Below are 57671 nucleotides of genomic sequence, written 5' to 3'. Positions count from 1 at the left end.
GTCTGTTGGCCATACACATTTAAAAACCGACTGGCAATATCTTCGCCTAACTGTTTTTTAATATTCTTCAGAATAACTTGTCCGCCTAAAACCGACCCCTCCGTTACATACATTAATCCTAAATTGAAATTAAGATCCGGAGAATGTGCTGCATCTAAAAAAGTTTTGTTTACTGCTGAGGCATATTTCAATTGATCCAGATCTGCTGCAATCGCAGTTGACTTAGTGCGCTGTGCAGTATCTTTTATAATCGTATGAATGATGGGAAATGTGTGTTTTTCAATGTCTTCATGCATGCATTGTATACGTGACAGATATTCGGCATATGCTTTCTCCGTTACTAGCTGCGACATGATTACGTTGGAAATTTCTGATTGCTCAAGCTGTGTATGAAGACTTGCGGTAGCGGATTTTATGCTTGCTATAAATTCATTCATGATAATTCACTACACTGACGCGCTAATTACAAACGTATTAGATTCAGGTTTAAATTCGTGCCAGTTTATGGCAATTATTTTGTTTATAATATCTCCGATTGAACTGAAGGATACGGGTTTTATTGCATATAGATTAGCGCCGAACTGCTGGCACAACTCTATAATGCTGGCATCTTTGGTTGTAGAATACATGATTACAGGAGTCTTTTGCAGTGCTTCTGACTTGCGGATTTCTTTCAATATTTCAATGCCATTTTTGCCAGGCATATTTATGTCTAGGAAGAGAATCTGATTGGCATGCTTCTCATTTCTCAGGGCTGCAAACAGGCTTGCTTCTTTTGTATGCGTATGCAGAATGATCTGCTGGTGAATAGTATCTATTGCATATTGAAAAAATTCAATATCCTCCGGATCATCATCTATATAATGGATAACTGTTTGATGCATAGCCTTTGAAATACTACCTAATATAAGAATTTATATAGATTAATCTATTTTTTTGAATTGTTTCGTTAGAGCAAAAAGCGGGATATTTGAGTCTGCCGGGATATAAATTACCTCAATAAAAATAAAAAAAGGGAAGCGCAGTGCTTCCCTTTTTTAGTACTCAGAGTGGGACTTGAACCCACACGAACTTTAAGGTTCACAGGATTTTAAGTCCTGCGTGTCTACCGATTCCACCATCCGAGCAATTCAAAGACTTTCAAAAAAAGAACCTCTTCAATAAAGAGGTTCCGTTTAGAAGAGCGAAAGACGAGATTCGAACTCGCGACCCCGACCTTGGCAAGGTCGTGCTCTACCAACTGAGCTACTTTCGCAATACATTAATTAATTGTGGATGCAAAGGTAACACTTTGCATTAATTATGCAACACCTTCGTTCGATTTTTTTCGTTTTTTTAATAAAAAAAGTGAAGAAAGTTCGTTTACAAGTTGTTACATCTGAATATTTTTTCGTGTTGGCATTGATTAAAATATTCCTGAACACTTCATCTATTTAATTAGCTGTTTTAGTTCATTCAATTTTAAAAGAGCTTCTACAGGGGACATTATATTCACATCTGTTTGCGTTAATATTTTTTTTATGGAATCCCACGCCGGATCTGCTGCTTCAAACAAACTCATTTGCAGGGTCGACTTCGGCACTTCTTTTAATTTATCTTCATGCCCTTCACGTACATGCTCTTTTTCTAAATGTCCCATGATCTCATTTGCTCTCAGTACCAGGCTTGTTGGCATGCCGGCCATCTGTGCAACATGAATACCAAAGCTATGTTCACTGCCGCCCGGCTTCAGTGTACGCATAAATATAACCTTGTTGCCGGCTTCTTTTACAGACACATTGAAATTTTTAACCCGTTTTAAATCTTCTGTTAATTGATTCAATTCGTGATAGTGCGTTGCAAACAATGTCTTTGGCCTGAAGTTCGGATGGTTATGCAAATGTTCAACAATGGCCCAGGCAATGGAGATTCCATCATACGTGCTGGTACCACGGCCGATTTCATCCATCAATACCAGACTTCTACCACTTAGATTATTTAAGATGCTTGCTGTTTCATTCATTTCAACCATGAATGTTGATTCGCCTTTTGAAAGGTTATCTGAAGCACCTACACGTGTAAATACTTTATCAACCGTACCGATGGTAGCATGTGTTGCCGGAACAAAACTGCCTGCCTGTGCCATCAGCACAATCAATGCTGTTTGCCGGAGCAAGGCAGATTTACCGGCCATGTTGGGACCAGTAATGATCATCACCTGCTGCGTCTCATCATCCAGATAAATATCATTGGGAATATAGCTCTCCCCCAACGGCAATTGTTTTTCAATCACCGGATGGCGACCGGCTTTAATATTAATCAATGCGCTGTCTTCAACAATTGGTTTGCAATAGTTATTAGCAACAGCAGCATGAGCAAACGAACACAAACAATCTATCTGAGCAACTATGCGGGCATTCTGTAAGATTGGATTTATATAACTTTCTGCTTCAAGTACAAGGTCCTGAAACATTTTTTGTTCGATTACATTGATCTTGTCTTCAGCACCTAAAATTTTCTCTTCGTAGATCTTTAGTTCTTCTGTAATGTAACGCTCTGCACCTGTCAACGTTTGTTTACGAATCCAATCTGCAGGCACTTTTTCTTTATGTGTATTTGTTACTTCAAGATAATATCCGAAAACTTTATTGTATGATATTTTTAATGAACTGATTCCTGTACGTTCGATCTCTCTTTGCTGTATCTGCAGCAGATAGTCTTTACCTGTATATGCAATTGCACGAAGCTCGTCCAGTTCTGCATTACAGCCATCACGAATGATTCTCCCCTGATTGGTAAGCATCGGTGCATCTTCTTTAAGCATGTTCAGAATTCTGCCGGCCAAGTATTCACACGGGTTTATCTGCTCTGCTAATTTTAACAGAACATGCTGATCTTGCTGTTTAAGTAGCTGCTGTATCGGAACCAAACGTTCCAGCGAACGCTTTAACTGAACCATTTCCCTTGGATTCACCCTGCGTGCAGCCACTTTAGAGATCAGTCGTTCAAGGTCTCCTATTGGTTTGAGCTCGTCAACCAATGTTGTCGTCAGCTCTTTATTTTTAACCAGAAGCTCTACCGTATCCAAACGTTCCTGTATGGGTGTTAATTCTTTTAATGGAAGAATCAGCCACTTTTTCAATAAGCGCGCGCCCATCGGTGTCTTTGTATGATCCAGAATTTCGATCAGTGGAACACCTTCCAGCTGCTGCGCATTTACAAGTTCCAGGTTGCGGATGGTAAAACGATCCAGCCATACATAACGTTCTTCTTCAATTCTGTTTACACGCGTAATATGAGCAACTTCTTTGTGTTCTGTTTCATTCAAATAATGAAGAATAGCACCGGCAGATGTTATGCCTTCCAGCATTTCTTCAATACCAAAGCCTTTTAGTGAAGTTGTTTGAAAATGACGAATTAATAAATCATAGGTGAAATCATACGCAAAAATCCAGTCTTCAAGTGCATAGGTATTGTATCTGTCACCAAAGTATTCAATAAATACTTCTTTCTTTTGTTTACAGAACAATACTTCAGACGGTGAAAAACTCTGCAGAAGTTTATCGATATAATGTCTATCGCCTTGCGCTGTTAAAAACTCACCCGTTGAAATATCCAGAAAAGAAATTCCGAGTGAGTCTTTTTGAAAATGAATCGCAGCCAGATAATTGTTCTTACTTACGTCGAGTACATGGTCATTAAATGAAACGCCGGGCGTTACCAGTTCTGTTACACCACGTTTAACAATGCCTTTTACAGATTTAGGATCCTCCAGCTGATCACAAATTGCTACACGCAATCCGGAACGCACCAGGCGGGGTAAATATGTGTCAAGTGAATGATGCGGAAAGCCTGCCAATGCAGTCTCTGATGCGGTACCATTGCCTCTTTTGGTTAATGTAATTCCTAATACCTTTGATGCCTTTATCGCATCTTCAGAAAATGTTTCATAAAAATCCCCTACACGAAATAATAACAAGGCCCCGGGATATTTCCCTTTGATAGCATTGTATTGTTTCATCAATGGTGTTTCTGTGGCTTCTTTTGTCTTACTCAAAACAATATTGGTTGGATGAATGGAATAATTATTGAATCGATGTTGATTCGTTTGAGTTTTTATTTACAATACTGAAAGTCATTTCAAATGTGTAGATTTGAAATGTGCTTATGGGTGCCCCGTATGGAATTGTTAAAACAGTATTGTAAAAGATAAATTTAATAATTGAGCACTGCATTTGCCAATTGAGTTATTCACAACACCTTCAGGCGCATAAATCGCCTGTTGCAGGCAATTTACTATGAAAAAGCTATCCATGGACGAACTGAACCGCATGTCGGTTGAGACGTTTAAAAAGACCAAAAAGACATCTATCATAATTGTTTTAGACAATGTACGCAGCCTGCACAATGTTGGGTCTTTTTTCAGAACAGCAGATGCGTTTCAAATTGAAAAAATTTATTTGTGCGGTATAACCGGAACTCCTCCCAACAGGGAAATTCACAAAACGGCGTTAGGTGCTACAGAGTCTGTTGAATGGGAACATGCACCGTTGGCTGTTGGTTTTTTGCCAAAATTAAAAGCGAATGGCTACCAGATTCTTTCTATTGAACAAACGGATAAAAGCATTGCATTACAGGACTTCTCAATCAATAAAGAAAATAAGTACGTTTTGATTTTTGGAAATGAAGTGTATGGAGTCTCAGAAGAAGTTATTAAACTGAGTGATCATGCTATTGAAATCCCTCAGTTTGGTACGAAACATTCTTTCAATGTTTCAGTTACCGGTGGAATTGTGTTGTGGGAATTTTTCAGAAGAATTCATTTATAAGATTACTTTAAAACAATTTCTTTATCTGTTAGTCCAGATAAAAAAGGTTTCAATATAATTTCGGCATTCAAACGAGTTTGCTTTTCAATGCCCATCTTTGTTGCTGATTTTTGAATTTCTGTTTCGGCTAATTGATATGCCTTGTCAATAACCTTTTTATCGTCTTCAAAAAATCCTGTTTCAATATCGTAGATTTTAGACGACTGATGATCTACTTTAAAAGAACAAATCTCTGCCGGAGGCAACGTAACAATAACTTGTTTTTCTGTAATCTGTACGGAAGAAGAATCAATTTTTCTCAGATCAATACATCCTACCGCTTCGCCTGAAATAATCAGAACAACTTTGGAATCCTTGTCGTACCAAGGCTTGATCACCTTATGTTCAACAATATCTTTCATATAGAATTTACAAAGCTCCAGCTTGCCCAGTAATTCTATCTTTTCAATAATTACATGATTGGTTACTTCAATCTTATCATCCTCTCCGCCAATATTAAAAATTGGTCTGGAGCTTATGTAGATGTAAATGCCAAGTGCGCATATTATAATCCAGGGAAGTACTTTTAACATACCTTTAAGTAGCATTAGTTGTCGTTTTGGTTAAAGCATAACTTAATATACATTTTATTTTTCAAAAATTGAACTCGGGCAAATTAACAAAAAAACCTATTCGGAGTATGAATAGGTTTTTGTTAATCTCAATAGGATATAAAATGCTATTAATCGACGATCGTTATTTTGCTTTTTAAGAATTCCCAGTATTTAGGATCTTCTTCTTCGAAAATTTCTTCGCCTTCAATTAAGTATGCTTCATGCATGGTATCTTCTGCGTCCTGCATCTGGCCTAGTTCAAAATGACACTGACCTGCGCGTAACAGCAAATAAGGATTATCTTCACTGTCAATGCAACCCATGGCGTGTTCAAATTGAGCCAATGCCTTTTCATATTCTTCATCGAAAAAGTATACATCCCCAATAGAAGAAATCAACCATGCAGAAGGTTCGTATTCTTCAATAGGTTCAGGTAGCAGCGTCAATGCTTCATTATACTTTGCAATTGCTTCTTCACTTTTCTCATCTTCAAAAAGCAAATCTGCTTCGTCACAAATAGCGTCGATTCGATCTAATATAACGTCTGATAATTCTTTCATGCGTATTTCTTTTTATTCAACTTCGTTGAAAAGTTTTACTTTTAGTCTAAGTATTTAATTTTATTTACTTCTGTTGCTGTCAAATACCTCCAGGAGCCTCTTGGAATATTTTTCTTTGTTAAACCGGCATACATTACCCGGTCCAGTTTTAATACATCGTATCCTAATGATTCAAAAATGCGGCGAACAATCCTGTTCCTGCCTTCATGTATTTCAATGCCGATTATTTTTTTGCTCGGAGAAATGATAGCTGCTTCGTCTACTTTTACCGGACCATCAAATAAATGGATTTTGCCGTCTACAATTTTATCGAAATCTTCTGCCGTGATTGGTTTGTCCAATTCCACTTCGTAGATTTTTTTTACTTTGTTTGATGGGTGTGTAAGTTTCTGTGCAAGCTCACCGTCATTGGTAAACAACAGTAAACCTGTTGTGTTTCTATCCAGCCTTCCAACCGGGTAGATACGCTCTTTGGTAGCGTTTGCAACCAGCTGCATTACTGTCTTGCGATCGTTCTCATCCTCCATAGTAGTGATGAAATCTTTCGGTTTGTTCAACAATACATATACGGATTTTTCCGGATTCAATACTTTGTTATTGTATTTAACTGAATCGCCTGGTTTAACTTTATAACCAAGTTCTGTTACCACAATGCCGTTTACCTTTACAGTACCTTCTATAATAAGCTGATCGGCCTCGCGGCGCGAACATATACCTGAATTTGATATATATTTATTTAAACGAATCTCGAATGAATCCGGAGCACTTACCTTTACTGCATTCGGCTTAGGTTTACTAAGTTTATCCAGTTTGTTTTCGTAGGCCTTCCGTCCTTTTTTTACCTGATCCTTATCAAATTTAGGTTTGTCTTTTTTATTGCGGTCTTCGTCTGAAAAATCAGCATCGAAATCTGCGTCAAAGTCATCGTTTGATAGTTCTTTTCTGCCGCGTGGCTTACTTTCCTTTTCGTCTGCATCGAATGATCTTCTTGTAGTTGGCTTACGCTTGAAGTCGCCGGATTCTTCTCTTGAACCGGAGGTGCGTTTGTTAGGAAACTTCGCTGCCGGTCCGCGCCCGCTTCTTGAATCATCTTCACGTTTCGGACCAAATGTTTTTTTAGGTGCAGAAGAACGTCCTTCTCCAGCTCTGCTTTTGTATTCAGCAGAACCTTCTCCTCTTTTTGTGTAAGAACGTTTTGCAGGACTTCTGTCATCACCGCCTCTTGAATCCGAACGTTTAGCTGGACGCCTTTCTACTCCTCTATCTGGTTGTGGGCGCCTGTCTTCACCTGACTGCGCAATGCCTCTTTTTATGTAAGGGCTTTTTGTATCTTCTGAACGTTTATCATATGGGATAAACGATTCATCTTTATCGGTGTATGATTTTTTAGCGGGTTTACGGCCGGATGGGCCTCTCCCTACAGCTCTTTTAGATGTTTCAAATTTCTTCGCTCTGGATTGTGTTGTTCTCTTTGAACCGTACAGATCCTTTTCTTCTTTCGGTCCTCTTTCAGAACCACCTCTTGATGATGAAGATGGTCTTTTTGATGAAGTCTTTTTATCAAAGCCGGAACGTGATGAACGCCCCTCTTCACTGCGAGATGATGTTGATCTTGTATTTGATGATTTTTTAGGGCCACGACCGCCTTCTGCTGAATTCGATCTGCCTTTAGACGAAGCAGGCCTGCTATTCGCGGGCCTCTTGTTATTATTCGTTCTCTGTTTGCTCATTTTGTGTGCTTGTATCTTCCGGCAAATCTTCGTTAGGTTCTTCTTCCGGTATTTCTTCCTGAGGAATATCTTCGATTATTGCTTCGCCGCTGATTTCTGCGATTGCCTGACTTGCTAATGCGTTGTATTCCGGGTCATTTACTTCCCCTATTTCGTTGACTTCTGAACTGAAATCTTTAGGCGAAGGTAAGTCTTTTATGTTGTTTATCCCGAAATATTCTAAAAACTTCTGACTTGTACCGTACAGGATCGGGCGGCCCACGCCGTCTGATTTTCCCTGAATCTCTACCAATTCCTTTTCAAGAAGCTTTTGCATGGCATAATCGCAGTTTACACCACGAATCTGTTCAATCTGAGCTTTTGTAATGGGTTGTTTGTAGGCAACAATAGCCATTGTTTCCAATGCCGATGTAGAAAGCCTCTTTTTTGATTTTTGTTTCAGAAATATACCCAAACTAGACTGGTATGCCGGTTTGGTCATAAATTGATATCCGCCTCCTATTTGCAGGATCTGAAACGGAAACGTTTCATCTTCATATTTTGAAAGCAAGTCATCAACTGCATTTAATATGTCATCTAATGGAATTTCTGCTTCAAACATTTCCGACATACACTGACGGATCTCGTCAGGCTTTACCGGATCTGTTGCGCAGAAAATAATGCTTTCAATATGATTTTGTAAGAAATTCATTCAGGGAGATTATTTTCTTTGTTCTTTAGCTTCAATCGTGTGTTGTGTATGCGGCACAAGCTTTAACCGCTCTTTCGGGATTAACTTTCCTGTTACGATACAAATGCCGTACGTACCGTTCTGAATACGTGCATACGCATTTTCCAACTGAAGGATAAATTTTTGCTGACGCGCTGCAAATGCGCTGAAACTTTCTTTTTCAAGAACATCTGCGCCATCTTCAAGCATCTTGATATTGCCGGTTGTATTGTCGGTACCTTCATCGTTTTTACGGTTCAGTACTTCTTTGGCAAATTGAAATTGCTTACGGGCTGTTTCAAGTTTTTCTACAATGATTGCTTCAAACTCTTTCAACTCCTCTTTTGAATAATGCGTACGATCATCTTTTGGTGCGTTCATTGTCCGCTGAAGGTACGCTGGCTCTTGTCTCAGCAAGGGCATATTTTTGGGTGTCTGTCCGGCAGTGTCTTTTGGACCTGCTTTTTCTTTGTCGTCTTTTTTCACTTCTTTCGTTTTTGGATTTTTGGAAACAGGCTTAGCAATAGTCTTTTTTGCTGTAGGGATGACTGTTTTTGCTGTAGCCTTTTTAGCAGCCACTTTTTTTAAGGGTTTTGCAACTGCTTTTTTAGTAACAACTTTCTTTGCAGTTTTTTTAACAACGATTTTTTTTACTGTTGCTTTTTTAACTGCGGGTTTCTTTGCGGCCGATTTTTTTGCTGTTGCTTTTTTAGCAGGTTTGGCAACCTTTGCAACTTTCTTTGTAACAGACTTCTTTTTACTCGTACTCATAATAACCCTAATGTGATTTAATGAACGTGTTACCTAAAAACCTATACAAAAATAGTATAAAAAAGGTTATATACACGCTTGGTTTATCCACAAAACAGGATATATTTTCAATAGTGTGAAGTACTTATAGCAATTTTTGCTGTGCGCATCTTTCCATTTGGCAACCACCATTCAGCTACTGCAATGTAGATACCATCGGTTAAAAGTGTGTTTGATTGTTGCTGTCCATTCCATTGGAATATGTTTTGGTTTCCAAGCAGTTGATTTACACATACCTTATCAACGAGTTCGCCTGCAAGTGTGTAGATACTTACGGATGCAAATGTTCCTGTCGTTGAGGGATTCAGATACAGCAGTACATAATCGTTCCTTCCGTTCAGATCGGTAGTGATGTGGCACGGCTGACAATAAAAAGGCTGCGACTCTTCTGGCGGTGCACTCAAATTCTGGCTATTGATATAACCGGGTGTTGCTCCGGATGCGGATGATGTCCAGTTTGCTGCTGAATAATATGTTTTATAGGCATCTATTTTTTCAAGTGAAATGCCTTCATTACTTCTGTTTAACGGGTTCTGCAAGTCATCGTTAAATGTGATCATATCCAATGTATCAGGCATTTCGTTTTTCATAATCAATGTTCCGCCCTCATCTGCAAATGAAATGAAACCCGGTACTTGAGCACAGTTTTCAATACGTGTGTTCGGGTACTGTCGTTTTAATAATGTTGTATCCGCAGCCAATACAACAAAGTCATTGGGAGCAATTGTCAGATTTTTTTTCAAAAACGCTTGTTGCTGCCTGCCTTTCGGGTCGGCATACATAAAATATATATTTTTCAACTGAATAAATTCTTCAGATGTATTGTAAAGTTCAATAAAATCAACGCCTCCGGAATATGCATTGTATAATATTTCATTAAAAAAAACAGTTCCCTTTTCAATCTTTTTTGGATGAACCAATTGAATTTGTGCACCAAGAAAATCTGTATGATTTAAACATGTTTTTATGGAGTCAAGGGTAAGGGTAATTGCGTTGCCGGGCAAAATTGCCTCTTCAAAAAGCAGTTCTATTTGCGTTGAATAGTTCATCACCAGACTGGTTGCATTAATAGTTCTATACGCGGATATATGCTGCCCTTGAATGGAGCCGATTGCATTTAAAAAAATATGTGCTTCTGTATCTGAAATAAATTCGGATGTAGCGCGGAGTTTCACTTGTGTAATGCTGCCTGAAGCAATACCAGGTGAACCGCCCTGTTGTTCGGAAGCATAAGCGAGATGCTGATCGTATACGCAGGCTTGAGGCAATCTAGTACGGACAATGGAATACCCACCGTTTCTGCGGTAATCATTGGGAAGCAACGTTATGTCATAGTGAATATAATCAACCAATATGGTGTCGTTTGCCCAGAGAAATAAGGAATCTGCCGTGTTGTTTAAATTGGGTAATGCATCTGCTTCAATACAATTATGGATGTCTAATTGTGCACATCCCCCGGCCGAACAAAGTACAACAGCAGAATCTTTTTTTAATGAATACGCAGGGAGTTTTACTTTTTTAGTAGGATCTGACAAGGACAATTGAGCCGTTTCAATACGTGTGTCTGATACATTTATAATCTCTACCCATTCTATCTCCGGCAAGCCGTATGTAGGACTGGGATCGCTCATCCACTCTGTAATACGCAGCTGTCCGGCATAATAGCGGGCATCTTTTTTTATAACTGCCAGGTTGCTTATCAGCGTGTCTGCGTGAATCGAATGTGCGTTTAACACCCGTATCGTATATTGACCCGGGTCAATAGCATTATCCGTTTTTATTTCCAGTACATTTTCAACAAAAAGTTTTGTATATACCTGCCCCAGATCAATATCTAGCTGGGTTTCATGCGGATTTTTTATTGGTTTGGTGAAGATGATTGTAAGTTGTTTTTCGTTATTGAATTCGTACTTTTTTATTGCAAACGGTTCTTCTGTTTTTATATCATCAAAATAAAATTTATCTCTGCGTGTAGACGTATACAGACAGCGAATACCTGAAAATAAAAACTGCGCAGAAGAAACATGTGTTCCTTTTCCAATGGCAACAAAATTACGCCCGCCTGTTTCATCTCCAAACAGCAGCCATTCACCTGTTTGTAACTGACAGATGCGAATCCGCATGGCAATGGTATTGCCTCCGGCAAGACCGGATTGACTGGCTATAATGGTTGTTTTGGATGAACCCGACTGAAAAATCAATTCAAGTTTATCCGTTGCTCCCGATTCTCCTCCTATTTTTAAATAATATGCGCTATTTGTTGAAGACACAAGATCCTCTGCAGAAGAAAGCAAGTAGAAGCTTGCATAGTTGGTGGCAGATGCTGCAAAATCGTAGCGTACTAAAAATTCCCAGGAAGTATTTTCAGTTCTGTCGATTGGCCAGCTTAATAAAGCTGTGGTTGTGCCCGCTGCAGCACTCAATTGTAACTCACCTACGGCATTAACAGTAAAATCGCTTCGGTTGCCATACCAATTTATCGGTATTTCTCTTGTGTCAAAATGATATACCTGAGCAATTAATGACGCACTAAACAAGACTAAACATCCTGTAAAAAAGACTTTTACAACCCTAATCATTACATTAAAAATATTATACCGTTAAAAATATTAGTCAAAAAACATCGATTGAATAAGTGAAATTAGGAGAAAAAAAGTGGTAAATTGCGACTCTTTTTAAAAAGTGTTAATTAATTAACTAAAGTAAACAAATGAAAGTAGCTGTAGTTGGCGCTACCGGTTTGGTAGGAACCCAAATGCTTAACGTTCTTAAAGAACGTAATTTCCCTATAACAGAACTAATTCCTGTAGCTTCTGAAAAGTCAGTTGGTAAAGAAGTAGAATACAATGGTAATAAGTATAAAGTAGTTACAGCCGAAACAGCAATCGCTATGAAGCCTGAAATCGCTGTATTTTCAGCGGGTGGAGGAACATCTTTAGAGCTTGCACCGTTGTTTGCTGCCGCTGGCACCACAGTAATTGACAACTCTTCTGCATGGAGAATGGATCCGACTAAGAAATTAGTTGTTCCGGAAGTAAACGCAAATGTTTTAACAAAAGAAGATAAGATTATTGCAAACCCGAACTGCTCTACAATTCAGATGGTAGTAGTATTGGAGCCATTACATAAAAAATATAAAATCAAACGTGTTGTTGTTTCAACGTATCAGTCTGTAACGGGTACTGGTAAAAAAGCAGTTGATCAGTTATTTGACGAACGTAAAGGCATTATGAATGGTGTAAAAGCATATCCATATCAGATTGATTTAAATTTATTGCCACACATTGATGTATTCCAGGAAAACGGATATACAAAAGAAGAAATGAAAATGATTTTGGAAACAAACAAGATCATGGGCGACGATTCAATCAAAGTTACTGCAACAACAGTTCGTGTTCCGGTTATTGGCGGACACTCTGAGTCTGTAAATATTGAGTTTGAAAATGACTTTGATGTTAATGAAGTAAAAGAATTACTTTCTAAAGCTCCGGGTATCATTGTTAAAGACAATCCGTCTAAATTAGAGTATCCTACGCCAATGGACGCGCATAACAGAGATGAAGTCTTTGTTGGCCGCATACGCAGAGATGAATCTCAGCCGAAAACATTGAATTTATGGATCGTTGCAGATAACCTGCGTAAAGGTGCTGCTACAAATGCAGTTCAAATTGCTGAATATTTAGTTGCGAATAAATTAGTTTAATATAATAACTGAAAGGTCATGCAAAAGTGCATGACCTTTTTGCTTTTCCTTACATAGCGCTTCAGAGTCTTTAGGTTCTTTTTTACTTTTCACTATATTGCGCTAAATACAAGTATTCTCTTATGATTAAATCAATGACAGGTTACGGTTCCCAGACTGCTGAGAACGATAAAATTTCAGTTACTGTAGAAATTAAATCCCTTAACTCTAAATTTTTAGATTTAAATCTACGGCTTTCAAAAGAGTATTCTGATAGAGAACTTGAAATAAGAAACCTGCTGAACAATACGGTTGAGCGTGGAAAAGTGGGCTTGAGCATAGATGTTCAATCAAAGGGAGGTGTTAAGCCAAAAGTATTTATCAATAGAGAACTGGTTGCATTATATTACAAAGACCTTAAGGAAACGGCTGATGCTATAGGTATTGTTGACTCGTCAGATTTATTTAAGTTAGCACTGCAAATGCCTAAGGCGATGGAATCTGAAGTTGAAAATCCGGATAATACGGAAGACTGGCTGCTGATTCAAAAAGTTTTGCTGGATGCTATTGCCAAGTGCAATGAATTCCGGACAGATGAAGGAAACACACTTGCGTTAAAATTTAAGGAATATATTAAAACGATTGCCGACTGCTTGACTCAGGTTGAAGTATTTGACCCACAGCGCATCGAAGCTATTCGTACACGCATCAGACAGCATTTTGATGAATTCAGCAAATCCGAACAATTAGACAACAGCCGTTTTGAGCAGGAATTGATTTTCTATATTGAAAAACTTGATATCAGCGAGGAAAAAGTGCGTTTGCGCAGCCACTTAAATTATTTTTTAGAATCCATGGATATTCCTGAGCCTAGTGGAAAGAAATTAGGATTCATCGCGCAGGAGATCGGCCGTGAAATCAATACGATTGGTTCTAAAGCAAATGATGCAAATATCCAGCGTTATGTTGTACAGATGAAAGAGGAACTGGAAAAAATAAAAGAGCAGGCCCTAAATATTTTATAGAGACTTTTCTGTCGGAGTCTGGCTATAAATGACTCCGATAAAAATAGAAATCACACCCACATTTGAGTGTAAAATATTGTCTTGTTTGGTAAAATGCAGAACATCTTCTATTGGGAGGTTTATCCAGGTAGAAACAACAAAGAAAATCATAATCCACCCTGTAATAATCAAATATGCTCTTATTGCTGTTAGATTATTTGTCAGCAAAATCATAAGTGCTATAATTCCATAATTTAACCGGTACAATTTTATTGGCACCCCTTCCGTAGCAAATGGGAGTTTGCTCGGACAGAAATAACTTATTACTGCGATTGCGGTCATTAACACTGCAGATAGTAACAAGAACCAATAATTTGGATTTTTATATTGAGTCATTTAACTATTTTCTTTCAAACGAATTTGAATGTACTTTTTAAAAAGTTGATTTGGAATTATTGAAAGATTGACGGTTTGTGGCCACTAATGTAACTTAGTACAACATGCAATAAATAAATATTTTAAGAACAATTCAACAATACGCTCTTAAATATATTATATTGTATATAACGGGAATGCATAGCTAAAGTTGTTTTAAGCTATATTCATTTTAGAACTCCCTAAGATACAGCAATATCATTTTTTAAATATTCTGTATGAAGTTATTTTAAAACAATAAACCACTGCTCTTTCGCTCATAAATTGAATCAAACGCCAGATTTTTATGTGGAATGCAAAATAAAAGTTTGTTTTTCTAATTGACATGCCTATTTTTGTCTACTCAAAATCAATTACGTAGTAGTTGATTTATAAAGAAGAGGGGAGAGAACGGGCTCTTTGAACCTCTAGCAACCTCCGGGAGCAAATCCAGAAAGGTGCTAATTCCTGACCTGAATAAACAGGGCATATAAATTAATTGCATATGATTAAAAACACCCTACTTGACGAAAGTCGAGCAACAGCATTATCTCTTACCCATTTCTGCTCTTACACTTCTACAGTGTATTTTACAGGGATTTCTATTGTTGAACGTTTAACTGCGTTGCAATAATGGAGTATCATATTTATACGCACAAATCTCCGGTTACGCTTGAGTCCGGCGCTGTTTTACCCGAAGTCCGCATTCAATATTCCACTTCAGGCATCAGAAATGCAGATGAAGATAATATCATTTGGGTTTGCCATGCGCTTACCGCTAATTCCGATGTAGAATCCTGGTGGCCGGGTCTTGTTGGTACAGATTATTTATATAATCCGCAAGAACACTTTATCGTGTGCGCCAATATTCTATCTTCCTGCTACGGCACTACCGGACCAACAGAAACAAATCCGGAAACAAATAAACCATACTTCCTTTCCTTCCCGGTTGTCACCATCCGCGACATGGTTACCATTCATGATATACTGAGAGAACACTTAGAAATAAAAAAAATTCATACACTTATTGGCGGTTCTCTGGGCGGGCAGCAAGCGATGGAGTGGGCCATTCAACAGCCTCATTTATTTCAGCATCTTATACTATTATCTACAAATGCATTTCACTCTCCCTGGGGCATTGCCTTTAATGAGTCGCAGCGTATGGCAATAGACATGGACCCTACATGGAAAAATCCTTCGCTTGACGCAGGCAGAGAAGGGTTGAAAACGGCACGCTCTATAGCTATGCTTTCCTACAGAAGTTACGAGACCTATGTAGAAACACAGCGTGAAGAAGACTCTTCTAAAACGGATGATTACAGAGCTATTACCTATCAGCATTACCAGGGTGATAAATTAGTAAAACGCTTCAACTGCCACTCCTATTGGTATCTGTCTAAAGCAATGGACAGTCATCATGTAGGAAGAAACAGAGAAAGTGCTGCAGCAGCATTAGCATCTATCCGCTCTAAAACACTTGTCATCGGTATTTCTTCAGATATTTTATTTCCGGTTTGCGAACAGGAATACGTTGCGAAGCATATCTCCGGAGCACAATATGTATGCATTGATTCTCTGTATGGCCACGATGGGTTTTTAACGGAAACGGACAAACTGGATGTTGTTATCCGGAATTTTTATCTCGAATAAGTATTATTCAATAAAAAGCCTTTAATTCTAGCATAAAAGCACGATTTTTTAGTAAATTTCGTTTGTCATATAATATTGTACAAACCGAATTTTATTTCCTTTTCAACTCAACAAATACTAGGTATGAAAAAATTCTTAAAGATCTCTGGTATATCTATCGGAGTCTTATTATTAGCTATGCTTATCCTGCCCTTTTTATTCAAGGATAAAATCAAAGGAATAATAGACGAACAGATCAAAAAAAATATCAACGGACAGGTTTGGTATAACGCCGAATCTTTTAGCCTGTCGCTTTTCTCTCACTTCCCGAACCTTACAGTCTCTATCGATGAATTGGGATTGGTGTCGAATGTAACAGAATTCAAAGGCGATACGCTTTTCGCAGCAAAGCAATTCAGTTTAACAATCGATATCATGAGTGTTATTTCAGGAGATCAGATAAAAGTTAAAGGTGTATTTCTGGATCAGCCTAAAATTGTTACAATTTTTGACAAAAGCGGTAAGATGAGCTGGGATATTACTTACCCGGATACAACACAAGCGCCTGCTGCACCTGAAGAACCTAGCACGCTAAACCTGAGTATTGAAAAATGGGAAATCAAAGATGGCACAATCATTTATGATGATCAGACAATGCCTATGTATGCTGAACTGAAACATCTGGACCACAAAGGTAGCGGCGATATAATGGCGGATGTATATGATCTCAAAACATATACAAAATCAACCAACGTACTTGTTGAATACGATGGTACAAAATACTTAGACGGACAAACGGTAACAGCTGATGCTGCTATGAATATTGATTTAGCAAAATCTGTTTATAAATTTTTAGACAATGAATTTGCTATCAATGATTTTAAATTCGGGTTCAACGGTGCTATTGAAATGCCTACGGATGATATCAAAATGGATATCACATACAATGCAAAAGAAACAGATTTTAAAAATTTATTATCTCTTTTACCTGCGGTATACAACAAAGATTTTGAAAAAGTAAAAACAGAAGGTATCATTGGTTTTGACGGTTATGTGAAAGGAGTTTACAACGAAACAACCATGCCGGGTTTTGGCTTGAACATGCTTATCAAAGATGGTTATTTTCAATATCCTGACTTACCGGATGCCGTTAAGAATATTAATCTTGATTTACATGTGGACGACAAAGATGGCGTTATTGACCATATGATTGTTGATCTGAAAAAATTCCATATGGATATGGGACAAAACCCGATCGATGCCAGATTACTGATGAATGGTATGAATCCATATGACATTGATGCAAACGTTGTCGCCAAAGTTAAACTTGAAGATGTTTCAAAATTCTATCCGATAGAAGGAACAACATTAAAAGGTCTGTTTGGAATGGATGTTAAGGCTAAAGGCAAATACAGTGATACTTTAAAATTAATGCCTATGGTTACGGCAAACATGAACCTGGCAAATGGATACGTTAAGTCTTCGGAGTTTCCGAAACCGATTGAAAACATCAATGTGTCCGCTGTTGTGAATAGCGATGGAAATATGAAGACATCGACATTCTTATTAGATTACTTTAAACTATTGCTTGATGGCGAACCATTTGAAATGAAAGCCTTCGTTAAAAACTTTGATGATCCGAATTACGAAGCAAGTATCAAAGGTATTATCGACTTAGCAAAAATGACGAAGATTTACCCGATCGAAGGCACTACACTAACAGGCCGAATGAACGCAGACATGACAACGAAAGGTATTTTATCTGAAGTGCAGGCTGGTAATTATGGTAATACACAAACAAGCGGAAGTCTGGATATATCTGACTTAGTGTACAAGAGTGTAGATTTACCTCAGGGGTATACGATGAAAAAAGGGTTGCTGACATTAACACCTGAGCGTTTCAATATAGCAGCGATGGAAGGCATGCTTGGTAAAAGCGATTATAATATTACAGGTTATGTATCAAACTACATGGGCTATGCATTCGGAGGGAAAGACTCAACCATTCATGGTGTAATGTCAATGGCTTCTAAAAAGTTTGATGTAAATGAATGGATGTCAGACGAACCAACAACAACACCTGCCGCTCCGGAAGAAGAAGTACCAATGGAAGTTGTTGAGGTTCCGAAAAATATTGACTTTACATTTAATGCTGCCATGGACAAAGTATTGTATAGCAACATGGATATGACCAATATGAAGGGTGCTATTATCGTTCGTAATGGTATTGTAAAAATGGACAAGCTGAACTTTAACTCATTAGGAGGTTCATTCTTATTCAGCGGCGATTATAACACACAGGATATCACAAAACCATCTTTTGCGATGGATATGTTAATGAAAGATGTTGCTGCAAAAGAAGCATACAAAACATTCAACTCTGTAAAGAAGATGGCGCCGATTGCTAACTATGTAGAAGGCAATGTTAACCTGGCTCTTGTTATGAATGGTTTGCTGGATAAAGAAATGATGCCGATTTATTCAACATTGAATGGGAAAGGTTCATTAGGCTCCAGTTCTTTAAAAGTACTAAGCAATCCGGTATTGGGCACAGTAGCAAGTTTAACGAAAATGAAAAATATGGATCCGCTGGAAATAAAGGATCTGCTGTTGAACTTTACTATTGTTGACGGATCATTAATTGTTAAACCATTTGACATTAAATCAGGTGAATCTAAACTTGCCATTACAAAAGGTGAGAACAAACTTGATGGGAGCGTGGATTATGACATGCAGTTAACTACTCCTTCCGGAGCGCTTGGTAACGAAGCCAATAAAGCGATGGCAAGCCTTGTAGGAAGCAATTTAATTACAATGCCGAAAAACATTGTGATTGACTTAAATGTAAAAGGCCCGTATGACAAAACAAAAGTTACGATCGTGAAAACGAACTTTGGAGAAGTTGATAAAACAGCATTAAAAGATGCAGCAATTTCAGAATTAAAGAACAGCGATCAGGCAAAACAAGTACAGGCAGAAATTGACAAAGCAAAAGCGGATGCTGAAGCTGAGCTTCAAAAACAGAAAGATGCGGCGGCAGCAGAATTGCAAAAACAGAAAGATGCCGCGGCGGCGGAATTTCAGAAACAAAAAGATGCTGCTGATGCTGAACTGAAAAGACAACAGCAGATTCTTGAGCAAAAGAAAAAAGCAGCAGCAGATTCGGCTAAGAAAGCGGCAACAGATGCTCTTAAAAAGGGCTTCCCTAAATAATAGACTTCTGTTAGATTATATGCAAAAAGGTGGCAAGGCTGCCTTTTTTGCATATAATCTAACAGCTATTTACTTTTGGTATAGAAATTGAAATACTCATTCTACTTTGTTTATACATTAATTCACATTTACAATGAATTCGATTAAAACACCTTTGCTATTCTTATTGATTGCATTTTCAAGCATCTTTCAGTCCTTTAGCGCTGGCAAACCCCTAGGTTATGAAATCAAGGCAACGATTAAAGGCGTTAAACAAGCTGATACGGTATATCTCGCACGCTATTATGCCGACAAGCGTTTTTACCAGGATACGGCTATTGCTGATGCAAAAGGGTTTGTTTCATTTTCAGATACAACACACCTGAAAGAAGGGATGTATTTCCTTTTGTTGCCCGGACAGAAGGTTTTCGATTTTATTTTAAATCCGTCAACGCTATCTTTTTCTATTGACACAACGAATCTGATAAAGTCTGCGCATTTCAAAAATTCTCCGGACAATACAGCATTTTATGATTATCAGCGTTTTTTTATGAATCAAAAAACAAAAGCTGATTCTATAAATAATTTAATGAAGTCTGCTGCTGCAACGCAAAAAACTGTACTCACAAAGCAATTGTCTGATATAGATTCTACTATGCTTGCATATATACAGAATTTTCTGAAAACGAATCCGAATAGCTTGTTCACAGCCATTTTGAAAACGACAAAAGATGTCGATGTCCCACCTGCTCCCAAAAAAGCTGATGGCTCCATTGATTCAAGCTGGCAATTTCATTATTATAAAAAACATTATTTTGACAATGTAAATTTTAGCGACGACCGCTTGATCCGTACACCGGTACTTGTAAATAAGGTTGATGGCTATTTTAAAAATCTTGTTGTTCAACGTCCTGATTCAATTATTAAAGAAATTGATATGATCATAAGCAAGTGTAACCCAAAAGGGGACTTGTTTGAATATTATGTACGTGAGTATACCTATAAATATGAGACCTCTCAGGTAATGGGCATGGATGCTGTATTTGTACACCTGGGGAAAGAATACTATATGAAAGGCAAGTGTTTTTGGGCGACTCCGGAAACAGTAAAGAAAATTAAAGAACGTGTTGATTTATTAGATCCGTTATTGCTTGGCAAGAAAGCTCCCAATCTTTACATGACCGATACTACGGGCACGTACCGTTACCTGTATGATGTACAGGCAAAGTATACCATCCTATTCTTTTGGGATTCTCAATGCGGACACTGTCAGCAGGAAACGCCAAAACTTTACGACTGGTGGTTAAAGAACCGTGCAAAAGGCATTCAGGTATATGCTGCAAACATTGAACGCAAAGACGAAGAATGGTTGAAATTTATCCGTTCAAAAAAAATCGGAGGGTGGTTAAACGTGCGTGACTCTAAAAACCACACAGACTTTAAGATCACGTATGATATCTATGCAACACCTGTATTATATGTATTGGACAAAAATAAAGTGATTATTGCTAAACGTATCGGTTATGAAAACCTAGACGATTTTTTAGTTCAATATGAAAAAAGCTTAAAAACGAAATAATGGCTTTAGCATTTAAAGAGTGGGCCTGCATTGTAGATGCACTAGGCAAAGGAAAGCAAAGCATTATTCTTCGTAAAGGAGGTATACATGAAGAAGGCTCCGGCGATTTTGAATTGAAAGGAAAACAGTTCATTCTCTTCCCTACTCTTTTTCATCAGGCAACAGAAATGATCAAGCCTGAATGGCGTCCATTCTTAAGCGATACACGATTTCATACAATACCTGATAAGGTAGACATAAAATATTATGTACAGGTTGCCGATGTACAGGTAATCACCGATTGGGAAATGGTTAAAAGACTGCATCCCTTTCATGCATGGAAGGAAGAAGTTATTAAAGAACGGTTCGAACGCTGGGGCAACAGCATACATTTATTGATAGTACAGGTGTTTGAGTTCGGCGCATCTTTCCAGCTTGACCTGCTTCCTGAATACGGTGGCTGCAAATCCTGGTTAGAGATTGATAAGTCTGTTGATTTTATTGGACGGCCGGTCGTAAATAAAAGTATTATTTGATTCTTGTTCTTGGGGCGATGCCCCAAGCTAAATTATTACAGGCTTTCAGCCTGATCTCCTCACTACAATTAATCTATGTCATCCGAACAAGTTAACAATCCAATGCATGGCAAAACGCTCGAAATGATTTTGAATGAGTTGGTTGCTGAATATGGATGGGAAGAATTGGGAAAAAGAATCACAATCAATTGCTTCAATATTAATCCGAGTATAAAGTCGAGCCTGGCTTTTTTGCGCAAGACTCCGTGGGCAAGAAAAAAAGTGGAGGATTTGTATCTCCGGACGTGACAAGTTGAAAGATTACAGTCTATCTTTTCTTTTTTAAATAATTAAAGGGTTCAAATAAACTAGTTTGTATTGAACCAGTATTGTTATTGTATTTAGGGTAAAATAGCCAATAAAAATTTTCATACATTGAATCCTGATATATGTATAAAAGCAACGAATCTTTTTCTGATTTATAATTTATTTTTATTTGCCCTATTCTTGCTGCTCCATTATGATTATGAAATTTTTCTCTATAATTCAACGCTGAATTCAATTTATTTTTTAATGATGATGTAATTGTATCGTTGATATACAAACTGGCTTTGGGATCCTTATCAAGCATCATAATCTTGTTACTTATTTCTTTCCTGATTAAAAATTCTTTTAAATCATCGATTATAACACTAATCAATAGGCTTATTATTAAAATAAATGCTGGAACTGCAATAAACCATAACTTATGAAATTTCGGTTTCCATGATTTATCAACAGTAGTACTGTAGTACATGCCGCATCCAAGGCCTGTAATAAGAATAAATATAAAAAATAGCACACTAAAAAAATCTCTTATATCTGACAATAAAAAAATATTCATGTATTATATAATAACCGTTTATAAATTGGCATTATTTACCTTCAGTTCTTCCAACGCCAACCATGCCATTAAACCTGTTCCTGTCTGCAATGCCGTTTCGTCAATATCGAACGTTGGGGTATGGACGCCTGAAGTAATACCGCGCTCGTCGTTACGGATTCCTAATCGATAAAAACACGCGTCAATTTTTTGCGAATAGTAGGCAAAATCTTCTGCAGCCATCCACAAATCTAAATCCAATACATTTTCGCTGCCTAAAAAATCTATCGCTGCTTCGCGCATCCTTTTAGCCAGTGCAGGAGCATTCTTTAAAAATGGATATCCATCTTTTATATCTATCTCGCACGTTGCACCCATGGATTCTGCAATACCTTCAGCCATTTTTTTAATGCGCTGCTTTGCCTCTGCTCTCCACTCTTCATTCAGTGTCCGGAATGTGCCTTCAATCTTTACTTCGTCCGGAATTACATTGGTTGCACCCATACCTGTAATTTTACCAAATGATAAAACAGCGGGAATACGCGGGTCGCAATTTCTGCTGATCACTTGCTGAAGTGCTACAATAATATGTGATGCAATTAAAATAGGATCTACATTTTTATCCGGCATGGCAGCATGGCCGCCCTTACCTTTAACTGTAATGTATATTTCATCGGCGCTTGCCATATACATACCTTCTCTGAAACCTACTTTGCCTGCAGGAATCAAAGCCATTACATGTTGTCCGATGATGTTTGCCGGTGCCGGGTTTTCCAGTACTCCTTCATTGATCATTAATGAAGCGCCGCCCGGAAACTTTTCTTCCCCGGGTTGAAAAATTAATTTTATTGTTCCTTCAAACTGATCTGTAACCTGACTTAATATTTTAGCTGTGCCTAATAAAGAAGATGTATGTACATCATGGCCACAAGCATGCATCACACCTATGTTTGTAGACTTATATGGCACATCATTTTTTTCTTCGATCGGAAGTGCATCCATATCTGCACGCAACGCAATTACTTTTGATGTTGGATTTTTTCCTTCAATCAACGCTACAACGCCCGTGCCCGCTATACCTGTCTCATGCTTTACGCCAAAGGATGTGAGTAAGCCGGAAACATATCTGCATGTATTATACTCTTCAAAAGACAATTCAGGATTGGCGTGAATGTGTCTTCTATATCCTATAACTTCGGTTGAGATAGCTGCTGCAAGCTGGTGGATGCGCTGTTTTAATTCCATATTAGCGGACCAAATTTATCTGATCCGGAACGATCATTGCATTTGGGAAACTTCTTTTTAAATCATTTAAAATATAACTCGCCGCAACGCGGTCAGGAAAATCACCTACCTTAACTCGAAAGCTGGGCTGTTTATATTGCGTATATACATTTAATTGTGAATCGAATGTATATACCTGCTGTTTGATGCGTTGAGACTCATCGCTGCTGGAACCTGTATATACTAATATTCTAAAGCCTTGTACCGTTGCAATGCGTCTGTTCATTTCTGTTAACGAATCAATGCGCGCAGCTACTCTTTTATTGTCATCGTAACTAAATGTAGTAACTGCTGTTTTTTTCGGTGCTTGATTACTGTTAGTCAGTGTATCCGGATTTATGTATGCCGGACGGGCTGTACTCAGATCTTCGTAATAGGTAACAGAATTGTCTTTGTGCTTTTGCGACATAGCCGCGCACGAGCTCATTAAAATAATTGTAAAGACGGATATCAGCTCAAGAACATTTTTCATAGACACATTCATTTTAATACGATCGGCATCAGGCAACAACTTATTCTTCAATTAACACACACTTATTGCTTAATAAATCGTCTTCAACTGCTTTGTATTTTATGTCACGCTTTACACTGCCATCCATGTACTGTACAGATACTTTATCGTTTCTGTTTGCGATTTTCTGCGAACGAAGCGGCTCTGCTTTGGGCGGTGCAACAGCTTCTTCAACTTGCTGATTTGCGTTTCCGCCTCCGAAAGCTGATCCAGCTTCATCTTTAGTCTCTCTGTATTTCGGCTGCTGTACAGGCTGCTGTTTCAGCTCTCTAACCGGAACCGTATCCTGCTTAGGAATATCTGCCTTGAATAAGAATGAAACGATATCTGCATTTACTGTATAAACGAATTTCTTGAACAACTCAAACCCTTCAAATTTGTATACCAATAATGGATCCTTTTGTTCATAAGCTGCATTTTGTACAGACTGTTTCAATTCGTCCATTTCACGCAAGTGATCTTTCCAGTGCATATCAATTACAGCAAGTGTAATGTAACGCTCAATCGCTTGTTCCAGTGCACGGGAATCGCTTTGTGCCAATTCTTTAAGCGGTGCAATAATATTGATGTTACGTTTACCATCTGTAAATGGAATTACAATATTTTCAATTGTTTCGCCACGTGTCAATTGCAATTCATTAAATGTTGGCTGCGTTTTTTCTTTTACAAACTTTATTTTCTGTTCGTAGTGTGCCAGCACTTCTTCATAAAACGACTTAACTAATGTTTCTGCTGTAGCTTTGTTAAATACTTCTTCGGTAATATCAGGAATTACTCCGAATACACTTATTGAGCGTAATTTAAAGTTGTCGTAATTTTTAGTAGTATATGCGCCGAAAACCATGTCTTCGCATAAGTCAAAGATCATGTTCAGGATATCAAGTTTCAAACGCTCACCATACAATGCGTTCTTGCGTCTTTTGTAAATTACAACACGCTGAGAATTCATTACGTTATCGTATTCAAGCAAACGCTTACGTTGTCCAAAGTTATTTTCTTCAACTTTTTTCTGTGCACGTTCAATCGAATTTGAAATCATAGAATGCTGAATTACTTCACCTTCTTTATACCCCATACGATCCATGAACTTAGCAATACGGTCAGAACCGAATAACCGCATCAGGTTGTCTTCCAAACTGACAAAGAACTGAGATGAGCCCGGGTCACCCTGACGACCGGCACGACCACGAAGCTGCCTGTCTACACGTCTTGATTCATGACGTTCTGTACCTATGATTGCTAAACCGCCTGAAGCTTTTGCTTCTGCAGTTAATTTAATATCTGTACCTCTACCAGCCATGTTGGTAGCAATTGTTACCGTGCCCGGCTTCCCTGCTTCTGCAACAACGTCGGCTTCTTTCGCGTGTAGTTTTGCATTCAATACCTGATGCTTAATATTACGCATCTTAAGCATTCTGCTCAATAATTCAGAAATATCTACAGACGTAGTACCAACCAGGACAGGTCTGCCCTTTTCTGTTAATTCTACAATCTCGTCTGCAACGGCATTATATTTTTCTCTAGTTGTTTTATAAACTTTATCCTGCTCATCTAAACGTGCAATAGATCTGTTTGTAGGAACAACAACAACATCCAGATTGTAGATCTGTTGAAATTCTGCTTCTTCTGTTTCGGCTGTACCTGTCATACCAGACAACTTGTGGTACATACGGAAATAATTTTGCAGTGTGATGGTTGCGTAGGTTTGTGTTGCTTCTTCTACACGCACATTTTCTTTTGCTTCAAGTGCCTGGTGTAAACCGTCTGAATAACGGCGACCATCCATGATACGGCCAGTCTGCTCATCAACGATTTTAACCTTTCCGTCCATGATTACGTAATCGGTATCTTTTTCGAATAAGGTATATGCTTTTAATAACTGCTGAAGTGTATGAATACGTTCCTGCTTGATTGAATAATCACTCAACAACTTTTCTGTTTGCTCCATACGTTCCTGATCAGAGATAGATTTATCTTTTTCAATCTTCGCTAATTCAGAACCGATATCCGGAAGTACGAATAAGGTTGGATCCTCCTGTTCACCTGTGATAAAGTCAACACCCTTTTCAGTAAAGTCAACCTGATTGTGTTTTTCATCAATTACAAAATACAATGGAAGATCAACCTCTGGCATACGTTTGTTGTTTTCTGCCATGTATTCATTTTCCGTTTTCTGCAAAATGGATTTGATACCTGTTTCACTTAATTGTTTGATCAACGGCTTGTAACCGGGATATCCTCTGTGCGCGCGCAACAATTCCAGTCCGGCTTCTTTTTCTTTACCTGCTGCAATGTATCTTTTCGCTTCAACTAAATACGTATTGATTAATTTCTTTTGCTCTTCCAGTACACGCTGAATACGTGGTTTTAATTCTGCAAACTCGTGCTGGTCGCCTTTTGGTACCGGTCCTGAAATGATCAAAGGCGTACGTGCATCATCAATCAATACTGAATCGACCTCATCGACCATTGCATAATGGTGCCCACGCTGAACAAGATCATCTTTATCTGTCGCCATATTGTCGCGCAGGTAATCGAAGCCGAATTCATTGTTTGTTCCGTATGTAATGTCAGCACGATAAGCTTTTCTTCTCTCTTCTGAGTTTGGCTGATATTTATCAATACAATCTACAGAGATGCCGTGGAATTCGAACAACGGAGCCATCCACTCACTATCACGTTTTGCAAGATAGTCGTTGACAGTAACCACGTGTACGCCTCTGCGCGCCAATGCATTCAGGTAAGCAGGTAAGGTTGCTACAAGTGTTTTACCTTCCCCTGTTCCCATCTCAGAAATTTTTCCGTGATGCAAAACCATACCACCAATAAGCTGCACATCAAAGTGCTGCATTTCCCAGGTAACTTCTGTACCGGCAGCAAGCCATTTGCTGCTCCACTCAGCCGTGCTGCCAATAATCTGAACGTTCTTCTTTCTAGAAGCAAGTTCAATGTCCATCGGCGTTGCTGTTACAGTAAGCTTACCGTTTTCTTTCCATCTGCGTGCTGTATCTTTAACTACTGCAAATGCCTGAGGCAATACTTTTTCTAAAACTTTCTCAAGTTCTTTGTTTCTTTCTAATTCAAGCTTATCAATTGCCTGAAATACAACTTCCTTTTCATCAATAGATAAATCCGGATTAGCAGCAATTTTATCGTGATGCTCTTTTATCTGTTTATCTATCCCGCTCAAATCAGCGTCAATAATTCCTTTAATCTTATCTGTTTGCGCGCGCAACTGGTTGTCATCTAATGCATGAAGTTTTTGAAACTCTTCATTGATGCGTTCAACTAAAGGCTGTAATTTTTTAATATCACGACCAGATTTTGTACCGAATAATTTTGCTAAAATGCCTAACATGTTATTTATAAATACTTAATATTGAAATCTTACTTTGAGCTGTTTATTTATGCGGTTAAAAGAAATAAGCAGCGTTTTTAAATTTACGAATTTATACTGATTTGAGCCTTAAAAATCAACCTCTATTTCCCCTGTAAATACTCTTTTAGCAGGCCCGATCAAGAATACATCTTTATAGCTCCCGTCGCTTTTTTTAATAAAAGTTACCTCTAATTCACCCCCCAGTGTTTTAATTAAAACATACTGAGGTGCTATGCCAAGCTTCTCTGCAGCAATTGCAGCGGCTGTTACACCGGTTCCGCAGGAATATGTTTCGTTTTCAACACCACGCTCGTATGTACGTACAAAAAGCCAGTTATCCTGCATTTCCATGAAGTTTACATTTGTCCCGCCGGGTGCAAATGTATCGCTGTAACGTATTGATTTTCCTGTTTCAAAAACAGGAAACTGTTCTATTTTTTCTACTTTTTTAACGTAATGCGGAGAGCCTGTATTTAAAAAGAATGTATCGTCTGCCAATGTATCAATTCCGGCAACATTCATCATCTGCAGGTTTACAAGCTTTTCTTTTATAAATGCATAATGCACTCCATCTACTGCTAAAAAATGTGTTGTAAGATTCATTACTCCGATGTCCTGAGCAAACTGAACAATGCATCTGCCACCATTTCCGCACATGGTACTTTCGTTTCCATCTGCATTGTAATAAACCATTTCAAAATCATACCCTTCTTTATTTTGCAATAGAATAAAGCCGTCTGCACCGATTCCAAATCTTCTGTCGCACAGTTGCGCCACAATATCACGGCGTTCTCTATCAAAGATATTGCTGCGGTTATCTATGATAATGAAATCATTTCCAGTTCCCTGATATTTGTAAAATGGTATTTTCATTTTTTTTATATTAATCAGCCGGATATTTCTTCCAGCTTTATGCGTATGTATATTCAGTCCCCTGCGGACCAGTAATAGTAAGCCTTTTGCCGGCAACAGGAGCTTCCACTCTTCCTATTATTTTTGCTTCAATGTTAAATTTCTTCGCTATAGCAATCATACCTTCTGCATGCGCAGCATCGGTATATATTTCCAGGCGGTGCCCCATGTTAAATACCTTATACATTTCTTCCCATGGTGTATTACTTTGCCCTTGAATTAACTGGAAAAGCGGTGGTACATCAAATAAATTATCTTTGATGATGTGCGTTGTGGCATCTGTAAAGTGCAGAACTTTCGTTTGTCCGCCTCCACTGCAATGTACTACACCATCAAGCTTGCCTTTGTATTGATGGATGATTTCTTTCATCAACGGAGCGTATGTTCTTGTGGGTGAAAGTACCAGCTTTCCTGCATCAAGTGGTACATTCAAATACGGATCCGTAAGATTCATTTCTCCGGAATATACCAGATTTTCAGGCACCTTCGGATCAAAACTTTCCGGGTATTTTGAAGCCAGTACATTGTTAAATACATCGTGTCTTGCTGATGTAAGTCCGTTGCTACCCATGCCTCCGTTATATTCGGTTTCATACGAAGTTTGTCCGTATGAAGCAAAACCTACAATTACATTGCCAGCCTTAATATTTTCGTTAGAAATGACATCTTGTCGCTTCATTCGGCATGTTACGGTGCTATCTACGATAATTGTGCGCACTAAATCGCCAACATCTGCCGTTTCGCCACCTGTACTGTAAATTCCTATGCCGTTATCACGCAGCATTTGTAGCACCTCTTCTGTACCGTTTATAATAGCAGCCAGTACTTCTCCCGGTATTAAGTTTTTATTTCTTCCAATCGTAGAAGATAACAGGATATTATCTACTGCGCCTACACAGATCAGATCGTCAATATTCATGATCACAGCATCCTGCGCAATTCCTTTCCAAACGGATATATCACCCGTTTCTTTCCAGTAAACATATGCCAGTGAGGATTTTGTTCCCGCACCGTCTGCATGCATGATATTACAATATTCCGGGTCGCCACCAAGGATGTCCGGTATGATTTTGCAAAATGCTCTAGGGTAAATACCTTTATCTATGGACTTTATGGCTTTATGTACGTCTTCTTTCTGGGAAGATACCCCACGTTGCATGTATCTATCGCTGCTGCTCATGTTTACTTTATCTTTAATTATGTAAAAATAAAAAAGTCTCCCGATTAATCGGGAGACTTTTAAACAATGTTTGAAAATAATATACTTATTCTCCTGATTTTATTTCTAATTCGTCGCTAAAATGGTTTAACACTTTAAATGTTGTACGACGGTTTGTTTGGTGATCAGCCTCTGTTTTTGCATTTCTGATTGCAGGTTCATCTTCGCCATATCCTTTTGCAATAATTCTGTCTTTAGAAATGCCGTGTGCAATAATGTAATCAACCGCTGCCTGTGCACGTTTCTGTGCCAATACTCTGTTGTATTCAGCAGAACCACGCTCATCGGTGTGAGAACCTAATTCAATCTGAATTTCCGGGTTCGCATTCATCAGCATAACCATTGTGTCAAGTTCAACTGCAGCATCCGGACGAATATCCCATTTGTCATAATCGTATAAGATATTACGAACAATAACGATACGCTCCTTTTTCACTAACATAACTTCGGCTTTTTTCTTAATTGAATTATCTCCGATGTCAAGATCTTTAATAGGCACCGTTGCTATTTTAACTGGAGTCCATTCAGATTTAGGCATTGCAAAGTATTTGTCTGAATGAGCTGCTAAATAATAACATGTATCCGGTTTTAATTCGAATTCAAATTTTCCTTCTGTGTCAGACACGATTGATTTCAATGTATCTCCTTTGCAGCTTAACAAATAGATAATTGAATTCGGAAGGATTGCTTTCGGGTTCTTTTTAGATTTTGCGAATGATGTACCGTCAACATAGTACTTTGCTCTTCTATCCCAGAATGTATTTCTTACAAAATAAATATCATCATCACCTTTTGCACCATTATCAATTCTATTTGATGCGAAGTAGCCTTCTAAGCTATCTTTCCAAACTAATCCAAAGTCATCATAACTTGTATTAATTGGCTTGCCCATATTTACAATTTTACTTTCTTTAGGATCTACGTAGAAAATATCCAAAGAACCTAAAGATGGGTGGCCGTCTGATGCGAAATAAAACTTACCATCTTTATTGAATGACGGATACATATCATTGCCACGTGTATTGATTGGCGCACCAATGTTTACCGGGTTAGACCATTCTCCTTTTTCATCTAATGTAGCTTTGTAAATATCAACGTTCCCCAATGCGCCTTCTGCTTCTCTGTTTGAAGCAAAGTAAAGCGTTTTTTCATCTAAAGATAATGCAGGACAAGCATCCCATGCAGCCGGATCATTTATTGCAAGCATAACCGGCTCACTCCATTTGCCATCTGACTGTAACGTTGTTTTAAATAAATCAACGTCCTGAGGACCTTTTTTGGCGCCGCTGTTACCTCTTGCAAAAATCATTGTTTTGCCATCTTTTGTTAGGATACAGGAAGCTTCGTGTGCACCGTCTGTATTAATAGCATTAGACAATGGTACAGACTGTCCCGAAAACTTTTCTACACCGTCAAATACATATTCGTGAATGTTTGTAAAACCAGTTCCTGTAGCAGCGTGCATTTTTTCAGCATCTCTTGAACTTGTAAAGTAAAGTTGATTCTTATAGATGTATGGGGCATATTCTGCTTCCGGTGAGTTAATCTGTCCAATATTTTCAACCTTGTAATACGTTTCTTTTTCTACTACTTCCTGCAACGCTTTAAGATTCTCTAGTTCTTTTTTTGCTCTGTTAATGTAATCGAAATTAGAACCTGTCTTAATGTATTGTTTGTATTGTGTTGCAGCGCCTTCGTAATTGCCTACTGATTTTAATGCATTCGCATAAAAAAAGTGGGCTTCTTCATCTTTTATACCTGCTTCAATTGCTTTCTTATAAAATGGTTCCGCTTCCTGTATACGGTTTGAGCGTCTGTAACTTTCAGCGATATAATAGTTACACTGTGCCACATCACCACCTTCACTTAAAGACTGCTGATAGTTTTCAATTGCGTGCTGATATTCAGCCTGCTTATATTGAACTTCAGCTTTAGCAAAAGACTTTGCACTTTTAGGAGTACAAGCAACAAAAGCTGCGAACCCCAAGATAAAAATTGCCTGAATTAACCTAGTCATGTACGTTTATTATGATAAGATAGTATGATTGCAAAATGATTTTAATTAAAGCAATTTAATGTTTTTTTTATATTAAAATACAATTTTCTACTAGAAAAAGATAAATCCGCCAAATTAAACAGTTGTATTTGATCTTAATAAGACCTTTACACTAACGTGAAATATCTATTTAGCCAGGTAGATTGTGCAGACGAAATCCAGTGGGTTCTGTATTTTACCATGCCTGTAATTGTATTGTCAAACACCTGACTGTCTGTATGTAAAGATCCTCTTTCAATAGCTGCAGGAATGTCTTTCGATTTGATGATCTGAACGCTATCACCTTCCAAGACATATACAACCATCCGGTTCATTAAATCAATGTTTAATTTTGATTCAATATTTTTAATTACCTGGACAGATTTGTCAATTGAGCAACCGGAAGGTGCATGATGCTCTTCGTCTACACCTATGACAATAAAATGATTGTATTTTATTTCAAATGAAGCCTTTAGATCAGCACCATGTGCTTGCCAGTTTGCAGTAAACGCTTTCAGTTCATGTGTTATACAATCTATTTGATCACGTGTGAATGGCGCCTGGGTAGCATATATCCACACTTTTGATTGATCGGAGAGTTGTTCGAAGGGTACAAGCATAGTTTACAAACCTTGAGATTGTGCGATTAGTTCTGCTAAATCATATACTTTTACGGCATGTTCCTGTTCTTTGTTTTTTACACCATCAGATAACATGGTCATGCAAAACGGACAGGCTGCTGCAATTACCTTAGCGCCTGTATTAAGGGCTTCTTCGGTACGTTCAATATTGATATCTTTTGTTCCTTTTTCAGGCTCTTTAAACATTTGCGCGCCACCTGCACCACAACATAGTCCGGTAGTTTTACAGCGCTTCATTTCTACCAGATCTGCATCCAGCACTTCAAGTACTTTACGCGGCGCTTCATAAATATTATTGGCTCTTCCTAAATAACAGGAATCGTGGTAGGTGATTTTTTTTCCTTTAAACACACCGCCTTCAGTCATTTTGATTTTTCCTTCGTCAATAAATTGCTGAAGCAATTGTGAATGGTGGATCACTTCGTAATTGCCACCTAATTCAGGATATTCATTTTTAAGGGTATTGAAACAGTGCGGACAGGCAGTAACGATCTTTGTTATACCATAGCCGTTTAATACTTCAATATTTGCCATTGCCTGCATCTGAAACAGGAATTCATTCCCGGCGCGCTTTGCAGGATCTCCTGTACAGGCTTCTTCCGTACCTAAAACAGCGAAGTTTACCTGAAGGTGATTTAATATTTTTACAAAGGCTACGGTTACAGCTTTAACGCGATCATCAAAGGAGCCTGCACACCCTACCCAGAAAATGATTTCAGGATTCTTGCCTTGTGCTTTCAATTCAGCAACGGTTGGTACGTTATATTCCATGTTCTTTGAGCTTAATGCTTAATGCCAAAGGCTTAATGCTTATCGTTTCTTACTAATATTCTATTTGTATGCTATATATTTCGAAAATAAATGCTTAGCTCTTTAATTTGTCTGCCCAGTTGAAACGATCAGCTGGCGAGAATTTCCATGGAGCCATGTTATTTTCAATATTTGATAACATGGAGTTCCAGGATGCGGGCGCCTGAGATTCTTCCATCAATTTAAACCGTCTCAATTGCATAATAATACTCACCGGATCAATGGTTACCGGACAAGCCTCTACGCAGGCATTACAGGTTGTGCAGGCAAGTAATTCTTCCTGAGAAATATAATCCCCCAGCAACGCTTTCCCATCGTCATAATCAGCGCCGTGCTGTTTAATGTTTTTGCCCACTTCTTCTAACCGGTCTCTGGTATCCATCATAATTTTACGCGGACTTAATTTTTTACCGGTGATATTTGCCGGACATTGCTGCGTACATCGTCCGCATTCTGTACAGCTGTATGCATCAAGCAGGTTTTTCCAGGTGAGGTCTTTCACATCTTTTGCTCCAAATCTTCCCGGAGCTGCGTCGGCTGCTGTTTCTTCTACAGGAAGGTTTAACATTAATTTCACCTCCTTTGTAACTTCGGGCATATTTGTCAATTTCCCTGCCGGTGTAAGTTTTGCATAATACGTATTTATAAATGCCATGAAAATGTGCAGGTGTTTTGAATTATAGAATACATAATTCGCAAAAAACATAACCCCGATAATATGGAACCACCAACAAGCACGTTCTGCTACAAGCAAAAAGCCTTCTGAATAGGACGTATAAAATCCTTTTAACAATGAACTTAGAAAGAATGATCCGGTAGCAGTATAGTGTTGATTTCCCATATCCTGCAGCACCTGATCCATGGCGTTCATTTTTAAGAAGGCTATCATTAATAAAATCTCCATGCCTAAAATAAGATTGGCATCCAGTAATGGCCATTTGGTCATTTCAGTGCCGGACAACCGTCTTACATGTAAAATATTCCGTCTTACTAAAAAAACGGCGCATGCAATAATTACGGTTAGTGCTAAAAATTCAAATACATTTATAATAATTGGGTAAAAACTGCCTAAATACGGCGCGAATATTCTGTGTGTGCCAAAGATTCCATCAATGGCAATTTCAAGCATTTCAATATTTACAATCAAAAAACCTGCGTAAACAAAAAAATGCAGTATGGCAGGCAACGGTTTTTTGAACATTTTTTTCTGCCCAAGTGCCATCAACAACATATTTTTTATACGTGCTACTTTATTATCACTTCGGTCTTCATCGCGGCCCAATAAAATATTTTTCCGGATTCTTCTGATACTCAAATATATTCCAGCGCCGGCGGCAGAAAGCAAGAGTATGAAAATTATTTGTGCGGCTACGTGCATAATTTATATTGAATTAATATTTGATCTTATTTGCAAATAAACAAAATTTTTAGCTACATTTGCACTCCTAATAATCGAAGGTGATGTAGCTCAGTCGGTAGAGCAAAGGACTGAAAATCCTTGTGTCGGTGGTTCGATCCCACTCATCACCACTCGAGTTAAAGCCTTCGGTCACAACCGAAGGCTTTTTTATTTGAACTAATTGAACGTGTACCATGATCGACAATAAAAAGATTGTAGTCGTAATGCCTGCATACAATGCAGCCAAAACTGTTGAACAAACATTTAAAGAGATCCCGTTTAACATTGTTGATGAAGTTATCCTTGTTGATGACCACTCAAAAGATGAAACGTTTGAAGTTGCAAAAAAGTTAGGCATTCACACTGTAATTCGTCATGATAATAATAAAGGTTATGGCGGAAACCAAAAAACATGCTACGATGCTGCCTTGAAAAACGGTGCAGATATCGTAGTGATGCTTCACCCCGACTATCAATATACACCTTTATTATTGGAAGCAATGATCTATCCGATAGCCCGTGGTTTATTTCCTGTAATGCTTGGCTCAAGAATTTTAGGTAAAGGTGCGCTTCGTGGTGGTATGCCTATGTACAAATACATTTCAAACCGTTTCCTGACTTTTTTCCAGAATGTAATGATGGGGCAAAAACTTGCTGAATATCATACAGGATACCGGGCTTTCAGTAAAGAAATTTTAGAGCGCCTACCTTTACATAAAAATTCGGATGATTTTGTGTTCGACAATGAGATGTTAGGTCAGATTGCTTATGCCGGATATGAAATGGGTGAAGTAACTTGCCCGACAAAATACTTTGACGATGCAAGCAGCATTAACTTTAAGCGCAGCGTTCAGTATGGTTTAGGGGTATTAAGGGTTTCGTTATCATACAGATTACAACGCTGGGGGATTGCGAAATTCGAAATCTTTGAAGGCATAAAAAAATAATATCCGATAATTATATTCAATAAAAAATCCCCGGCATAATTGGCGGGGATTTTTTATTGAATATAATCCTGAATATCAAACCCGCTGTAAATAAAAAAGTCCTGACAAAATCAGGACTTTTTTATTTACAGCCGTCAGGCTTATATTATTTTGCAGCTTCAACAACCGGCTTCTTTTTTTCTTTAATACGAGCGTTTTTACCCGTTTTGTCACGTAAGTAAAACAAACGAGCTCTACGAACAGCACCTGCACGCAATACTTCGATTTTATCAATGAATGGAGACATTGTAGGGAAGATACGCTCAACTGCGATACCTGCAGAGATTTTACGTACTGTGAAAGAAGCTCCGTTGCCAGAATTTCTTTTTTGAATTACAAGACCCTGATATTGCTGAATACGCTCTTTAGCACCTTCTTTGATTTTCACGTGAACATTGATTGTATCACCTGCTTTGAATTCAGGAAGTGCTTTTTGTACAGCTAGGTAATCCTGTTCAACGATTTTAAGTAAATTACTCATATATGTAAGTAGTTAATATCTGTTATCTTTTCCAATAAAGGACTGCAAAGATAGGGAATAAAATTAAATTATCAGCACAACTGATCAATAATTTTATTTGCCGTCTGCGTCGTACGCTTTAGTGAATTTTTGGTAAAGATCTGGTCTTCTTTCCTTTGTCCGCTCCAAAGCATTCTCAAAACGCCATTTTTCTATTTCCTTTTCATTGCCTGAAAGTAAAATTTCCGGAACGATCATGCCTTTATAATCAGCTGGGCGGGTATATACTGCCGGTGCCAGCAGGCTATCCTGAAAAGAATCGGTTAAGGCGGAGGTTTCATCAGACAAAACACCTGGAATTAACCGGATCAGCGCGTCTGAAACAACTGCGGCGGCAAGTTCACCTCCAGAAAGTACATAATCACCTATACTTATTTCATGTGTGATAAATGCCTGGCGCGCGCGCTCATCAACGCCTTTGTAATGCCCGCAAAGAATAATAATGTTTTTATACAAAGAGAAGCGGTTTGCCGTTTGCTGGTCAAACGTTTTTCCATCGGGAGTCATGTAAATGACTGCATCGTATTCCCGTTCTGCTTTTAAGGCTGTAATGCAACGATCAATGGGTTCAACCATCAATACCATTCCGGCGCTTCCTCCATACGAGTAATCATCTACTTGTTTGTGTTTAAACAAGGTGTATGTTCTCAGGTCATGAACAACAACTTCCGCAATTCCTTTTTCCTGAGCGCGCTTTAAGATTGAGTGCCCAAAGAAACTGTCCAGTAATTTAGGTAAGCATGTAATAATATCAATCCGCATCGGGTTCTGAGGCGTCTTCGTTCAGATAAATTTCAATCAATCCTTCAGGTAAGGTTGTAATTACCTGCTTTGTTTTAACATCTACGGAATGTACAATTTCTTCTGTTACCGGTATTAAAATTTCGGCATCCTGGTAATCCATCATTAATAAGTCCTGGCCGGTTTTCTGAAAGAAATTAGAAATGACACCCAATTTCCCCTGAATGGTATCCATTACTTCAAAGCCAATGATTGCCTGATATGACAGTCGACTTTCGTCGGCTTCTGCCATTTTGGATACTGGTATGTAAATGTCTGCTCCAACAAGTGGTTTTGCCTGCTCAACAGTAGTAACGTCTTCAAAAGAAAGTATACACCGTTTTTGAGTAGCAAAATTAAATGTGCTTAAAAAAAAAGGAATCTGTTTTTGTTTTATTTCAACAAAAACAGATTCCAATGTTTCGTAATCAGTAAGGTCATCAGAAAATACCTGAACTAATACCTCTCCTTTTACACCATGAACCTTGATAATATTTCCCCAAAGGATGTTATCTGCCGGATTCATAGTTTGAATTATTTAAAATTACTCGGCTGCTTCTGCAGGGGCATCAGTAGCTTCTGCTAAATCTGCTGCTGCTACAGGGTTTTCAGCTACAATTTTCTTAGCGCGAACTTGTTCAGCTTTTGCTTCTTTAATTTTAACTTCAGCTGCTAAACGTGCTTTTCTGTCTGCTTCTTTTTTGCTAACCAACGCATTTGCGTTTGAAGTTTTAGATGCTTCTTTGTTGCTAACCCAAGCACTGAATTTTTGATCTGCCACTTCCTGAGTGATAGCACCTTTGTCAACACCTACCTGTAAGTGTTTTTTCAACATAACACCACGTTCTGATAAAATAGTACGGGCTGTATCTGTTGGTAAAGCGCCTTTCATTACCCAATCAAATGTTAATTCATCATTTAATACCACAGTGGCAGGGTTGGTATTAGGGTTGTAAGTACCCAATTTCTGGATGAATTTACCATCACGTGGAGATCTTGAATCTGAAACCACGATGTCATAAAGAGCTAATTTTCTTCTACCTCTTTTGCTTAAACGAATTCTAACTGCCATAGAACAATTATGTTTTGTTGTGAAACATGTCGATGGATCCCGTCCATCTTTTTTAACGAACCACAAAGGTACTCATTTAATCCACAATTCCAATGGCTTATAAAACTATATATTAAAACCCGCTGTAAGGAAATAGGTTTTTAGACGATTAATGGGTCTTTTTTTGGGAATTGGTAGTTGAATGCTGAATTTTGTATAAAATTATCAGTACTATGGTTTCTATTTGCTTTGCTACAAATAACAAGAACAAATTGGCTGAGGTACGTTCCAAGATCGGAGATCAGTTTACAATTCTGTCCTTAGAAGATATCGGCTGTATGGAAGAGCTTCCCGAGACGCAGCCTACCATTGAAGGAAATTCCGAACAAAAAGCACAATATGTTGCTCAAAAGTATAAGGTGAATTGTTTTGCCGACGATACGGGTTTATTGGTTGATGCGCTAAATGGCGCCCCAGGTGTCTATTCTGCCCGTTATGCCGGTCCGGAATGTTCACCGGAAGACAATATGAATAAACTGCTTGCTGCATTAGAAGGTATAAAAAACCGTGAAGCGTACTTTAAAACATGCGTAACGCTTGTATTAAACAATCAACAGTTTCAATTCAGCGGTGCTGTCAATGGCACTATCTTAACGGAACGTCATGGTGAAAAAGGATTCGGCTACGATCCGATTTTTCAGCCCAATGGTTATACAACCTCTTTCGCAGAAATGTCTATGGAAGAAAAAAATACAATGAGTCACAGAGCATTGGCGGTTGCCAAATTGTTTGACTATTTAAAATCCGCAGGCAAATGAAACCGCCGCTGGTTATTGGTATCTGCGGAGGAAGTGCTTCAGGAAAAACATACCTGAAGGATGTTCTGATTGAAAATAGCCCGGCTGGAAAAGTTCAGGAATTTACACTGGATAGTTACTATCTTCCCCGTGAATGGCAAAAAGCAGATGCTAACGGATATCTTAACTTCGACCTGCCGGAAGCTTTTAATACGCAAAAAATGATTTATGATTTTATGGACTTGTCCTCTGGTTTTTCCATAGAACAACCTATATATAAGTATAAAAACGTCCCCCTTTCTATTGATTTCAAAATTGTAGAGCCTGCTCCGGTAATCATTGCCGAAGGTATTTTTCTTTTTTATTACAAAGAAATGCGTGAACGTATTGATAAAAAGATCTTTATTGACGCTCCTTTTGAAGTAAAACGTCAGCGCAGAATTGAACGGGATGTCAGAGAACGTGGCTACGAAGTACCCGAAATTCACTATCGCTTTGATAATCACGCACAAGAATCTTATAACACCTATGTTTTACCCTATGTGCAGGAGGTTGATTATGTTATTGAAAACCAGCAAATGCTTGATTCCGCTATTCCTGCTTTATTGAAGCAGATTAAGGATTATTAAATAAATTTGTGTTCTATACTGATTTAGTTAGCTTTGCAGGCTATAACAATGAAAAGCACGTATTCTACATATCGTTTCACACTTCTTTTTGCATTGATCTTAACAATGCTTGGAGCAGTTTCTTATTCGCCCGTTCTTAAAGCGAATACAAAAACTGTTGCTAAAAGTGCCGATGAAAAAGAAAAGGCGAATCAGCAAACGGAGCACATTCTTACTATTGGTCAGCATGTGTTAAGCTCGTTATCTTTTTCATTTGAAAGCAATACTGATTACATTTCACCGGATATTGATATCTTCCATTTTTGTTTGCCGTTTGAAGTTGTACATCAAATCGTTTCTGCAAGTTTTCAGAATTCATACCTGAATAATATTTTTCCTTTTGCCATCTCAGCACAGGCCCCTTAATTCAGGGCTTCAGTCTAATCCTATTTGAACAGACTATTTTACAATCCGGCTTTTAAAGATAAAAGCTGTCCAATCATGTTTACCCAAATTTATATTTATACCTAACAATGAGAAATAAGAATTTAATTATCGCACTCACAGTGATAGTAACCGCACTGTGTTTCTTTTACATCTCATTCACCTTTGTAGCAAGAGGTGTTGAGAAAGATGCTGTAGATGCAGCAACAACAGCGGATGGAAAAGTAGACATCCAGAAAAAACAGGCCTATATGGACTCTATATATAATGAGCCTGTATATAACTTCTTAGGTGCAAAATATACGTACAAAGAAGTGAAATCTCTTGAGCTGGCATTAGGTCTTGATTTACAAGGCGGGATGCACGTTGTGCTTGAAGTTTCTCCTGTAGAAATTTTACAAGCTATGGCTGGATCAAATGCTGAAAGCGCTGATTTCAAAAAGGCTATTGAATTAGCGAAAGAAAAGCAACGTAACAGCCAGGGCACATTTCAACAAGCATTTTTTGACTCATACCGCAGCATTGCCGGTGCAAATAATCTGAGCAAAATTTTTGCAAATGCTACAAATAAAGGGAAAATTGATATTCGCTCTACTGATAAGGATGTAGAGAAAGTGATCAATGAAGAAATTGATTTGTCTGTTGAGCGTTCGTTTAACATTTTACGTAATCGTATTGATAAGTTTGGCGCCATTCAGCCAAACATACAGCGTATCCGCGGTACAGGCCGTATCCTTGTTGAATTGCCAGGCGTTGAAAACCCTCAGCGTGTTCGTAACCTGTTGCAAGGAACTGCAAAATTAGAATTCATGGAAGTATATCAGATCTATGAAATTGCAGAGAAAACAAACCGTATCAACGACTATTTAATAAATCTTGCTGAAGAGAAAAAAACATCTTCTGCATCTGATACTTCCGTTGCTGTAACAACTACAGATAATTCTTCTTTATTGGTAACAAACTCTGCTGACAAAGATGCAGCAACTGTTAAAGCCGATACATCTGCTGCGGCAAAAGACACAAGCAAAGTTTCTGACTTCTACCGTTTAATTCAGGCTCAAGGTGGTCTTATCTATAAAACAACAGATACTTCGATCATCAATAAAATTTTAGCGCTTGACAGAGTAAAAAGCATTATCGGAAATGACTTACGTTTTGTCTGGGACAGAAAAGCAAACGTTGTTGACGGAGATGTTGGATATATTGAATTAGTACCTGTAAAGGTTGGCCGTGACGGCAAAGCTGCATTAGCAGGCGATGTTATTACAAACGTGGGTTATGGTTTATCTTCTGATGGTAAAGGATACGAAGTATCTATGCAAATGAGCCCTGCAGGAGCTAAGTCATGGAGAAAAATTACAAAAGCTGCTTCTCAGGAACAAAACAAAAGACGTATAGCTATTGTACTTGATAACTCTGTATACTCTGCACCAACCGTGCAAGTTGAAATTCCAAATGGCAGCTCGTCAATTTCCGGAAACTTTACACTGGATGAATCTAAAGATTTAGCAAATATCTTAAAAGCCGGTAAACTTCCAGCTCCGGTACGTATCGTTGAAGAAGTTATCGTAGGTCCAACGCTTGGTCAAGAGGCTATTATGGATGGTTTAGTATCTATGTTCGCGGGTATTGCAATCGTTATCTTATTGTTAATTATGTACTACAGCAAAGGTGGTATGGTTGCTAACATTGCATTGGTGTTTAACATCATCTTTACATTAGGTTTCTTAGCTTCTCTTAACTCCGTACTTACACTTCCTGGTATTGCAGGTATCGTATTAACCATTGGTATGTCGGTAGATGCGAACGTCTTGATCATGGAACGTATCAAAGAAGAACTTGCAAATGGCAAGTCACTGCTTACCGCTATTGAACTTGGTTATGACAAAGCATTCAGTTCTATCTTTGACTCTAACTTAACAACAATTTTAACAGGTGTTATTTTATTCTTTTTAGGTGAAGGCCCGGTTAAAGGTTTCGCAACAACACTTGTACTTGGTGTACTTTGTTCATTCTTTACTGCAGTATATATTACTAAGCTGATCCTTTTATGGATGGCAAAAAACAAATCAGACAATGCTATTTCTTTCGATACATTCATTTCAAAAAATGCATTTAAGAATTTGAATTTTGACTTCATTTCTAAACGTAAAATAGCATATGTATTCTCTTCTGCTATCTTGATTATAGGTTTAGTACTAACAATTATACAGGGCGGCCTTAACTTAGGCGTAGACTTCAAAGGTGGTCGTTCATATATTGTTGAATTCAAAAACCCGGTTGTTGCTTCTGATTTAAGAGATGGTTTGAATGATTATTTTGAAGGTAATGGTACAGAAGTTAAAACGTATGGTTCAGATTCAAAAGTTAAAATAACAACCAGTTATTTAGTAGAAGATGAATCTGCAGACGCTGATAAAAAAGTAGAAGCTGCTTTAGTAAAAGGTGCTGAGAACTATGCTAAAAACAGTGAATTTAAAATATTAAGCTCTTCTAAAGTTGGTGCTACTGTTGCCGATGATATTAAAAATGCTTCGTGGAAAGCTATGTTAGCTTCTCTTATCGGAATTTTCTTATACATCTTCCTGCGATTCAAAAAATGGCAGTTGTCTTTAGGTGGTGTTGTTGCATTGTTCCACGATACACTAGTTGTTCTTGCTATTTTCGCAATCTTACGTGTATTCAATATCGACTTTGAAATTGATCAGGTAATTGTTGCAGCCTTACTGACAATTATTGGTTTCTCTATCAATGATACCGTTGTAATCTTTGACCGTGTTCGTGAATTCGACAAGGAATCTTCAAAATTAGATATGGCAAGCATGCTGAATGCATCTATCAACAGTACACTTAGCCGTACCATTATGACAACGGTTATTGTATTGGTATCGGTGTTGATCTTGTTTATCTTTGGTGGTGAAACATTAAGAGGTTTCTCTTTCGCCTTATTAATAGGTGTAGTGTTTGGTTCTTACTCCACAATCTTTATTGCCGTTCCGATGTTATTAGATCTTAGATCTAAAGCTGAAAAAGAAGCTGATGATAAAATTTTAGCAGGTAAATAATTATTGGTCCCTGTTTTACCACAAAAGCCTCTCTATTGAAAAATGGAGAGGCTTTTGTTTTTAAGATATGTAGTTTATGTGTTGTTAAAACCGTATCAGCAGCAATCCAGCGCTCCTTATCGCACTCCACGTTTCTGAATGCAACAATTGTTCCTCCGGTAAGTTTGTTTGTACACTGTATTCTTTTAAAAAATCGGAGAGCACAAGCAGCGATTTATGTGATTTTAATATTGTCTGTAATGTATACTCCAGGTAATTTGCGGATTTTACATCAAGCTTAGTAATAAGCATTCCATGGGGCGTTTCAATGACAATCTTAACATTTTTCCCTTGGGTTGTAAAGGTTGGCATATTGCCAACCCAACAAATTTTATACGCAAGCTTCGTTTCATCTTCGCCTGAACCTTCATTAATATGGCTTTGTATGAGCGTTGGCTGCAAAGTGGTTTTGGGAGTTTTAAACTCAAACCAATCCTGCACAGGCCAATCCAGACAATTTTCCATCATGAAATTATATAAGGATTTGCGCAAACCTTCTGCAAACAGGTCATGATCGCAGCCTTTCGGGTCTTCATGTATCAGATCATTATTTGCAAAGCTACCCTGTTCCGGCCCGATCTTTATTACCTGGTATTTTTCCGGATTTAATCCAACAGGACTGTGTGCAGTCATAGAGAAACGATGCCAGAAGCCCGACTGCAGTACACGTGCTTCAAACAACTGACGAACCACTTCAAGTGAGTCAATTGTTTCCTGTGCCGTTTGTGTTGGAAATCCAAACATCAGATAGGCATGTACCATGATGCCTGCCTGTGTAAAGTTTGATGCAACCTGAGAGACCTGCGCCACACTCACACCTTTCTCCATCATCTGTAATAGCCGATCCGACGCTACTTCCAACCCTCCAGTAACCGCAATGCAACCAGAAGCTGCAAGCAGTTTACATAAGTCGTCTGAAAATGTTTTTTCAAAACGAATGTTTGCCCACCAGGAAATATCCAGTTTGCGATCTAAAATTTCCAGCGCTAAATCACGCATTACTAAAGGCGGTGCGGCTTCATCTACAAAGTGAAAGCCTGTAGTACCTGTTTGTGCAATAATGGTTTCGATCTTGTCGGCCAGCACACTCGCTGCTGCAGGTTCATACCGGCCGATGTAATCCAATGAAATATCACAGAAAGAACATTTCTTCCAGTAACAGCCATGAGCCACGGTTATTTTGTTCCACCGTCCGTCACTCCATAATCGGTGCATAGGGTTTGCCATTTCAAGCATCGAAATGTATCCATCCAACAACAAGCCCGTGTAATCCGGTGTTCCCGTTTTGCTATGGGCTATATCCGGCATCTTACAGCCATTGATGTACATGACTTGCCCTGCTTCACGAATGAATGTGCGCTTCAATAAGGCTTTTTCTCTTTTGCCTTCTAAATATTCCAGTATATTAAGTATTGGTCTTTCGCCATCATCCAGTGAGATAAAATCTGTAAAGTCAAATACTCGTGCATCTGTCAGGCTACGCAGTTCTGTGTTAGGAAAACCGCCTCCCATCGCAATTTTTATATGCGGATATATTTTCTTTATGTGTTGCCCCGCTTTGAATGCGCCATAAACATTTCCCGGAAAAGGAATTGTAAAAATTACAATATCAGGCCGTTCAAGTTCAATATGTTTATCAACGATGGAAACCAATATTGAGTCAATACTATTATTTTTTTCTTCCAGTAATTTAAGCAATGGGTCAAACGATGTTGCTGAGCGTGCAATGTCTTCTGCATACCTACTGAATCCAAAATAGGGTGAAATGCATTCGATGATCAAGTCTCCGATATCTTCAATGAACAGCGTGCAAAGCATTTTAGCTTTGTCGTGTATACCCATGCTTCCAAACAGCCATTCAACTTCTTCATTCAGTGCTTCGAAACGTGAAGCCTGCGGAAGATAATCACCTGCACAGATCTTATGCGCAAGTGTTATATTTTTATTTTGCAGAAAACGAATGACGGCATCTACACAAAACGCATAACGATCGCGCTGACTTAAAATGTGCTGCACATTGGGCGACAGATCTTTTTTCAAAGATGCTTCGTCAAACAATTGAACAAGTGTTTTTTTATTAAAGATGCCAAGGATCAGCTCCAGACCCAGATCTGATTGTGTACAATCCGTATATACTGTCTCATTCAGAAACCCTTTCAGGTAGGCTGTTGCAGGATATGGCGTATTTATCTGCGTTAAGGGCGGTATGAATAAGGATATCTTCAAATAGTTAAGCTAATAATTGTATACTATATGTCTAAAAACTTAAAAGAAAGGTCTTATAACAGAAATATTATCTAATATTTCTGTTATAAGACCGAAAATAAGTCTAATAGAAAATGTATTTATATTGTAATTATTTTCTAAATGACAATCTATTGGAGCATGTCACAACATTAAGCCTAATTAGCAGTTATATTATGATCGTCTTTTGAAGTATCACGTTTAACATTAAATGTTTCTTCAATAATATTTGGTATACCAATTCTTCCTTTATCAGCAACTTTAACATCAATGCTTAATTCTTTTAATTGTTTATCGTCAATCACAGATGGAGAATCGATCATCACATCTCGTCCTGAATTGTTTTTAGGAAAAGCAATGAAATCACGGATAGAATCTACACCACCAAAGATTGAACACAGACGATCGAAACCGAATGCTAAACCAGCGTGTGGTGGCGCGCCATATTCAAATGCTTCAAGCAGGAAGCCGAATTGTGCTTTCGCTTCTTCTTCTGTAAAGCCCAATACTTCAAACATTTTATTCTGAACCGTCCTGTCGTAGATACGGATAGAACCACCACCAACTTCAACACCATTGATAACTAAATCATATGCGTTTGCATTCACGCTTCCTAGCTGATCAAACGGAAGCTTCATAAAGGCATCAATGTCTTTCGGTGATGTGAATGGATGGTGCATTGCAAACCAGCGTTGCTCTTCTTCACCAAACTCTAACAATGGAAAGTCAATCACCCATAACGCAGCAAATTTGTCTTTCGGACGTAAACCTAAACGGCTTCCTATCTCCAGACGTAAATCATTTAATTGTCCGCGCACTTTATTTCCGTTACCGGAAAGGATCAACATTAAATCCCCCGGTTTCGCATTGAAACGTTCTGCGATTTTTTTCAGATCATCTGCAGAATAAAATTTATCTACAGAAGATTTCAATGTGCCATCAGCTGCGTAACGTACCCACACCATTCCTTTAGCGCCGACTTGCGGGCGCTTCACGAATTCTGTTAAGGCATCGATTTCTTTACGTGTATATTCAGCACAACCTTCTGCATTGATACCAACGACAAGATTTGCTTCATCAAAAACCTGGAAGCCTTGTGATTGAACTATATCTGTAAGCTCAACAAACTTCATTCCGAAACGGATATCCGGTTTGTCACTTCCGTAGTATTTCATTGCATCTGCAAATAACATACGCGGAACTTCAGGCAGATCAAATTCTTTTACTGTTTTAAACAAGTGACGCACCAGGCCTTCAAACATATTTAAAATATCTTCCTGTTCAACAAAAGACATTTCACAATCTATTTGTGTAAACTCCGGCTGGCGGTCTGCACGCAGATCTTCATCACGGAAACATTTTACAATTTGAAAGTATCTGTCAAAGCCAGCTACCATTAACAATTGTTTGAATGTTTGCGGTGATTGCGGCAATGCATAGAATTGCCCCGGATTCATTCTTGAAGGAACAACAAAATCTCTGGCACCTTCCGGTGTAGACTTGATCAATACAGGCGTTTCAACTTCAAGAAAATTATTTGCATCTAAATATGTTCTTGTTTCTCTTGAAACTTTATGGCGCAGTTCCAAATTTTTCCGTACAGCATCTCTTCTTAAATCCAGATAGCGATACTTCATACGCGTTTCATCTCCACCGTCTGTTTCATCTTCGATCAAAAATGGTGGTGTTTTAGATTCGTTTAATATTGTTAATGCAGTAATTTTAACTTCGATATCCCCCGTTGGCATTTTAGGGTTTTTCGCAACACGTTCAATAACATTTCCTGTTGCCCTGATAACAAACTCACGCCCAAGTTTGCGTGATGTTTCCAATAGTTCAGCAGATGATTTCCCTTCTTCTAAAATTAATTGCGTCATGCCATAACGGTCACGTAAATCAACCCATATCATGCCGCCTTTATCCCGTACACGTGCAACCCATCCGCAAAGAGTTACTTCTTTATTTACATCCGATATTCTTAATTCACCACACGTTTGAGAACGTAACATAGCTTCTCTAAATTTAATATTTTAAACAGGTTTACAATTTAGGCGTTTTTTATAAAATTTCCCTGATTATTTACGGAAAACCTGTTTGTCGGCCTGTTTCAATCAGAATTTCGGTTATAAAAAAACATACTGTCAATCAACTCTTTATAGTCATAGTTTTAACAATAGCTGTTTTTTGTACAAAAAGCTCGATTAAATATCCGTTTGATTACGCTCAACGTGCTGTTTTTTGTACCTTGCTACACTAATTCCACAGTTATGAAAAATATTCTCTTTGTTTGTTTTGCGCTTCTTTTATTGTCTGCCGGTCAACCTAAGCTTGTAAATCAGAAAATGGTTGAAGGTATTACAGTAGGCATGCCTAAAGACTTTACACAGATGTCTGACGATGATATTGCAAACAAATATCCATCAACAAAAAAACCTGTTTCGATGTATACCAATTTAGACCGTACCGTTGATTTTGGTTTGAACATAAGCAAGTCCAGATGGGGCGGATTGGATCTGAATATTCTAAAGGATATTTTTCATGCTACCATTGTTGATTCATATGATACCGTTATATTTCTTCAGGAAGATATTATTTCAATCAATGGCAGGCCTTATGTACGTTATGAATACAATTCGCGTTTTGATAAAACAGAAGGATATCATTATTTACTGATTTCGATTCTTGCTAAAACAGTCGGTGAAGCAGATGTTGACAAGGAGAAATTAGCGCCTGATAACGCAAATCATTTATTGATTTTCAATTTTTATTGTGCAAAAACATATCAAACAAAATATCAACCGATTGCCGGTGTAATGATGCAAAGCATTCATGTTAATACAAACCAGGCGTGTAAGGCTATTCCTTCTGCTGAAAAGCCCGCAGCTAAAGGCTTGGTAACACCGGAACAAATTCTACAGGATCAGAAAAAACGCGGCACAAAAAATAAATAATATGCTTTCAATTCACAGCGATGAGCATTTTATGCGGGAGGCATTAAAGGAAGCGCAGAAGGCGTTTGAAAAAGGCGAGATACCCGTTGGCGCAGTTGTAGTGAGCAACAATCAAATTATTTCACGTGCGTATAATCAAACAGAATTATTGTCAGATGTAACAGCTCATGCAGAAATGCTGGCCATAACAGCTGCTGCCAATCACTTGGGAGGGAAATACCTTAGTGATTGCACCTTGTTTGTAACACTTGAGCCGTGTGTTATGTGTGCGGGAGCACTTACCTGGTCGCAGATTGGAAATGTAGTATATGCAGCTAAAGATATCAGAAGAGGTTACAGTACTATTTCCGGTTTAAAAATGCATCCGAAAACACGTGTCTGCCAGGGACCTTTTTCAGAAGAAAGTGAAAAGCTATTGCTTGATTTTTTTCGTAAACTCAGAAATTAATTCTAACTTATCTATTATTCTAAAATTAATTACTCAATTTTAAACATATACAATTATGGCTTTTGAATTACCTGCATTACCGTATGCTACTAACGCTTTAGAACCAAACATTGATCAGGCTACTATGGAAATTCACCATGGCAAGCACCACAATGCTTATGTAACAAACTTAAACAACGCTATTAAAGGTACAGATGCTGAGTCTTTATCTATTGAGGAGATCTGCAAAAATATCAGCAAATATACTCCGGCTATCCGTAACAACGGCGGCGGACATTTCAATCACTCTTTATTCTGGACTGTAATCGGGCCTAACGCAGGCGGAACACCAACAGGTGAGTTAGCAACTGCAATTGATAAAGCATTTGGTTCTTTTGATGCATTTAAAGAACAGTTTGCTGCTGCTGGTGCAACACGTTTCGGATCAGGATGGGCTTGGTTGGTTGTTGCTAATGGTGAATTAAAAATCACATCAACTCCAAATCAGGATAATCCGTTAATGGATATTGCTGAAGTAAAAGGCACACCAATTCTTGGCCTTGATGTTTGGGAACATGCGTATTATTTAAAATATCAAAACAGAAGACCTGATTATATTGCAGCATTCTGGAATGTTGTAAACTGGTCAAAAGTTTCTGCGCTTTACAGTGCAGAAAAAAATAATCTGAACGTTTCTAATCAATAAAAAAGTCCCGCCAGAAACGGGACTTTTTTATTTTTATGTATTGCCTGAATCCTGCTTAATATTATATAAAAATACTAAATTTTGCAGAAAGGCATTATCCTTTGTTAACTAATTAACTAGTAATCAATAATTCAGCTCAAAAAATTTGAGAATGATATTTTTATCACGTAACCTTGTATTACTTATTCAATGGGGCATTTTTAGAATAAGTCATTAAACATTTAATGTGTCATTTTTTATTAGATTTTTCAGTCAGCTTCAAATGATAGAGAGGCATGCATAATACCTCTCTATCTATTTGAAATGCATAATTAATCTGAACTTTTTTCTGCGACTAATTCTGCCTTTGCTTTTTCCAGTTCAGCTTTTTGTTCAAGCGAAACAGTTGGGAATGTCAGGTTTAATTTTTCCAGTTCGGTGCAAATAATTTCAGCAATCAATAAACGTGTAAACCATTTATCATCTGCAGGAATAACAAACCATGGCGCCTGTTTCGTTGATGTATTAGCCAGCATATCTTCATATGCGTTTCGATAATCTTTCCAGTGTGCCCGTTCTTTTAAATCTCCGGTTGAAAATTTCCAGTTTTTGGTGTCCAATTCAATGCGTTCAATAAATCTCTTTTTCTGTTCTTTTTTTGAAACATGTAAAAAGAACTTTAACACTATTGTTCCATTTTCAGATATATGCTGTTCAAAGTTATTGATCTGTTGAAATCGTTTGTCCCAAAATTTCTGATTTACCTGTTCAATAGCAGTAACCCCTGACGTTTGCTCCGACAGTAAATATTCCGGATGCACGCGCGTCACTAACACATTCTCGTAATGAGACCTGTTAAAAATCCCGATTTCTCCTGTTGCAGGCAACGCAACATAATGTCTCCATAAATAATCATGTGACAATTCTATTTTGCTTGGTACTTTAAAGCTGGTTACTTTCACTCCTTGTGGGTTCAAGCCTGTCATAATATGTTTAACCGTGCCGTCTTTCCCTGCAGCATCCATTGCCTGAAAAACAATCAATACACTTTTAGTTCCGCTTGCATATAGCTTTTCCTGTATCTCAGATAATTTGCTAATGCCCAGGTTTAATAATTCTTCCCCTTCCTCTTTAGTAAGCATTTTGTGATCATAATCTGTATCAAAATCTTTTTTAAGATCAATGGATTGTTTCGGTTTTACTCTAAGCGTTTCAACATATTTTGAAAGCTTTGAAAAATCAGTGGCCATAGTACCTGTTTTATATTGTTTATACCTGCTTTACACGGGCTGGTTTATATAAATCTACAAAAATAATGTTCCAAGCCTAATATTGCGCCTATAAAATCCACTCTGGCGTTATAATTTCCCATAATCTCGCATTGAATTACTTAAATACGCTTCCTTTTGATTTAGTTTTTTTATCTTTATTACGGTAATCCTGTATTGAAAAATCAGTAATTTTACCTAATAATTAGAGTCTCAATCATAACGACAGAATTGTAAACGCATTTTAAATTCCGTCGTACTTAATCATACCACATTGGCTCAAGGGTTTAAAATCGGTTTTATTCAAAAACTTACTATTTCTACGAAATTGGCCATTTCGTATCTGTTGATCGGTATCGTAACGCTGCTTACCGTATCTTCTATCCTCTATTATATTTTCAAGAAAACAATTATTGATAAAACCACTAATCAATTAATTGCTGTGAATGTGATCAAGAAAAAATCCATCGAGGATTTTCTCTTAGGTACGATCCGGGATATACGTGATGATGAGTTTCAGCTGAATGCATATCCATTAAACAGTTTAGGTAGCCTGCACATATTGGATAAAAATTTTTCAATGAACAGCAATGATTCTATATATGATAGTTCTATGCTTTCTGTGTATGAAGATATTGTATTCATGGACGCTGCAGGTACGGTTATCAAGCATGCTACTCCATTGATCACCTTTTCTGATTCGGCATTAAAAGATCTGCATCATAAATTCAGATTAAATCATGCGTCAACTGGCAATGAAATATTTTTTTATGACATTACAAATCAATATGGTGTAGATCACCCGCAATTGTTGTGTGTGTTTAAATTGAAACATGCATCTATCTGGGGTATATATATCATTAACCATTCTTATATAAATGATATTATAGAAATACGTTCGGGAATGGGTAGTACCGGAGAATCGTATCTGGTAGGCAAGGATCTTTATATGCGCAGTAAATCGCGTTTTTTTGAAGATACTATTCCAAATAAAATTCAGGTAAATACCAGTGCTACACAACACTTCTTCTCTGGTAAAACACTTCAGGAAGGTGCTATTATACATGATTACAGAAACATTCCTGTCATAAGTGTACAAAGTAAAATTGACATACCTGGTATTGATTGGGTGTTGATCTCTGAAATAGATGTAGATGAAGCTATGTCAACAGTAGATACCATAAAGAATTACATGATTGGTGTTGCCGTTTTGATCTCGCTGGTTTTAATGGTCGTTACATTGCTTTTAGTCCGGCAGATTGTGGATCCTATTGCTAATCTAACGCGCTTAATTGATACAATTTCGTTAGGAAAATTTAATCAGTCTTTTCAAAAGCAGAATTTTTCTGAAGATGAAATAGGGAAGTTTGAAGATGCGATATTAAATCTTCAGCATCGTATAGCAGAAACAGCTTCGTTTGCAGATGAAATAGGTAAAGGCAATCTTTCTGCTGAATATGAAACCATGAGTGATGAAGACACGCTGGGTAACGCATTATTGAAAATGCGTGTTGACTTAATTGAAAGCAAAGCCAATGAAAAACTTTTAACCAAACAAAAAACAAGCGCTCTTATTGAAGGCCAGGAAAAAGAACGGGAACGGTTAGCCAGAGAACTTCATGATGGTCTTGGACAAATGCTTACAGCTATACGATTACGCATTGGCATGCTACAGGACGAGCATAAAAGCAAGAAGGAAATTCAACAGATTATTGACGATACGATAAAAGAATTACGACGCATTTCAAACAATGTAGTGCCGGCTGTACTTATTGATTTTGGGCTTGCTGCAGGTATTAAATCATTGGTTGAGTATTCTATGAAATTGTATCATATACCCATTGTGTTGTCATACGATTCATTTGGATTTGAAACAAAACCAAAGAATGATTTTGATATAAATGTAAGTCTTTATCGCATTGCACAGGAAGCTATCAATAATTCCATCAAATATTCTAACACATCTGAAATACGCATTTCATTAGTGGAAAAAATTGACAGCATACAGATGGAAATTTCTGACAATGGCATTGGATTTGATCTGAAAAATAAAGTTGATGGAAAGGGCATCGGCAACATGAATGAACGTGCGAAACTCATTGATGGAAACTTCTCTATTCAATCAAATAAAACAGGTACAACAATATTAATTACGGTACCTTTAAACTTTTAATTTACGATGATGAAAAAGATCTCTATTATTATTGCTGATGATCATACCCTGATCAGAGATGGTATTAAATCGCTGTTGCAATCTGTTGATGAATTTGAAGTAGTTGGCGAAGCGACCGATGGAGATGAGTTGATTCAATTCATTGACACACTGGATCCAGAAATCGTGGTTCTTGATATTACGATGCCCAAAAAGTCAGGTATAGAAGTAATTACTGAAGTAAAAAAATATAATAATCGTGTGAAATTTATTGTGCTCTCCATGCATGACAATCCTGAATACGTTTTAAAAAGTGTTCAATCGGGAGCGCTATCTTATTTATTAAAAAATACAGATCATGAAGAAATTATTAAAGCTGTTAAAGCTGTAAGTGCTGGTCAGAAATATTTTTCTCCCGATATCTACTCTATTATTTTGAACGGGCTTGCAAACCCTGAGTTGGTAAAGGCGAGCCAAATTGCAGAAACATTGACAAAACGTGAGCTCGAAGTTTTGAAAGAGGTTTCTATGGGCTTAAGTACAAAATTGATTGCTGATAAACTATTTATAAGTGTTCGTACTGTTGAAACCCATCGCATCAATCTTATGAAAAAATTAGATGTTCATAATTCTGCAGAATTAATAAAAAAAGCAATGGATTTGAATATTATTTAAATGCTCAAGTGTGTATTAAGCTACATCTTCTAAAAGCATGCTTATTTTTTCCTGACTTAGTGGTTTTACAATGTAGCCTTCTACATCAAAATCCTTTGTCTTAGTTATGTCTGCTGGATTGTTGGAAGATGACAGGACAAATATTTTAAACTTCTGAGTATATAACGGCATTTGCTTTTTTAATTCTTTTAGAAAATCAAAGCCGTCCATTACGGGCATATGTAAATCTAAAAATATTATTTGCGGACAGGTTGGCGCACAATTGATTGTACAGTTATTTGAGACAAAGTTCAACGCTTCTACACCATTTTTTACGGTACTTATTGTTTCCGTAATGCCTAATTTTTTAATAATAACTTCACTGATGAAATTACTTGTTTCGTCATCATCAATTAGTAATATGGACTTGAATTTTCTCATAGCCTTAAAATATTATTTTAAAAATTGATCCTACATTAACCGTGCTTTCAACTTCGATTTTGCCGCCTTTATCTTCAACGATCTTATTGATAATATATAAACCAACGCCTGATCCGTCTATGTGGTCATGAAAACGTACGAATAGCTTGAATAGTTTCTCCTTATGCAATTCAAGGTCTATTCCTAAGCCATTGTCTTTTACACTGACTTCAATCTTATTCGTCTTTCTATTAAACGATGAAGTGATTTCAATGTTTAGTTTTCTATCAGGAGATTTATACTTAATGCTATTTATAATTAAATTATAGAGAATACTCTTAAATGCCTGCCGGCTATATGTTATTGTTTCGACATTTAAACCCAGTGTAATATTTGCATTGCTTGTATTGACTGTTATTTCATTTTCAAGCAGTATTTCTTTTAATACCTCTCTGATATCAATATTTTGAATGTCTTCATATGGATTGGATTGTATTTTCACAATGTCCGTTAAATTGATTACTGTATTTTTTACTTTCGTTGCAGATGTTTCGATTTTTGAAAGTAATAATTCAATGCTGGTGTTTTCTTTTAGGTCTGTTGTTTTCAACTCGCTTTTTAGTAACTGAACTAATCCTTCAATATTATTGACCGGCGATTTTAAATCGTGGGAAGCTGAATAGATAAAATTATCCATGTCTTTATTTAAACGCACAAGATTTTTGTTTGAATCTTCTAATTGTCTTGTACGTTCTACTACAATTTTCTCAAGTTGTTCCGGTGATTTTAACGTTAATGCAACCGGAATTACTTTATAAAGACCAAAGACTGTTACCCAGGATATAATAGCTGTAATGAATAATATTAATGCGCTGAGACGATATACCGGCGCCCAAAAAATCACCACATCAACTAAATGCGTAAGCCCGCATAATAATATGAATAATATGAACAGCCATAATACTTTTACGAATGGAATTTCATTGTTTTTTTTCCTTAATAAATAAAATAAGCTGAAGGGTATGGCAAAATAAGCAGCCCAAATAGCTAAACTGGAACATATGTATAACCACCCGTGAAAATCACTCCATTTCCCGCAAAACCATCTTGCAGGCCAGGACTCGGTTAATAATAGTTTTGAGAAAAAATCTAATATTTCTTCCATAGAATATTTTGCTAGCCAATGTTGAATTACTAAAAATGAAGTTTGTTATCCGATCCGATAATTTATTGCAAACTTTGACAGTAAATATACGCCTAATTCCGGGGTTTTGTTTTTTTGCTAGCACCTTCCTTCTGATACTATGTCTAAAAAAAACCGTTATTTAATTACTTTGTCCTCCTGTGTTTATTGAAACAAATAAATATACGTATTTTCCTGTATTACGTTTTGATTAAAATACTTATATACTTGCAACAAATCAAGATTATAATGCCTGATGAGATTTGTATTTATAGTAATGCTACATTTAAATATAAATGCAATTGCTACTGCTCAAACTGATAATACAGAAGATTTGAATTACAAGCATTTGCACAATAGTAGTAAGCACGAACAGGCTGCAGTGAATAATTCCGATCTTGTTGAACAGAACGTAACGTTAAATAATCAACGCACCCATAAAAAAACATCACGTCCTTATATTGTTTTACCAAGTGATCGCACTCCTGAAACTAATGTACAGGGTAAAAAAACAAAACGAAATTATAAAAACCAGTTTAATTAACCGTTAATTTTTAACTGTGTTTAACGTTGCTCTAACGAAGTGTTTTAGCAACGTTTTTTTTATAAAGGTTTATTGCCTTTATAAATACACATCAATATTCTATATTCCGTTTTGTCTTCGGTATGATTATGTCACATCACCATTAGTTATAACTCTGATACACTGTTTGGTAAGGGTACAGGTCTAAACACAAAAAACCCTTATCGGTTAGGATAAGGGTTTTGATAATAAGTTGGCAGCGACCTACTCTCCCACATTTGACTGCAGTACCATTGGCGCAGTTGGGCTTAACTTCTCTGTTCGAAATGGGAAGAGGTGAACACCAACGCTATAGCCACCATTAAGGTGTGTGTCTGCTTTGCTTTTCTGTCTCCGCTGGAGAACCTGGCTGTTTAGCAAACTAATAGGTTTGACCTAATGATTATAGGGTATATCAAAGTACTTTTCCAAAGAAAATTATCGGGTAATTAGTACTGCTCAGCTATGCCATTTCTGACTTTACACTTGCAGCCTATCAACGTCATAGTCTCTGACGTCCCTGTATGGAAGTCTCATCTTGTGGTGAGTTTCGCGCTTAGATGCTTTCAGCGCTTATCTCGTCCCAACGTGGCTACTCTGCACTGCACCTGGCGGCACAACAGATACACCAGAGGTTAGTCCAACCCGGTCCTCTCGTACTAAGGTCAGGTCCACTCAAACTTCCTACGCCCATCACAGATAGGGACCGAACTGTCTCACGACGTTCTGAACCCAGCTCGCGTGCCACTTTAATCGGCGAACAGCCGAACCCTTGGGACCTTCTCCAGCCCCAGGATGTGACGAGCCGACATCGAGGTGCCAAACCTCCCCGTCGATGTGAGCTCTTGGGGGAGATCAGCCTGTTATCCCCGGCGTACCTTTTATCCTTTGAGCGATGGCCCTTCCATGCGGAACCACCGGATCACTATGCTCTACTTTCGTACCTGATCGACTTGTTTGTCTCACAGTCAAGCTCCCTTATGCCATTGCACTCTACGTACGGTTACCAAGCGTACTGAGGGAACCTTTAGAAGCCTCCGATACTTTTTTGGAGGCGACCACCCCAGTCAAACTACCCACCATGCACTGTTTCCCTATTCAGGGGTTAGACTCCAAGTAAATAAAGGGTGGTATTTCAACGTTGGCTCCACGAATACTAGCGTACCCGCTTCAAAGCCTCCCACCTATCCTACACATCATTTACCCAAAATCAATGCAAAGCTATAGTAAAGGTGCACGGGGTCTTTCCGTCCCGTGACGGGTAAGCGGCATCTTCACCGCTACTACAATTTCACCGAGCTCACGGCTGAGACAGTTCTCAGATCGTTACACCATTCGTGCAGGTCGGAACTTACCCGACAAGGAATTTCGCTACCTTAGGACCGTTATAGTTACGGCCGCCGTTTACCGGGGCTTCGATTCAGACCGTCGCTTACGCTAAGCCCCCCTCTTAACCTTCCGGCACCGGGCAGGTGTCAGGCCCTATACTTTATCTTTCGATTTCGCAGAGCCATGTGTTTTTGTTAAACAGTCGCCTGAGACTTTTCACTGCGGCTTCTCTATCGCTAGAGGAAGCACCCCTTCTCCCGAAGTTACAGGGTTAATTTGCCGAGTTCCTTAGCCGTGAATCACTCGCGCACCTCAGGATTCTCTCCTTGACTACCTGTGTCGGTTTGCGGTACGGGTCGTATATACCTGAAGCATAGAAGATTTTCTTGGAAGTCTGTTTACAGTCACTATCAACGCTGCCGAAGCTTTGTTGTACTATCACCTTCGACATCTCGAGCGGATTTGCCTACTCAAAATATATCTACGGGTTTTAACCTGGTATTCCGTCACCAGGCGAACTTTTCACTACTCCGTCTCTCCATAGCAGTATACACAAGTACTGGAATATTAACCAGTTGTCCATCGACTACTCCGCCACTACAACGGATTTGCCTTAGGTCCCGACTAACCCTGATCCGACGAACGTTGATCAGGAAACCTTAGTCTATCGGTGTAAGGGATTCTCACCCTTATTATCGTTACTTATTCCTACATTTGCTTTTCCAAGCCCTCCAGCAAAACTCGCGTTTCGCCTTCACCGGCCTTGGAATGCTCCCCTACCACTTATACTCCTAAAGTATAAATCTAAAGCTTCGGTACTACCCTTGATGCCCGTTTATTATCGATGCCCTGTCGCTCGACCAGTGAGCTGTTACGCACTCTTTAAATGAATTGCTGCTTCCGAGCAAACATCCTGGCTGTCTCTGCAACTGGACCTCCTTTGTTCAACTTAGGATAGATTTTGGGACCTTAGCTGTTAGTCTGGGTTCTTTCCCTCTCGGACTTGGACCTTAGCACCCAAGCCCTCACTGCCGGGTATATTTAGCGGCATTCGGAGTTCATCAGGATTTGGTAGGATTTGACTCCCCCTAGTCCTATTGGTAGCTCTACCTCCGCTAAACTTTACCCCGACGCTGTACCAAAATACATTTCGGGGAGTACGAGCTATTTCCCAGTTTGATTAGCCTTTCACCCCTACCCACAGCTCATCCGAAAACTTTTCAACGTTTACCAGTTCGGACCTCCATTGC

The 57671-nt window shown here is 38.1% G+C and carries 48 protein-coding genes, 3 tRNA genes, 2 rRNA genes and 1 riboswitch (2 of these 54 running past the window's edge); of the genes, 20 read left to right on the top strand and 33 right to left on the bottom strand.

Annotation, left to right across the window (positions count from 1 at the left end; translation table 11 throughout):
- The 5 genes from CHU_RS00770 to mutS all read right to left on the bottom strand — a co-directional run.
- On the bottom strand, positions 1-437 hold the 5' portion of the coding sequence (locus CHU_RS00770) for a biliverdin-producing heme oxygenase (protein WP_011583558.1). The gene continues 130 nt to the left of window position 1, outside the view; 437 of the gene's 567 nt are visible here — the first part of the coding sequence; it begins with the start codon at positions 435-437; the stop codon falls past the left edge of the window.
- Positions 438-446: 9 nt separating this feature from the next.
- Entirely contained in the window at positions 447-884 is a 438-nt protein-coding gene (locus CHU_RS18705; protein ID WP_011583557.1) for a response regulator, read from the bottom strand.
- A gap of 157 nt (positions 885-1041) precedes the next feature.
- Positions 1042-1127: transfer RNA gene (locus CHU_RS00760), tRNA-Leu, on the bottom strand.
- Positions 1128-1182: 55 nt separating this feature from the next.
- Positions 1183-1255: transfer RNA gene (locus CHU_RS00755), tRNA-Gly, on the bottom strand.
- 174 nt (positions 1256-1429) lie between these two features.
- A complete protein-coding gene (gene mutS, locus CHU_RS00750) occupies positions 1430-4036 on the bottom strand; it encodes a DNA mismatch repair protein MutS (protein WP_218164158.1) in 2607 nt (868 codons plus the stop codon).
- 241 nt (positions 4037-4277) lie between these two features.
- On the opposite strand from mutS, the gene CHU_RS00745 reads away from it, so the two are divergent.
- On the top strand, positions 4278-4808 hold the full coding sequence (locus tag CHU_RS00745; protein ID WP_011583555.1) for an RNA methyltransferase: 531 nt from the start codon (positions 4278-4280) through the stop codon (positions 4806-4808).
- A gap of 2 nt (positions 4809-4810) precedes the next feature.
- Here the strand turns inward: CHU_RS00745 and CHU_RS00740 are convergent, their stop codons facing one another.
- From CHU_RS00740 to CHU_RS00715, 6 genes are all read right to left on the bottom strand, one after another.
- Positions 4811-5380 (bottom strand): DUF4230 domain-containing protein, encoded by a 570-nt coding sequence (locus CHU_RS00740; protein WP_238379322.1) that lies wholly within the window; start codon positions 5378-5380, stop codon positions 4811-4813.
- A gap of 149 nt (positions 5381-5529) precedes the next feature.
- Positions 5530-5961 (bottom strand): tetratricopeptide repeat protein, encoded by a 432-nt coding sequence (locus CHU_RS00735; RefSeq protein WP_011583553.1) that lies wholly within the window; start codon positions 5959-5961, stop codon positions 5530-5532.
- A gap of 41 nt (positions 5962-6002) precedes the next feature.
- Positions 6003-7691 (bottom strand): pseudouridine synthase, encoded by a 1689-nt coding sequence (locus CHU_RS00730; protein WP_011583552.1) that lies wholly within the window; start codon positions 7689-7691, stop codon positions 6003-6005.
- Entirely contained in the window at positions 7669-8382 is a 714-nt protein-coding gene (gene scpB, locus CHU_RS00725; protein WP_011583551.1) for an SMC-Scp complex subunit ScpB, read from the bottom strand. The genes CHU_RS00730 and scpB overlap by 23 nt, the downstream gene beginning before the upstream one ends.
- A 9-nt stretch (positions 8383-8391) precedes the next feature.
- Positions 8392-8781, bottom strand: coding sequence for a TraR/DksA family transcriptional regulator (locus tag CHU_RS00720; protein WP_041932514.1), 390 nt, complete (start codon positions 8779-8781; stop codon positions 8392-8394).
- Positions 8782-9278: 497 nt separating this feature from the next.
- Positions 9279-11789, bottom strand: coding sequence for a lamin tail domain-containing protein (locus CHU_RS00715; protein ID WP_143144208.1), 2511 nt, complete (start codon positions 11787-11789; stop codon positions 9279-9281).
- Between the two features lie 131 nt (positions 11790-11920).
- On the opposite strand from CHU_RS00715, the gene CHU_RS00710 reads away from it, so the two are divergent.
- Positions 11921-12913 carry an aspartate-semialdehyde dehydrogenase gene (locus CHU_RS00710; RefSeq protein ID WP_011583548.1) on the top strand — a complete coding sequence of 331 codons (993 nt, stop codon included), beginning with the start codon at positions 11921-11923 and terminating at the stop codon, positions 12911-12913.
- 122 nt (positions 12914-13035) lie between these two features.
- A complete protein-coding gene (locus CHU_RS00705) occupies positions 13036-13917 on the top strand; it encodes a YicC/YloC family endoribonuclease (RefSeq protein ID WP_011583547.1) in 882 nt (293 codons plus the stop codon).
- Here the strand turns inward: CHU_RS00705 and CHU_RS00700 are convergent.
- Positions 13912-14292 carry a hypothetical protein gene (locus CHU_RS00700; protein ID WP_011583546.1) on the bottom strand — a complete coding sequence of 127 codons (381 nt, stop codon included), beginning with the start codon at positions 14290-14292 and terminating at the stop codon, positions 13912-13914. The genes CHU_RS00705 and CHU_RS00700 overlap by 6 nt on opposite strands.
- A 405-nt stretch (positions 14293-14697) precedes the next feature.
- Positions 14698-14807, top strand: a riboswitch (SAM riboswitch).
- Positions 14808-14943: 136 nt separating this feature from the next.
- On the opposite strand from CHU_RS00700, the gene metX reads away from it, so the two are divergent.
- The 5 genes from metX (at position 14944) to CHU_RS00675 (ending at position 21513) form a co-directional block, all read left to right on the top strand.
- Entirely contained in the window at positions 14944-15960 is a 1017-nt protein-coding gene (metX, locus tag CHU_RS00695; protein ID WP_011583545.1) for a homoserine O-acetyltransferase family protein, read from the top strand.
- Positions 15961-16083: 123 nt separating this feature from the next.
- A complete protein-coding gene (locus tag CHU_RS00690; RefSeq protein WP_049755403.1) occupies positions 16084-19152 on the top strand; it encodes an AsmA-like C-terminal region-containing protein in 3069 nt (1022 codons plus the stop codon).
- Between the two features lie 133 nt (positions 19153-19285).
- On the top strand, positions 19286-20710 hold the full coding sequence (locus CHU_RS00685) for a TlpA family protein disulfide reductase (protein WP_011583543.1): 1425 nt from the start codon (positions 19286-19288) through the stop codon (positions 20708-20710).
- Positions 20710-21225 (top strand): DUF1802 family protein, encoded by a 516-nt coding sequence (locus CHU_RS00680; protein ID WP_011583542.1) that lies wholly within the window; start codon positions 20710-20712, stop codon positions 21223-21225. Before CHU_RS00685 ends, CHU_RS00680 begins: the two co-directional genes overlap by 1 nt.
- Positions 21226-21300: 75 nt before the next feature.
- On the top strand, positions 21301-21513 hold the full coding sequence (locus CHU_RS00675; protein WP_011583541.1) for a VF530 family DNA-binding protein: 213 nt from the start codon (positions 21301-21303) through the stop codon (positions 21511-21513).
- Positions 21514-21532: 19 nt separating this feature from the next.
- Here the strand turns inward: CHU_RS00675 and CHU_RS00670 are convergent, their stop codons facing one another.
- From CHU_RS00670 to CHU_RS00625, 10 genes are all read right to left on the bottom strand, one after another.
- On the bottom strand, positions 21533-22087 hold the full coding sequence (locus CHU_RS00670; protein WP_011583540.1) for a hypothetical protein: 555 nt from the start codon (positions 22085-22087) through the stop codon (positions 21533-21535).
- Between the two features lie 18 nt (positions 22088-22105).
- Positions 22106-23311 carry a M20 metallopeptidase family protein gene (locus CHU_RS00665; RefSeq protein WP_011583539.1) on the bottom strand — a complete coding sequence of 402 codons (1206 nt, stop codon included), beginning with the start codon at positions 23309-23311 and terminating at the stop codon, positions 22106-22108.
- 1 nt (position 23312) lies between these two features.
- Positions 23313-23822, bottom strand: coding sequence for an SPOR domain-containing protein (locus CHU_RS00660; protein WP_049755402.1), 510 nt, complete (start codon positions 23820-23822; stop codon positions 23313-23315).
- Between the two features lie 40 nt (positions 23823-23862).
- Positions 23863-27219 carry a preprotein translocase subunit SecA gene (gene secA / locus CHU_RS00655; RefSeq protein WP_011583537.1) on the bottom strand — a complete coding sequence of 1119 codons (3357 nt, stop codon included), beginning with the start codon at positions 27217-27219 and terminating at the stop codon, positions 23863-23865.
- A 108-nt stretch (positions 27220-27327) separates the two neighbouring features.
- A complete protein-coding gene (dapF, locus tag CHU_RS00650; protein ID WP_011583536.1) occupies positions 27328-28113 on the bottom strand; it encodes a diaminopimelate epimerase in 786 nt (261 codons plus the stop codon).
- A gap of 37 nt (positions 28114-28150) precedes the next feature.
- Positions 28151-29332, bottom strand: a complete 1182-nt coding sequence (locus tag CHU_RS00645; RefSeq protein WP_011583535.1) for an AIR synthase related protein — start codon at positions 29330-29332, stop codon at positions 28151-28153.
- Positions 29333-29417: 85 nt separating this feature from the next.
- Complete coding sequence (locus CHU_RS00640; protein ID WP_011583534.1) at positions 29418-31388, bottom strand: OmpA family protein; 1971 nt, start codon at positions 31386-31388, stop codon at positions 29418-29420.
- Positions 31389-31534: 146 nt separating this feature from the next.
- Complete coding sequence (locus CHU_RS00635; protein WP_011583533.1) at positions 31535-32026, bottom strand: hypothetical protein; 492 nt, start codon at positions 32024-32026, stop codon at positions 31535-31537.
- 3 nt (positions 32027-32029) lie between these two features.
- Positions 32030-32818: a (Fe-S)-binding protein gene (locus CHU_RS00630; protein WP_011583532.1), complete on the bottom strand. Its 789-nt coding sequence runs from the start codon at positions 32816-32818 to the stop codon at positions 32030-32032.
- A 94-nt stretch (positions 32819-32912) separates the two neighbouring features.
- On the bottom strand, positions 32913-34235 hold the full coding sequence (locus tag CHU_RS00625; protein WP_011583531.1) for a (Fe-S)-binding protein: 1323 nt from the start codon (positions 34233-34235) through the stop codon (positions 32913-32915).
- Positions 34236-34314: 79 nt separating this feature from the next.
- Between CHU_RS00625 and CHU_RS00620 the strand changes: the two genes are divergently transcribed.
- A tRNA-Phe gene (locus tag CHU_RS00620) sits at positions 34315-34387 on the top strand.
- A 63-nt stretch (positions 34388-34450) separates the two neighbouring features.
- Complete coding sequence (locus tag CHU_RS00615; protein ID WP_011583530.1) at positions 34451-35203, top strand: glycosyltransferase family 2 protein; 753 nt, start codon at positions 34451-34453, stop codon at positions 35201-35203.
- 145 nt (positions 35204-35348) lie between these two features.
- Here CHU_RS00615 and rplS read toward each other — a convergent pair whose 3' ends face one another.
- The 4 genes from rplS to CHU_RS00595 form a co-directional block, all read right to left on the bottom strand.
- Positions 35349-35723 carry a 50S ribosomal protein L19 gene (gene rplS / locus CHU_RS00610; RefSeq protein WP_011583529.1) on the bottom strand — a complete coding sequence of 125 codons (375 nt, stop codon included), beginning with the start codon at positions 35721-35723 and terminating at the stop codon, positions 35349-35351.
- 93 nt (positions 35724-35816) lie between these two features.
- Positions 35817-36524, bottom strand: coding sequence for a tRNA (guanosine(37)-N1)-methyltransferase TrmD (gene trmD / locus CHU_RS00605; RefSeq protein WP_011583528.1), 708 nt, complete (start codon positions 36522-36524; stop codon positions 35817-35819).
- Complete coding sequence (rimM, locus tag CHU_RS00600) at positions 36514-37068, bottom strand: ribosome maturation factor RimM (protein WP_011583527.1); 555 nt, start codon at positions 37066-37068, stop codon at positions 36514-36516. Before rimM ends, trmD begins: the two co-directional genes overlap by 11 nt.
- Before the next feature lie 18 nt (positions 37069-37086).
- Positions 37087-37614, bottom strand: a complete 528-nt coding sequence (locus CHU_RS00595) for a 30S ribosomal protein S16 (protein WP_011583526.1) — start codon at positions 37612-37614, stop codon at positions 37087-37089.
- 212 nt (positions 37615-37826) lie between these two features.
- On the opposite strand from CHU_RS00595, the gene CHU_RS00590 reads away from it, so the two are divergent.
- The 4 genes from CHU_RS00590 (at position 37827) to secDF (ending at position 42507) form a co-directional block, all read left to right on the top strand.
- The gene (locus tag CHU_RS00590; protein ID WP_011583525.1) at positions 37827-38411 is read left to right on the top strand and encodes a non-canonical purine NTP diphosphatase; all 585 of its coding nucleotides are present in this window, start codon (positions 37827-37829) and stop codon (positions 38409-38411) included.
- Positions 38408-39019: a uridine-cytidine kinase gene (locus CHU_RS00585; RefSeq protein WP_011583524.1), complete on the top strand. Its 612-nt coding sequence runs from the start codon at positions 38408-38410 to the stop codon at positions 39017-39019. Before CHU_RS00590 ends, CHU_RS00585 begins: the two co-directional genes overlap by 4 nt.
- Before the next feature lie 48 nt (positions 39020-39067).
- Positions 39068-39424, top strand: coding sequence for a hypothetical protein (locus CHU_RS00580; protein ID WP_041932101.1), 357 nt, complete (start codon positions 39068-39070; stop codon positions 39422-39424).
- A 107-nt stretch (positions 39425-39531) separates the two neighbouring features.
- Positions 39532-42507, top strand: a complete 2976-nt coding sequence (secDF, locus tag CHU_RS00575) for a protein translocase subunit SecDF (protein ID WP_011583522.1) — start codon at positions 39532-39534, stop codon at positions 42505-42507.
- A gap of 84 nt (positions 42508-42591) precedes the next feature.
- On the opposite strand, the gene CHU_RS00570 is transcribed toward secDF, so the two are convergent.
- The gene (locus CHU_RS00570) at positions 42592-44772 is read right to left on the bottom strand and encodes a B12-binding domain-containing radical SAM protein (RefSeq protein WP_011583521.1); all 2181 of its coding nucleotides are present in this window, start codon (positions 44770-44772) and stop codon (positions 42592-42594) included.
- Positions 44773-44948: 176 nt separating this feature from the next.
- The gene (gene aspS, locus CHU_RS00565; protein ID WP_011583520.1) at positions 44949-46799 is read right to left on the bottom strand and encodes an aspartate--tRNA ligase; all 1851 of its coding nucleotides are present in this window, start codon (positions 46797-46799) and stop codon (positions 44949-44951) included.
- A gap of 258 nt (positions 46800-47057) precedes the next feature.
- Between aspS and CHU_RS00560 the strand changes: the two genes are divergently transcribed.
- From CHU_RS00560 to CHU_RS00550, 3 genes are read left to right on the top strand one after another with little or no spacing between them, the layout of a single operon-like run.
- Complete coding sequence (locus tag CHU_RS00560) at positions 47058-47741, top strand: hypothetical protein (RefSeq protein WP_049755400.1); 684 nt, start codon at positions 47058-47060, stop codon at positions 47739-47741.
- Position 47742: 1 nt separating this feature from the next.
- Complete coding sequence (locus CHU_RS00555; RefSeq protein ID WP_011583518.1) at positions 47743-48189, top strand: nucleoside deaminase; 447 nt, start codon at positions 47743-47745, stop codon at positions 48187-48189.
- Positions 48190-48244: 55 nt separating this feature from the next.
- Entirely contained in the window at positions 48245-48874 is a 630-nt protein-coding gene (locus tag CHU_RS00550; protein ID WP_011583517.1) for a superoxide dismutase, read from the top strand.
- 311 nt (positions 48875-49185) lie between these two features.
- Here CHU_RS00550 and CHU_RS00545 read toward each other — a convergent pair whose 3' ends face one another.
- Positions 49186-50103, bottom strand: coding sequence for a polyphosphate kinase 2 family protein (locus CHU_RS00545; protein ID WP_011583516.1), 918 nt, complete (start codon positions 50101-50103; stop codon positions 49186-49188).
- A 292-nt stretch (positions 50104-50395) separates the two neighbouring features.
- Here CHU_RS00545 and CHU_RS00540 point away from each other — a divergent pair, with 292 nt between their 5' ends.
- The gene (locus tag CHU_RS00540) at positions 50396-52294 is read left to right on the top strand and encodes a sensor histidine kinase (RefSeq protein ID WP_011583515.1); all 1899 of its coding nucleotides are present in this window, start codon (positions 50396-50398) and stop codon (positions 52292-52294) included.
- Positions 52295-52303: 9 nt separating this feature from the next.
- Positions 52304-52948 carry a response regulator gene (locus CHU_RS00535; RefSeq protein WP_041932100.1) on the top strand — a complete coding sequence of 215 codons (645 nt, stop codon included), beginning with the start codon at positions 52304-52306 and terminating at the stop codon, positions 52946-52948.
- Between the two features lie 15 nt (positions 52949-52963).
- Here the strand turns inward: CHU_RS00535 and CHU_RS00530 are convergent, their stop codons facing one another.
- On the bottom strand, positions 52964-53368 hold the full coding sequence (locus CHU_RS00530; protein ID WP_011583513.1) for a response regulator: 405 nt from the start codon (positions 53366-53368) through the stop codon (positions 52964-52966).
- 4 nt (positions 53369-53372) lie between these two features.
- Positions 53373-54512, bottom strand: coding sequence for a sensor histidine kinase (locus CHU_RS00525; protein ID WP_011583512.1), 1140 nt, complete (start codon positions 54510-54512; stop codon positions 53373-53375).
- A 274-nt stretch (positions 54513-54786) separates the two neighbouring features.
- On the opposite strand from CHU_RS00525, the gene CHU_RS00520 reads away from it, so the two are divergent.
- A complete protein-coding gene (locus CHU_RS00520; protein WP_011583511.1) occupies positions 54787-55074 on the top strand; it encodes a hypothetical protein in 288 nt (95 codons plus the stop codon).
- A gap of 230 nt (positions 55075-55304) precedes the next feature.
- Here CHU_RS00520 and rrf read toward each other — a convergent pair.
- Both rrf and CHU_RS00510 read right to left on the bottom strand, forming a co-directional pair.
- Positions 55305-55416 (bottom strand): 5S ribosomal RNA (gene rrf / locus CHU_RS00515).
- 105 nt (positions 55417-55521) lie between these two features.
- Positions 55522-57671: ribosomal RNA gene (locus CHU_RS00510) — 23S ribosomal RNA — on the bottom strand (it continues 747 nt past the right edge of the window).

Origin of the sequence: Cytophaga hutchinsonii ATCC 33406, assembly GCF_000014145.1 — a bacterium.
Classification (GTDB): Bacteria; Bacteroidota; Bacteroidia; order Cytophagales; family Cytophagaceae; genus Cytophaga; species Cytophaga hutchinsonii.
Note: the sequence above shows the minus strand (reverse complement) of the source record. Positions and strands in the feature narration are given on the sequence as shown.

Bases quoted from the DNA above. Each gene is read 5' to 3' on its own strand.
- CHU_RS00710 (WP_011583548.1), top strand. From the start codon at position 11,921: ATGAAAGTAGCTGTAGTTGGCGCTACCGGTTTGGTAGGAACCCAAATG.
- CHU_RS00670 (WP_011583540.1), bottom strand. From the start codon at position 22,087: ATGAATATTTTTTTATTGTCAGATATAAGAGATTTTTTTAGTGTGCTA.
- secDF (WP_011583522.1), top strand. From the start codon at position 39,532: ATGAGAAATAAGAATTTAATTATCGCACTCACAGTGATAGTAACCGCA.
- CHU_RS00580 (WP_041932101.1), top strand. From the start codon at position 39,068: ATGAAAAGCACGTATTCTACATATCGTTTCACACTTCTTTTTGCATTG.
- CHU_RS00700 (WP_011583546.1), bottom strand. From the start codon at position 14,292: ATGACTCAATATAAAAATCCAAATTATTGGTTCTTGTTACTATCTGCA.
- CHU_RS00690 (WP_049755403.1), top strand. From the start codon at position 16,084: ATGAAAAAATTCTTAAAGATCTCTGGTATATCTATCGGAGTCTTATTA.
- CHU_RS00660 (WP_049755402.1), bottom strand. From the start codon at position 23,822: ATGAAAAATGTTCTTGAGCTGATATCCGTCTTTACAATTATTTTAATG.
- CHU_RS00705 (WP_011583547.1), top strand. From the start codon at position 13,036: ATGATTAAATCAATGACAGGTTACGGTTCCCAGACTGCTGAGAACGAT.
- CHU_RS00685 (WP_011583543.1), top strand. From the start codon at position 19,286: ATGAATTCGATTAAAACACCTTTGCTATTCTTATTGATTGCATTTTCA.
- dapF (WP_011583536.1), bottom strand. From the start codon at position 28,113: ATGAAAATACCATTTTACAAATATCAGGGAACTGGAAATGATTTCATT.
- trmD (WP_011583528.1), bottom strand. From the start codon at position 36,524: ATGCGGATTGATATTATTACATGCTTACCTAAATTACTGGACAGTTTC.
- CHU_RS00520 (WP_011583511.1), top strand. From the start codon at position 54,787: ATGAGATTTGTATTTATAGTAATGCTACATTTAAATATAAATGCAATT.
- rplS (WP_011583529.1), bottom strand. From the start codon at position 35,723: ATGAGTAATTTACTTAAAATCGTTGAACAGGATTACCTAGCTGTACAA.
- CHU_RS00630 (WP_011583532.1), bottom strand. From the start codon at position 32,818: ATGGAATATAACGTACCAACCGTTGCTGAATTGAAAGCACAAGGCAAG.
- aspS (WP_011583520.1), bottom strand. From the start codon at position 46,799: ATGTTACGTTCTCAAACGTGTGGTGAATTAAGAATATCGGATGTAAAT.
- CHU_RS00555 (WP_011583518.1), top strand. From the start codon at position 47,743: ATGCTTTCAATTCACAGCGATGAGCATTTTATGCGGGAGGCATTAAAG.
- CHU_RS00745 (WP_011583555.1), top strand. From the start codon at position 4,278: ATGAAAAAGCTATCCATGGACGAACTGAACCGCATGTCGGTTGAGACG.
- secA (WP_011583537.1), bottom strand. From the start codon at position 27,219: ATGTTAGGCATTTTAGCAAAATTATTCGGTACAAAATCTGGTCGTGAT.
- CHU_RS00645 (WP_011583535.1), bottom strand. From the start codon at position 29,332: ATGAGCAGCAGCGATAGATACATGCAACGTGGGGTATCTTCCCAGAAA.
- CHU_RS00625 (WP_011583531.1), bottom strand. From the start codon at position 34,235: ATGCACGTAGCCGCACAAATAATTTTCATACTCTTGCTTTCTGCCGCC.
- CHU_RS00590 (WP_011583525.1), top strand. From the start codon at position 37,827: ATGGTTTCTATTTGCTTTGCTACAAATAACAAGAACAAATTGGCTGAG.
- CHU_RS00585 (WP_011583524.1), top strand. From the start codon at position 38,408: ATGAAACCGCCGCTGGTTATTGGTATCTGCGGAGGAAGTGCTTCAGGA.
- CHU_RS00640 (WP_011583534.1), bottom strand. From the start codon at position 31,388: ATGACTAGGTTAATTCAGGCAATTTTTATCTTGGGGTTCGCAGCTTTT.
- CHU_RS00680 (WP_011583542.1), top strand. From the start codon at position 20,710: ATGGCTTTAGCATTTAAAGAGTGGGCCTGCATTGTAGATGCACTAGGC.
- metX (WP_011583545.1), top strand. From the start codon at position 14,944: ATGGAGTATCATATTTATACGCACAAATCTCCGGTTACGCTTGAGTCC.
- CHU_RS00530 (WP_011583513.1), bottom strand. From the start codon at position 53,368: ATGAGAAAATTCAAGTCCATATTACTAATTGATGATGACGAAACAAGT.
- CHU_RS00615 (WP_011583530.1), top strand. From the start codon at position 34,451: ATGATCGACAATAAAAAGATTGTAGTCGTAATGCCTGCATACAATGCA.
- rimM (WP_011583527.1), bottom strand. From the start codon at position 37,068: ATGAATCCGGCAGATAACATCCTTTGGGGAAATATTATCAAGGTTCAT.
- CHU_RS18705 (WP_011583557.1), bottom strand. From the start codon at position 884: ATGCATCAAACAGTTATCCATTATATAGATGATGATCCGGAGGATATT.
- CHU_RS00545 (WP_011583516.1), bottom strand. From the start codon at position 50,103: ATGGCCACTGATTTTTCAAAGCTTTCAAAATATGTTGAAACGCTTAGA.
- CHU_RS00665 (WP_011583539.1), bottom strand. From the start codon at position 23,311: ATGGAATTAAAACAGCGCATCCACCAGCTTGCAGCAGCTATCTCAACC.
- CHU_RS00715 (WP_143144208.1), bottom strand. From the start codon at position 11,789: ATGATTAGGGTTGTAAAAGTCTTTTTTACAGGATGTTTAGTCTTGTTT.
- CHU_RS00550 (WP_011583517.1), top strand. From the start codon at position 48,245: ATGGCTTTTGAATTACCTGCATTACCGTATGCTACTAACGCTTTAGAA.
- scpB (WP_011583551.1), bottom strand. From the start codon at position 8,382: ATGAATTTCTTACAAAATCATATTGAAAGCATTATTTTCTGCGCAACA.
- CHU_RS00635 (WP_011583533.1), bottom strand. From the start codon at position 32,026: ATGCTTGTACCCTTCGAACAACTCTCCGATCAATCAAAAGTGTGGATA.
- CHU_RS00735 (WP_011583553.1), bottom strand. From the start codon at position 5,961: ATGAAAGAATTATCAGACGTTATATTAGATCGAATCGACGCTATTTGT.
- CHU_RS00675 (WP_011583541.1), top strand. From the start codon at position 21,301: ATGTCATCCGAACAAGTTAACAATCCAATGCATGGCAAAACGCTCGAA.
- CHU_RS00740 (WP_238379322.1), bottom strand. From the start codon at position 5,380: ATGTTAAAAGTACTTCCCTGGATTATAATATGCGCACTTGGCATTTAC.
- CHU_RS00730 (WP_011583552.1), bottom strand. From the start codon at position 7,691: ATGAGCAAACAGAGAACGAATAATAACAAGAGGCCCGCGAATAGCAGG.
- CHU_RS00535 (WP_041932100.1), top strand. From the start codon at position 52,304: ATGAAAAAGATCTCTATTATTATTGCTGATGATCATACCCTGATCAGA.
- CHU_RS00595 (WP_011583526.1), bottom strand. From the start codon at position 37,614: ATGGCAGTTAGAATTCGTTTAAGCAAAAGAGGTAGAAGAAAATTAGCT.
- CHU_RS00525 (WP_011583512.1), bottom strand. From the start codon at position 54,512: ATGGAAGAAATATTAGATTTTTTCTCAAAACTATTATTAACCGAGTCC.
- CHU_RS00560 (WP_049755400.1), top strand. From the start codon at position 47,058: ATGAAAAATATTCTCTTTGTTTGTTTTGCGCTTCTTTTATTGTCTGCC.
- CHU_RS00720 (WP_041932514.1), bottom strand. From the start codon at position 8,781: ATGAACGCACCAAAAGATGATCGTACGCATTATTCAAAAGAGGAGTTG.